This window comes from Streptomyces silvae (genome assembly GCF_016745505.1).
Classification (GTDB): Bacteria; Actinomycetota; Actinomycetes; order Streptomycetales; family Streptomycetaceae; genus Streptomyces; species Streptomyces silvae.
The window spans coordinates 55,851-98,416 of the sequence record NZ_JAERUC010000149.1 but is presented as its reverse complement, the minus strand read 5'-3'; the positions used below and the strand labels follow the sequence as shown (position 1 = coordinate 98,416).

General features: G+C 72.7%; 40 protein-coding genes (1 of these 40 only partly in view). 26 read left to right on the top strand and 14 right to left on the bottom strand.

Going from position 1 to position 42,566, the window contains the following annotated elements:
- Positions 1-34: 34 nt before the first annotated feature.
- Positions 35-1,801 carry an FUSC family protein gene (locus JKV81_RS23790; RefSeq protein ID WP_202077692.1) on the bottom strand — a complete coding sequence of 589 codons (1,767 nt, stop codon included), beginning with the start codon at positions 1,799-1,801 and terminating at the stop codon, positions 35-37.
- Between the two features lie 146 nt (positions 1,802-1,947).
- Between JKV81_RS23790 and JKV81_RS23785 the strand changes: the two genes are divergently transcribed.
- The 10 genes from JKV81_RS23785 (at position 1,948) to JKV81_RS23740 (ending at position 15,180) form a co-directional block, all read left to right on the top strand.
- The gene (locus JKV81_RS23785; RefSeq protein WP_129260788.1) at positions 1,948-2,580 is read left to right on the top strand and encodes a DUF1345 domain-containing protein; all 633 of its coding nucleotides are present in this window, start codon (positions 1,948-1,950) and stop codon (positions 2,578-2,580) included.
- A gap of 126 nt (positions 2,581-2,706) precedes the next feature.
- Positions 2,707-5,259 (top strand): ATP-dependent Clp protease ATP-binding subunit, encoded by a 2,553-nt coding sequence (locus JKV81_RS23780; protein ID WP_202077690.1) that lies wholly within the window; start codon positions 2,707-2,709, stop codon positions 5,257-5,259.
- A 52-nt stretch (positions 5,260-5,311) separates the two neighbouring features.
- Positions 5,312-5,581, top strand: coding sequence for a hypothetical protein (locus JKV81_RS23775; protein WP_129260790.1), 270 nt, complete (start codon positions 5,312-5,314; stop codon positions 5,579-5,581).
- Positions 5,582-5,671: 90 nt separating this feature from the next.
- Positions 5,672-6,190, top strand: a complete 519-nt coding sequence (locus JKV81_RS23770; RefSeq protein ID WP_129260791.1) for an SRPBCC family protein — start codon at positions 5,672-5,674, stop codon at positions 6,188-6,190.
- Positions 6,191-6,226: 36 nt separating this feature from the next.
- Positions 6,227-8,512: an FdhF/YdeP family oxidoreductase gene (locus JKV81_RS23765; RefSeq protein WP_202077688.1), complete on the top strand. Its 2,286-nt coding sequence runs from the start codon at positions 6,227-6,229 to the stop codon at positions 8,510-8,512.
- 171 nt (positions 8,513-8,683) lie between these two features.
- Positions 8,684-10,189, top strand: coding sequence for a glycine betaine/L-proline transporter ProP (gene proP, locus JKV81_RS23760; RefSeq protein WP_129266836.1), 1,506 nt, complete (start codon positions 8,684-8,686; stop codon positions 10,187-10,189).
- A 163-nt stretch (positions 10,190-10,352) separates the two neighbouring features.
- The gene (locus JKV81_RS23755) at positions 10,353-10,844 is read left to right on the top strand and encodes a DUF6643 family protein (RefSeq protein ID WP_129260793.1); all 492 of its coding nucleotides are present in this window, start codon (positions 10,353-10,355) and stop codon (positions 10,842-10,844) included.
- Positions 10,845-10,889: 45 nt separating this feature from the next.
- Complete coding sequence (locus tag JKV81_RS23750) at positions 10,890-11,735, top strand: MOSC domain-containing protein (RefSeq protein ID WP_202077685.1); 846 nt, start codon at positions 10,890-10,892, stop codon at positions 11,733-11,735.
- A gap of 188 nt (positions 11,736-11,923) precedes the next feature.
- Entirely contained in the window at positions 11,924-12,538 is a 615-nt protein-coding gene (locus JKV81_RS23745) for an Rv1733c family protein (protein WP_129260795.1), read from the top strand.
- Between the two features lie 206 nt (positions 12,539-12,744).
- The gene (locus JKV81_RS23740) at positions 12,745-15,180 is read left to right on the top strand and encodes a right-handed parallel beta-helix repeat-containing protein (RefSeq protein WP_124278514.1); all 2,436 of its coding nucleotides are present in this window, start codon (positions 12,745-12,747) and stop codon (positions 15,178-15,180) included.
- Here the strand turns inward: JKV81_RS23740 and JKV81_RS23735 are convergent.
- Positions 15,150-17,612: a hypothetical protein gene (locus JKV81_RS23735; protein WP_129260797.1), complete on the bottom strand. Its 2,463-nt coding sequence runs from the start codon at positions 17,610-17,612 to the stop codon at positions 15,150-15,152. The two genes, JKV81_RS23740 and JKV81_RS23735, sit on opposite strands and share 31 nt — an antisense overlap.
- A gap of 226 nt (positions 17,613-17,838) precedes the next feature.
- Between JKV81_RS23735 and JKV81_RS23730 the strand changes: the two genes are divergently transcribed.
- From JKV81_RS23730 to JKV81_RS23720, 3 genes are all read left to right on the top strand, one after another.
- Entirely contained in the window at positions 17,839-18,669 is an 831-nt protein-coding gene (locus tag JKV81_RS23730) for a DeoR/GlpR family DNA-binding transcription regulator (protein ID WP_129260798.1), read from the top strand.
- Positions 18,670-18,763: 94 nt separating this feature from the next.
- Entirely contained in the window at positions 18,764-19,198 is a 435-nt protein-coding gene (locus JKV81_RS23725; RefSeq protein WP_129260799.1) for an SRPBCC family protein, read from the top strand.
- A gap of 72 nt (positions 19,199-19,270) precedes the next feature.
- The gene (locus JKV81_RS23720; RefSeq protein WP_129260800.1) at positions 19,271-20,440 is read left to right on the top strand and encodes a PP2C family protein-serine/threonine phosphatase; all 1,170 of its coding nucleotides are present in this window, start codon (positions 19,271-19,273) and stop codon (positions 20,438-20,440) included.
- Positions 20,441-20,497: 57 nt separating this feature from the next.
- On the opposite strand, the gene cds1 is transcribed toward JKV81_RS23720, so the two are convergent.
- Positions 20,498-21,631, bottom strand: a complete 1,134-nt coding sequence (gene cds1, locus JKV81_RS23715) for an L-cysteine desulfhydrase Cds1 (protein WP_129260801.1) — start codon at positions 21,629-21,631, stop codon at positions 20,498-20,500.
- 257 nt (positions 21,632-21,888) lie between these two features.
- Between cds1 and JKV81_RS23710 the strand changes: the two genes are divergently transcribed.
- Together JKV81_RS23710 and JKV81_RS23705 are read left to right on the top strand one after the other, a co-directional pair.
- Positions 21,889-22,251 (top strand): hypothetical protein, encoded by a 363-nt coding sequence (locus tag JKV81_RS23710; protein WP_124278508.1) that lies wholly within the window; start codon positions 21,889-21,891, stop codon positions 22,249-22,251.
- A 214-nt stretch (positions 22,252-22,465) separates the two neighbouring features.
- Positions 22,466-22,990, top strand: a complete 525-nt coding sequence (locus tag JKV81_RS23705) for an ATP-binding protein (protein ID WP_202077683.1) — start codon at positions 22,466-22,468, stop codon at positions 22,988-22,990.
- Between the two features lie 107 nt (positions 22,991-23,097).
- Here JKV81_RS23705 and JKV81_RS23700 read toward each other — a convergent pair whose 3' ends face one another.
- Positions 23,098-23,394 (bottom strand): SHOCT domain-containing protein, encoded by a 297-nt coding sequence (locus JKV81_RS23700; RefSeq protein WP_202077681.1) that lies wholly within the window; start codon positions 23,392-23,394, stop codon positions 23,098-23,100.
- A 196-nt stretch (positions 23,395-23,590) separates the two neighbouring features.
- Between JKV81_RS23700 and JKV81_RS23695 the strand changes: the two genes are divergently transcribed.
- The 3 genes from JKV81_RS23695 to JKV81_RS23685 are packed head-to-tail and all read left to right on the top strand — an operon-like array spanning position 23,591 to position 25,649.
- Positions 23,591-24,169, top strand: a complete 579-nt coding sequence (locus JKV81_RS23695; protein ID WP_236057509.1) for a TetR/AcrR family transcriptional regulator — start codon at positions 23,591-23,593, stop codon at positions 24,167-24,169.
- 11 nt (positions 24,170-24,180) lie between these two features.
- Positions 24,181-24,762 carry a DUF4865 family protein gene (locus JKV81_RS23690; RefSeq protein ID WP_202077679.1) on the top strand — a complete coding sequence of 194 codons (582 nt, stop codon included), beginning with the start codon at positions 24,181-24,183 and terminating at the stop codon, positions 24,760-24,762.
- A complete protein-coding gene (locus JKV81_RS23685; RefSeq protein WP_202077677.1) occupies positions 24,759-25,649 on the top strand; it encodes a phosphotriesterase family protein in 891 nt (296 codons plus the stop codon). Before JKV81_RS23690 ends, JKV81_RS23685 begins: the two co-directional genes overlap by 4 nt.
- A 12-nt stretch (positions 25,650-25,661) precedes the next feature.
- On the opposite strand, the gene JKV81_RS23680 is transcribed toward JKV81_RS23685, so the two are convergent.
- Positions 25,662-26,876 carry an ROK family protein gene (locus tag JKV81_RS23680; protein ID WP_202077674.1) on the bottom strand — a complete coding sequence of 405 codons (1,215 nt, stop codon included), beginning with the start codon at positions 26,874-26,876 and terminating at the stop codon, positions 25,662-25,664.
- Between the two features lie 121 nt (positions 26,877-26,997).
- Here JKV81_RS23680 and JKV81_RS23675 point away from each other — a divergent pair, with 121 nt between their 5' ends.
- The 3 genes from JKV81_RS23675 (at position 26,998) to JKV81_RS23665 (ending at position 29,446) form a co-directional block, all read left to right on the top strand.
- Complete coding sequence (locus tag JKV81_RS23675; RefSeq protein ID WP_202077673.1) at positions 26,998-28,230, top strand: MFS transporter; 1,233 nt, start codon at positions 26,998-27,000, stop codon at positions 28,228-28,230.
- 70 nt (positions 28,231-28,300) lie between these two features.
- Positions 28,301-28,669 (top strand): SCO4225 family membrane protein, encoded by a 369-nt coding sequence (locus JKV81_RS23670; RefSeq protein WP_202077671.1) that lies wholly within the window; start codon positions 28,301-28,303, stop codon positions 28,667-28,669.
- Between the two features lie 24 nt (positions 28,670-28,693).
- Positions 28,694-29,446, top strand: coding sequence for a maleylpyruvate isomerase family mycothiol-dependent enzyme (locus tag JKV81_RS23665; RefSeq protein ID WP_202077669.1), 753 nt, complete (start codon positions 28,694-28,696; stop codon positions 29,444-29,446).
- 10 nt (positions 29,447-29,456) lie between these two features.
- Here JKV81_RS23665 and JKV81_RS23660 read toward each other — a convergent pair whose 3' ends face one another.
- On the bottom strand, positions 29,457-29,858 hold the full coding sequence (locus tag JKV81_RS23660; protein WP_129260810.1) for a MarR family transcriptional regulator: 402 nt from the start codon (positions 29,856-29,858) through the stop codon (positions 29,457-29,459).
- 170 nt (positions 29,859-30,028) lie between these two features.
- On the opposite strand from JKV81_RS23660, the gene JKV81_RS23655 reads away from it, so the two are divergent.
- Positions 30,029-30,331 (top strand): DUF6332 family protein, encoded by a 303-nt coding sequence (locus tag JKV81_RS23655; protein ID WP_202077667.1) that lies wholly within the window; start codon positions 30,029-30,031, stop codon positions 30,329-30,331.
- On the opposite strand, the gene JKV81_RS23650 is transcribed toward JKV81_RS23655, so the two are convergent.
- The 3 genes from JKV81_RS23650 to JKV81_RS23640 all read right to left on the bottom strand — a co-directional run bounded on the left by JKV81_RS23650 (position 30,292) and on the right by JKV81_RS23640 (position 33,288).
- Positions 30,292-30,957, bottom strand: a complete 666-nt coding sequence (locus JKV81_RS23650) for a response regulator (RefSeq protein ID WP_129260812.1) — start codon at positions 30,955-30,957, stop codon at positions 30,292-30,294. The genes JKV81_RS23655 and JKV81_RS23650 overlap by 40 nt on opposite strands.
- A complete protein-coding gene (locus tag JKV81_RS23645; protein ID WP_129260813.1) occupies positions 30,954-32,282 on the bottom strand; it encodes a sensor histidine kinase in 1,329 nt (442 codons plus the stop codon). The genes JKV81_RS23650 and JKV81_RS23645 overlap by 4 nt, the downstream gene beginning before the upstream one ends.
- Positions 32,283-32,547: 265 nt before the next feature.
- Positions 32,548-33,288 carry a TetR/AcrR family transcriptional regulator gene (locus JKV81_RS23640; protein ID WP_129260814.1) on the bottom strand — a complete coding sequence of 247 codons (741 nt, stop codon included), beginning with the start codon at positions 33,286-33,288 and terminating at the stop codon, positions 32,548-32,550.
- 126 nt (positions 33,289-33,414) lie between these two features.
- Here JKV81_RS23640 and JKV81_RS23635 point away from each other — a divergent pair, with 126 nt between their 5' ends.
- Positions 33,415-33,870, top strand: a complete 456-nt coding sequence (locus JKV81_RS23635; RefSeq protein ID WP_129260815.1) for a nitroreductase family deazaflavin-dependent oxidoreductase — start codon at positions 33,415-33,417, stop codon at positions 33,868-33,870.
- A gap of 95 nt (positions 33,871-33,965) precedes the next feature.
- Here the strand turns inward: JKV81_RS23635 and JKV81_RS23630 are convergent, their stop codons facing one another.
- Entirely contained in the window at positions 33,966-35,204 is a 1,239-nt protein-coding gene (locus tag JKV81_RS23630) for a geranylgeranyl reductase family protein (RefSeq protein ID WP_202077665.1), read from the bottom strand.
- 194 nt (positions 35,205-35,398) lie between these two features.
- On the opposite strand from JKV81_RS23630, the gene JKV81_RS23625 reads away from it, so the two are divergent.
- Entirely contained in the window at positions 35,399-36,763 is a 1,365-nt protein-coding gene (locus tag JKV81_RS23625) for a dipeptidase (protein ID WP_202077663.1), read from the top strand.
- A gap of 66 nt (positions 36,764-36,829) precedes the next feature.
- Here JKV81_RS23625 and JKV81_RS23620 read toward each other — a convergent pair whose 3' ends face one another.
- Positions 36,830-37,873 carry an NUDIX domain-containing protein gene (locus JKV81_RS23620; protein ID WP_124278494.1) on the bottom strand — a complete coding sequence of 348 codons (1,044 nt, stop codon included), beginning with the start codon at positions 37,871-37,873 and terminating at the stop codon, positions 36,830-36,832.
- A gap of 185 nt (positions 37,874-38,058) precedes the next feature.
- On the opposite strand from JKV81_RS23620, the gene JKV81_RS23615 reads away from it, so the two are divergent.
- The gene (locus JKV81_RS23615; RefSeq protein ID WP_164493772.1) at positions 38,059-38,235 is read left to right on the top strand and encodes a DUF8839 family protein; all 177 of its coding nucleotides are present in this window, start codon (positions 38,059-38,061) and stop codon (positions 38,233-38,235) included.
- Between the two features lie 21 nt (positions 38,236-38,256).
- Here the strand turns inward: JKV81_RS23615 and JKV81_RS23610 are convergent, their stop codons facing one another.
- The gene (locus JKV81_RS23610) at positions 38,257-39,231 is read right to left on the bottom strand and encodes an ROK family protein (protein ID WP_202077661.1); all 975 of its coding nucleotides are present in this window, start codon (positions 39,229-39,231) and stop codon (positions 38,257-38,259) included.
- 183 nt (positions 39,232-39,414) lie between these two features.
- On the opposite strand from JKV81_RS23610, the gene JKV81_RS23605 reads away from it, so the two are divergent.
- Positions 39,415-40,443 carry a LacI family DNA-binding transcriptional regulator gene (locus JKV81_RS23605; RefSeq protein WP_124278492.1) on the top strand — a complete coding sequence of 343 codons (1,029 nt, stop codon included), beginning with the start codon at positions 39,415-39,417 and terminating at the stop codon, positions 40,441-40,443.
- A gap of 12 nt (positions 40,444-40,455) precedes the next feature.
- On the opposite strand, the gene JKV81_RS23600 is transcribed toward JKV81_RS23605, so the two are convergent.
- Complete coding sequence (locus JKV81_RS23600; protein ID WP_202077659.1) at positions 40,456-41,754, bottom strand: DUF6986 family protein; 1,299 nt, start codon at positions 41,752-41,754, stop codon at positions 40,456-40,458.
- A gap of 170 nt (positions 41,755-41,924) precedes the next feature.
- On the bottom strand, positions 41,925-42,566 hold the 3' portion of the coding sequence (locus JKV81_RS23595) for an electron transfer flavoprotein subunit alpha/FixB family protein (RefSeq protein ID WP_202077657.1). Its footprint extends 321 nt past the window's final position; 642 of the gene's 963 nt are visible here — the last part of the coding sequence; its start codon lies off the right edge, out of view; its stop codon occupies positions 41,925-41,927.

Genomic DNA, 42,566 nt, shown 5'->3' with positions numbered 1-42,566 from the left:
ATGATGCCCCATCAACAGCCTTTGAAGACACGCCCTAGGGATGGAGGTCCAGCCGGCCGAGCAGGGTGTACGCCCGTTGTTCGGCCGCGGCGAGTTCGGAGGGGTCGATCTCGGCCGGCCACACCTCGCCGGCCGCGGCGTCGTCCGCCTCGCGCAGTTCCACGACCGCCTCCGCCAGCCGCAGGCGGACCACCGCGCGCGGTGCCCCCACCGGGCCGGTCAGGGACCGTTCGGCGTCCTCGGCGGCCGACAGGCATGCCGTGAGGGCTCGCTCCACCCGCACCGCTGCCTGGTCGTGGACCACCAGGAGTGCGCAGAGCAGCCCGACCGCGATCCCCATGACGCTGCCCAGTGCGCGGTCGAGGACCAGTTCCCCGGCGGGCGCGGGGGCCGCCAGGTCGCTCAGCAGCAGGGCCATCGGCGTCAGGAACACCACGCCCAGGGCGTAGTTGCGGACCACGATGTACTCCAGCAGGAATTCCAGGGCCACGATCACCACGGCGAGCGCCACCGGGCCCGGCTCCGCGGCCAGCACGCCGAGTGCCAGCAGCAGGCCGACGACCGTGCCCAGGGTGCGCTGGACCGCGCGCTGGGCCGTGGTGCGGACGTTGACCGAGTGCAGGACGGCGGCGGCCGAGATCGCGGCCCAGTAGCTGTGCTCCAGCCCCAGGAGCACGGCCAGGCCGCCCGCGACCCCGGTGCCCAGGGCCATGCGCACGGCGGGGACCGCGAGGACCGCCCGGTGGTGCGGGCCCTGCGGGCGGCCCATCAGCAGTTCGGTGGCGCGCAGCACCGCGGACGGGGCACGCGTGCGGCCCGGGCCTGCCGGGAGGCGGGAAGCGTCGGGGCCCGCCTCGCCCGAGGGCGGCGGCGTACCGGGTACCGGGGGGATTCCGTGCCGCCGGCCGGTGAGCAGGCGGGCCTGCCCGCGCAGGTGCTGTGCCGCGCTCCGCTGCTCCCCCGGAGCCCACCGCGCCGCGCCCACCAGCAGGGCCCAGGACCGGTCGGCCGACCGCAGCAGCAGCGTGTCGTGGCGGGGCACGGTCCGCCGCGCGGGCGGTGGCTGCCCGAGGCTCCGGTAGGCGTCCAGCACGGCGACCGTGGCCCGGTGCCGCGTCCGCCCCGGCACCTCGGCGCCGGCGGCGCGGGCCTCCAGCAGCGCGGCGACCCGGCGCAGGGCGGTGGCGACGGCGAGGCGCTGCGGCCGGTCCGGATGGATCAGCAGGCCGAGCATCCCGAGGATCCAGGCGGGCGCCGCCCCGGCTGCCGCCATCGCGGTGTACGGGAGGATGTCGGCGGGCGTGGGAGAGGCGTGGGCCGCCACCGCGAACGAGAACAGCACCATGACCGCGCCCAGGCCGCTCAGCCGGGTGGCGTCGCAGACGTACTTGGCGACTCCCGCGACCAGGGCCGTCGCCGCGACGACGACGGCGGCACCGGCCGCGCTCTCCTCCGGGCGCGCCCAGGCCGCGAGCGCCGAACCGCAGGTCACGCACGCCGTCATGGCCAGGGCCACCAGCGCGAGGACCCGGGCGCGGCGGGCGTAGGGCAGGTTGCGGCCGAACGTGGTCGTGAAGGAGCCCAGCATGGCGTACACCGCGAGGTCCGGACGCCCCGCCAGCACGACGGGCACGGCGACCAGTCCCATCGCCAGCGCCGCCCGCAGCGCGAAGACGAACGCTCCGTCGACGTCGTGCAGCACCAGCGCACCGCCGGGATGGAGCACCCGCTGCACGTCCGCGGCCGAACGCCGCCGGCCGCGCCGGACGGCGGCGGGGGCGAAGCGACGCAGGAAGGGCATACAAGGTATATACCTTGCTATTCCGCCAGCGCTTCGGCCGACCGCCTCACCCCGTTCCCGACAGCAGGGCGGGGGCCCGTACGAACGGTCCGTACGCGTCGGAGCCACCAGGACGCGGCCCGTCCCCCGGGCTAGGGTCGTGACGCATGAGCACCTGGTTGCCTCTGGACGCCGTTCCGCGGCTGTGCGGTGCCGTGGCCCTCGGAGCCGTGATCGGCCTGGCCGTGGGGCTGGGCACCGTCCCGGCGCTGGGCGGTCTGACCGGGATCACCGCGACCGAGCTGCTCTTCGTCCTGGGCGGGTGGGTCGTGCTGTGGCCGATGGACGCCGCCGCCACCCGCCGTAACGCGGGGCGTGAGGACTTCCGCCCCGTCACCGAGGAACTCGTCGTCGTGGCGGTGGCGTCGTGCGGCCTGCTGGCCATCGTGCTGCTGCTCCTGCTCGGCCCGGCCGACACCGGGCACGCCGGCGCGGCCACCGCGCTCTGCGGGGTGTTCACGGCGTGGGCCGCGCTGCACCTGATGTACGCGACCCGCTACGCCTACGTCTACTACGCGGCCTCGGGCGGGATCGACTTCAACTCGGACCGGCCCCCGGCGTACCGCGACTTCTTCTACTTCAGCTACAACCTCGGCATGACCTACCAGGTCTCCGACACGGACGTCTCCAGCTCGACGATCCGCGCGATCGTGCTGAGGCACTCACTGCTGAGTTACGTCTTCGGCACCGGCATCCTGGCCACGGCCATCAACCTCGTCATGGGGATCGTCACCGGCTGACGGCGGAGCACGGGCCGGCACGTCCCCGGGTCCGCGGTTGCGCGCTGCTCCACACCGCGTTTCGGTGGAGAGGAACCCCTCGTCGGCACCCCGTCCGAAGAGACCGTCGCCGCCCCAGGAGCTGCCATGTCGATGTCGTCCTTCGATTTCGGCTCGTCCGACCCGTTCAGCGAGCTGTTGAACCGGTTCTTCGGAATGTCCCCGGCATCGTCGCCCCCCGCGGTGCAGCGCGTGCCGATCGGGCGGCTGCTGACCGAGTCCTCGCAGGAGCTGCTCAATCTGGCGGGACGGCGGGCGGTGGAGGACGGGACGTCCGACCTCGACACGGACCATCTCCTGTGGGCGGCGACGAAGGTCGAGCCGGCACGGGGGCTGCTCGAACGAGCGCGGATGGATCCCGACGCCCTGGCCTCACGGATCGCCGAGGTCCTCCCCCGGGAGTCGGGCGAGCCGTCCTCGGAACCGGGACTGACACCGGCCGCCAAGCGCACCCTCGCCACCGCCTACGAGCGCTCCCGGGCGGCCGGCGCGTCGTACATCGGACCGGAGCACGTCCTCGGCGCGCTCCTCGAAGGCGTCGACACGGGTGCCGCGCGGTTGCTGCGGGCCGACGGTGAGGACGGACAGAAACTGGCCGGTCTCACGGAGCAGGCGGGCCGCGCGGAGGGGTCGGTCCCCAGGGAGAAGAAGCCCGAGACGACGCTGGACGAGTACGGCCGGGACCTCACAGAGGAGGCGAAGGCCGGGAAGCTGGACCCGGTGGTCGGGCGGGCCGAGGAGATCGAGGAGACGGTCGAGATCCTCTCCCGGCGGTCAAAGAACAACCCGGTGCTCATCGGCGAGCCGGGGGTCGGCAAGACCGCGATCGTCGAGGGGCTGGCGCAGCGGATCGTGGCCGGTGAGGTCCCGGGCACCCTGAAGGACAAGCGGGTGGTGGCCCTCGACCTGTCCGGGATGGTGGCGGGGGCGCAGTACCGGGGTCAGTTCGAGGAGCGGCTGAAGAAGGTCATCGAGGACGTCCAGGAGGCACGCGGGGACATCATCCTGTTCATCGACGAGCTGCACACGGTCGTCGGCGCGGGTGCCACGGGTGAGGGCTCGATGGACGCGGGCAACATGCTCAAACCGGCTCTGGCCCGTGGGGAACTGCACGTCGTGGGCGCGACCACGATCGACGAGTACCGCAAATACGTCGAGAAGGACGCCGCGCTCGAACGCCGCTTCCAGCCGGTGATGGTCCCGGAGCCCTCGGTGGAGGAGACGGTGCTAATCCTGGAGGGGCTGCGCGACGCGTACGAGGCCCACCACCAGGTCCGCTTCGCCGACGGCGCGCTGGCGGCCGCCGCGGAACTGTCCGACCGCTATGTCAGTGACCGCTTCCTGCCCGACAAGGCCATCGACGTGATGGACCAGGCCGGGGCGCGGGTACGGCTGCGCAGCACGGCGCGTTCGACGCTGGCGGTCGCGGCGGAGGACCGTATCGCCAAGCTGAGGCGCGAACGGGACCAGGCGGTGGACGCGGAGGACTTCGAGAAGGCCGCGGAGCTGAAGCGGGAGATCGCGGCGGCGGAGGGCGAACTCGCGGGCATCGAGGAACGGCGCGAGGGCGTCGTCTCGGTCACCGCCACCGACATCGCGGACGTGATCTCCCGCCGTACGGGCATCCCGGTCTCCCAGCTGACGGCCAGCGAGAAGGAGAAGCTCCTCAGGCTCGAGGAGGAGATGCACTCCCGGATCGTGGGCCAGGACGAGGCGGTCACCGCCGTCTCGCAGGCGGTGCGGCGCAACCGGGCCGGGATGGGGGACCCGAACCGGCCCGTAGGCTCCTTCCTCTTCCTCGGCCCCACCGGAGTGGGCAAGACGGAGCTGGCCAAGACCCTCGCCGAGCTGCTGTTCGGCGAGGAGGACCGCATGATCCGCTTCGACATGAGCGAGTTCCAGGAGAAGCACACGGTCGCCCGCCTGGTCGGGGCGCCTCCGGGATACGTCGGATACGACGAGGCCGGCCAGCTCACCGAGAAGGTCCGGCGGCAGCCCTACAGCGTGGTCCTGTTCGACGAGGTGGAGAAGGCGCATCCGGACGTCTTCAACACGCTGCTCCAGATCCTCGACGACGGGCGCCTCACCGACGGCCAGGGCCGCACGGTCGACTTCAGGCACTGCGTCGTGATCATGACGTCGAACATCGGAGCCCGCCGCATCCTCGGTCACCAGGGCGACGCGTCCGACCTCAAGGACGAGTTGATGGAGGAGCTGCGGGGCCGGTTCCTGCCGGAGTTCCTCAACCGCATCGACGAGATCATCATCTTCCACAGCCTCACCGAGGCGGACCTGTCACAGATCGTGGGTCATCTGCTGGCCCGCAGCGAGCGGCGAGTCCACGCCCAGGGCATGCGGCTGGAGGTCACCGAGGCCGCCAAGAAACTGCTGATCGCCCACGGGCACCAGCCGGAGTTCGGCGCCCGCCCCCTGCGGCGGACCATCCAGACGGAGCTCGACAACCGCATCGCCGACCTCCTGCTCGGCGGTGAGGCCGAGTCCGGCGACACCATCGTCGCCGATGTGCAGGGTGATTCCCTCCACTGCACCGTCCGTAAGGGTGACGCGGACCAGGGGGCGCCCGCCGGGGAGCAGGACCCGGACAAGGCCCCGGGAGCGGAGTCCGTCGAAGGGGCCTGACCCGGGGCGGGAGGCGCGAGCGCAGCTGATCCGATCCGAGGAGGAGACGGACATGACGCACCACAAGTCCAACGAAGCCGTCGGAGGCGAGACCGAGACCGGACGGGGCCGGGGGATGCCCCGGCGGCCCGACCAGGAGGCACTGGAGCGCCGGACGGTGCTCGACCGCGAGGAAGCCGGGCTGCCCACCCGGGCGCCCGATGATCCGGACGCCGTGTACCGGGCGGTGCGCGAGCAGGTCGCCCACGAGGCGGACACCGGTTCCATGCCCACGGGCACCGCCCCGCGCAGGGACCGCGGATTCCCGCCTACCCGCTATTGAGCCGGAGGTGCCGCCGGAAGGCCGTCGTGTGGCGGCCTGCCGGCGGCGCGGTGAGACTGAGGACACCTGCCCCCTGAAGGCGAGTGGTGCATGAACACCGTTGAGGAAACGATCGAGGTCGCGGTGCCGGTGCGTACCGCGTACAACCAGTGGACCCAGTTCGAGGGTTTCCCCCGGTTCAGCCGTGTGGTGAAACGCATCGGGCAGCTCACCCCGTCGGTGACGGCGTGGGTCGTGGGTGTCGGCCCCCTGCGCAAGGAGTTCGAGGCCGAGATCGTGGAGCAGATCCCCGAGTCGCATGTGGCCTGGCGCAGCCTGGACCACAGCCCGTGGCACGAGGGCGAGGTCGAGTTCCGGGCCCTCGCTCAGGACCGTACGGCGATCACCGTACGGATGCGGATCCGGCGCCGTGGTGCGGCCGGTGTGCTCACGGCGGTCCCCGGGGCGGCCGGCCGGGTCGTGCGGCAGGAACTGGCGTGCTTCAAGGAGTTCATCGAGGGGCTGGGGGAAGCCGGCGGGGGCTGGCGGGGAACCATCCGCAAGGGACACGTACGGCCCGGGGAGCCGGAACGGTCGAAGAGCCAGGTGCCCACATGGCCCGTGGGCTGAGCTTCGGGCGGGACACAGGAGACGAGAGGCCAACCCATGAAGTCGCCCAGTGACGAACCGAAGGACGGCCTGACCGTCACCCCGCCCAAGAAGTGGGCCGCCGGCGTTCCCGCGGTCGTGCACGCGCTGGAGTACTCCCTGCAGCAGACGTCCCCGCGGAAGACCGCGGTGGACCTGCTGACGATGAACCAGGTGGACGGGACCGACTGCCCGGGCTGCGCCTGGGCCGACCCCGCGCCCGGTCACCGTAATCGCAACGAGTACTGCGAGAACGGCGCCAAGCACATCAACGACGAGGCCACCGGGAAGCGGGTCACCGAGGACTTCTTCCGCGCGCACCCGGTCTCCGACCTGGCAGGGCGCTCCGACATGTGGCTGAACCAGCAGGGGCGGCTCACCCGTCCGATGGTCAAGCGGCCGGACTCCGACCACTACGAGCCGATCAGCTGGCACGACGCCCTGAACCTGCTCGCCGAGGAGCTGAGGGCGCTCGACACACCCGACGAGGCGGTCTTCTACACCTCCGGCAGGGTCAGCAACGAGGCCGCGTTCGTGCTCCAGCTCTTCGCGCGGGCCTTCGGGACCAACAATCTGCCCGACTGCAGCAACATGTGCCACGAGTCGAGCGGTTACGCCCTGCACGAGACACTCGGCACGGGTAAGGGGACGGTCAGCCTCAACGACCTCCACCACGCCGACCTGATCTTCGTCGTGGGGCAGAACCCCGGGACCAACCATCCGCGTCAGCTGTCCGCCCTGGAGGAGGCGAAGCTGAACGGCGCCCGCATCATCGCGGTGAACACACTGCCGGAAGCGGGGCTGCTGAGGTTCAAGAACCCGCAGAAGGCACGCGGACTGGTCGGGCAGGGCGTGGAGATCGCCGACCGGTTCCTGCACATCCGTGCCGGCGGTGATCTGGCCCTCTTCCAGGGGCTGAACCGGCTGCTGCTGGAGGCCGAGGACGAGCGGCCGGGGCAGGTGCTGGACCACGACTTCATCGGCGCCAACACGAGCGGCTTCGAGGAGTTCGCCGAGCACGCACGGCAGATCTCCTGGGACGACGTGATCACCGCGACCGGTCTGACCCGTGAGGAGATCGAGGAGGTCGGTGCCGACGTACTGCGCAGTGAACGCGTCATCGTCTGCTGGGCCATGGGAGTCACCCAGCACAAGCACGGTGTCCCCACCATCCGGGAGATCGTCAACTTCCTGATGCTGCGCGGGAACCTGGGACGGGCGGGCGCGGGTGCCTGTCCGGTGCGCGGCCACAGCAATGTGCAGGGCGACCGCACGATGGGTGTCTGGGAACAGATGCCGGACGCCTTCCTGGACGCCCTGCAGCGGGAATTCGGCTTCGACCCGCCTCGCGCCCACGGGCTGGACTCGGTGAACGCGATCCGGGCGATGGGAGAGGGCCGGATCAAGGTCTTCCTGGGGGTCGCGGGCAACTTCGTCCGGGCCGCCCCCGACAGCGCGGTCACCGAGGAGGCCATGCGCACCTGCCGGCTGACCGCCCACATCTCCACCAAGCTCAACCGGTCCCACACCGTCTGCGGGAGGACCGCTCTCATCCTGCCGACCCTGGGCAGGACCGAACGGGACGTCCAGTCGGGCGGGGAGCAGTTCGTCACGGTCGAGAACTCGATGAGCGAGGTGCACACCTCCCGGGGGCGGCTGAAGCCCGCGTCCAAGCTCCTGCTCAGCGAGGTGGCCATCCTGTGCCGGCTCGCCCGCCGCACCCTCGACGGCCGGGTGGACCTCCCGTGGCAGGAGTTCGAGACCGACTACGGCGCGATCCGCGACCGGATCGCCCGGATCGTGCCCGGGCTGCACGACCTGAACCGGAGGGTGACACGCCCCGGAGGCATCAGGCTGCCGAACCCGGTCAACGAGGGCGTCTTCCCCACCGCCGTGGGCAAGGCCCTGTTCACCCGTAACGCCTGGGAGATGCCTGAGGTGCCGGAAGGGCACCTGCTGCTGCAGACCCTGCGCTCCCACGACCAGTGGAACACCGTCCCGTACACGGCCAACGACCGCTACCGGGGGATCCACGGAAGCCGGCGTGTGGTCCTCGTCAACCCCGAGGACCTCGCCGAACTCGGCCTGCGCGCAGGTCAGCAGGTGGATCTCGTCGGGGTCTGGCGGGACGCGGCGGAGCGCCGCGCCGAGGGCTTCGAGGTGGTGGCGTATCCGACCTCGCGCGGGTCCGCGGCGGCGTACTACCCGGAGACCCAGGTCCTGGTGCCGCTGGACAGTGTGGCCGACATCAGCAACCAGCCCACCTCGAAGGCGGTCCTCGTCCGGCTCCAGCGGACGGTGTGAGTTCCGCGGACCCCGGTCCGGCCCTCCGCGGGCCGGGCCGGGCTCCGTTCATGTCGGGGCAGGCACGGCGGACAGGGCAGCTACACAGCGGAGGGCAGGGCATTCATGCCGGGACCGAGACGACAGCCGCACCTCCCCCGGCGCCGGGGCGACCGGGCGGCGACGGACCAGATGGTGCGGACGCTGCTCCGGCGGCGCAAGAAGGCCCTGGCCGCCGAGGACGTGACGGTCACCGATCCGCCGAAGGTGCGCCGCGCCGTGACGGCAGCGGCGCTGGGCAACACCATGGAGTGGTTCGACTTCGGTGTCTACGCCTATCTGGCCGGCACCCTGGGCAAGGTCTTCTTCCCGTCGAGTTCACCCGGCGCACAGGTGGTGTCGACCTTCGCGACGTTCGCCGCCGCCTTCCTCGTACGGCCTCTCGGCGGGCTGGTGTTCGGTCCGCTGGGTGACCGTGTGGGGCGTCAGAAGGTGCTGGCGGTCACCATGATCATGATGGCGGCGAGCACCTTCGCGGTCGGATTCCTCCCCTCGTACGCCACGATCGGTTTCGCCGCCCCGTTGCTGCTGCTGGTGTGCCGTCTGGTCCAGGGCTTCTCCACCGGCGGCGAGTACGCCGGCGCCACGACGTACATCGCGGAGTACGCACCGGACAAGCGCCGCGGCTTCCTCGGCAGTTGGCTGGACTTCGGCACCTTCGTGGGATATTCGCTCGGCTCCGGCCTGGTGACCGTGCTGACCGCGGTGCTCGGTACGGACGGGCTGACGGACTGGGGATGGCGCATCCCGTTCTTCGTCGCGGGACCGCTCGGCCTGATCGGTCTGTACATGCGCCTGAAGCTGGAGGAGACCCCCGCCTTCCAGCGCGAGGAGGAGGCGCAGGCCGAAGCGGCGTCCGAGGGCGACCCGGTCGAGCAGGCACGCCAGTCCGGCAAGGGCCGCCTCAAGGAGATCTTCACCGGACACTGGGAGGCGGTACTCATCTGCATGGGGCTGGTCCTGCTCTACAACGTCACGAACTACATGGTGACTTCCTACCTGCCGACCTACATGTCCAGCACGCTCGGCGAGCCGGAGGCGACGTCCCAGCTCCTGGTCCTCGGCACGATGCTGCTCGTGGTGCTCACCATCACGACCGTCGGGAGGTCCTCCGACCGCTGGGGCCGTCGCCCGGTGTTCATGGCCGGAAGTGTGGCACTCGTCGTGTTCGCGATCCCCGCGTTCCTGCTCATCCGGCAGGGCGGCATCCTGCTGCCGGCGATCGGCTGCGGGGTGCTCGGGCTGCTGCTGGTCTGTTTCGCGGGGACCTCCGCCTCGACCCTGCCGGCCCTGTTCCCGACCCGACTCCGTTACGGCGCCCTGTCGATCGCCTTCAACATCTCCGTGTCGCTGTTCGGCGGCACCACACCCCTGTTCACCTCGGCGCTCGTGGAGGCGACCGGCAACGACATGGTCCCGGCGTACTACCTGATGGTGGCGGGTGTCGTCGGCCTCGTCGCGACGTTCTTCCTGCACGAGACGGCAGGAAAGCCGCTGCGTGGCTCCGGGCCCATGGTGGAGACCTCGGAACAAGCACGTGTCCTCGTCGCGCACAGCAGGACACGGGCGGGCCGGCAGGCACGTGACGTGTGGATCCGGATGCGGCACCCCTGGGGCGGGAACGGCGGCAAACACTGAGCACTCCCGGGTCCCGCGCCGCCCCCGGCGGCCCGCGGGAGGGGTGCCACCCCGTGCGGCGCGGCGGTGTCCTGGCAGGTCAGGCCGACAAAAGCAGCGTAAAACGGATAACCCCAAGATTGGGGCTCCCCAACCAGCACATCGTGGGCTTAACTTATGTGTCATGACCTCCCCCCGCTCCACCTACGGCAGCGGCTACTACGCCGCGCCGTCGTTCCCCGACACCCCGATCTACGACTCCCTGGTCGCCGAGCGGGGGACTCCTCAGATCGCGCCGATCCGGGTCCCCGCCGCCTACGACACCGGGAACAGTTATCTGCCGGCGCTGCCGTCGGCGCTTCCGGCGCTGCCCGCCGCCCCGTCGCAGCACACCGGTTCCTACGGCTATCCGCAGCAGGCCCCGCAGCCGCAGTACCAGAACGCCGGGATGCAGCAGGCGCCGATGATGCAGCCCGCACAGCTGCAGCACGCGCCGGCTCCGTACATCCCGCAGCAGCCGTCGGCGCCGCGTGGCTACCAGCAGCAGCCGCAGCAGCAGCGGCCCGGCACGGGGTACGAGGCGATGCGTCCCGCGTCGCCCCGGCCGGCGCCGGCTCCCGCGCAGTCGCCGTACGAGGATCCGTACAACCGCCCGTACCAGAGCCGGGGGTACTGACCGGCCCTGCCGCACACTGTCAGTGACGGCTGGCAGGATGTCGGCATGGTCTCTCCTGTACTCGGTGCCGCATATATCCACCCGGTCAAGTCGCTGGCCGCCCGTGCGGCCGACGCGGTGGCCGTCGAGCCATGGGGACTCGACGGCGACCGCCGCTGGATGCTGATCGACAGCGAGAACAGGGTCGTCACCCAACGTCAGCAGCCCGGCATGGCCCTGCTGTCCGCCGAGCCGCTGCCCGGCGGCGGGCTGGCCCTGTCTGCACCCGGGAGCCCGGCACTGGTGGTGGAGGTGCCCGATCCGGCCGGCACGGTCGTCGCCGGGCTCCACAGGAACGAGGTGACGGTGGTGGTGGCCGCGGAGGCGGCACACGCCTGGTTCGGCGCGCGTCTCGGTGCGGAGGTCCGGCTCGTCCATCTCGACGCGCCGTCGCACCGCAGACCCGTCGATCCGGCGTTCGGCAGGCCGGGCGAGACCGTGTCGCTCGCCGACGCCTACCCGCTGCTGCTGACCACGCGGGCCTCGCTGGACGCGCTCAACTCGCTGGTGGCCCGGGGGGACCACCCGGACGAGGGGCCGCTGCCGATGGACCGGTTCCGGCCGAATGTGGTCGTGGAGGGCACGGCGCCCTGGGCGGAGGACGGCTGGCGGCGGATCGCGATCGGGGAGGTCGTGTTCCGCGTCGTCAAGCCGTGCGGGCGGTGCGTCATCACGACCACCGACCAGCGGACCGGGGAGCGGGGCAAGGAGCCGCTGCGTACGCTCGCGCGGCACCGCAGGGACGGGAAGTACCTGCTCTTCGGGCAGCACATGATCCCGGAGGGCACCGGGGTGATCCGGGCCGGGGACCCGGTGCGCGTCCTCGACCGGCGGACCGGGGTCCCCGGCTGACGCACCGGGGTCCTCGGACAAGGGCCGGAGTCCTCGGACGACGGGCCGCGCCCGGGGGCGGTTCCGTCGCGGAGAGCGGGAACTCATGGAGGACCGGGGGGCGTTGGCGGCGTGAAATTGCTCTCTCTTCGCCGCAGGAGGACGTATTCACCGCCCTCCCGGGTTATCACGGACAGGGAAGGGGGTGCATGACTGTGCGAGCGGTTCTGGGTATCCGGCGGTGGCGGCGCAATCCCGTGTGCCGGGCCACCGACCGTCATGAGGCGTGGCTGGCGCTGGTCGCCCTGGTGCTGATGGTGGTGGCCGCTCCGGCGGTCGGCTGGAGAGCCGGTTCACTCACCGACGACGCGCTCCGGCGGACGGTGCGGGCCCAGCACGAGCAACGCCATCCCACCGAGGCCGTCGTGGTCCGCGCGTCGGGCACGTCCCGCTTCGCCCAGGACCCCGAGGCGGCCGTCACCGAGGGCACCATGCGGACGTCCGTGGTGGCCGACTGGCTCGCCCCGGACGGTACGGCACGCACGGGCACCGTGTCGACAGCCTCCACGCAGACCGCTCCCGGCGCCCGGATCCAGATCTGGACGGACGACCGGGGCCGCCCCGCGATGCGTCCCATGGACCTGTCCACGGCCCGGACGCACGCGGCGCTCGCCGGTATCGGTGCGGCGCTGGTCGCGGGCGGTCTCACGGAAATCGCCCGCAGGATCGTCGTATGGCGCATGATGCAACGGCGGTACGCCCGGCTCGACCGTGCCTGGGCCGAAGTCGGTCCCGACTGGGGCAGAACGGGTACGGGCAGCTGACCCCGCAGGCGCAGGTTCGCCCGGTATCCGGCTGACCAGTGGCCTTCGGCGGCCGACCCGTCAACTCGCGCCCCTCACGCGCGCTACGGTGGACCGGCCCGCCCGACTCCTCGGCAGGCGGGGCGTGAGGCTGCCGGCGGACCGGCGGCACACGCGGACAGGCACGAGGCAGCGCACACGGCACGAGGTGGGGGCACAGCAGCACCATGGCACAGGGCACGGTCCAGGTGACGCACACCGGCACATCGCGATGGCGGCGCCGTACGGGCGAATACGCATCCCTCACCGCCGCCCTGGAGGCCGCAGCGGACGGTGACGTCCTCACCGTCGCCCCCGGCACCTACCGGGAGAATCTCGTCATCGACCGCGCGGTGACGCTGCGCGGCCCCGAGGGCTCCGCGGGCTCCGTGCGGATCGCACCGGCCGACGGGGTCCCCCTGACCGTCCGCGCCTCCGCCGTCGTCCAGGACCTCCATGTGGAGGGCCAGGACTCGGCCGCCCCGGCGCTGCTCGTCGAGGAGGGCTCCCCCGAGCTGTCGGACCTGCGCATCGTGACCAGGTCGGCCGCCGGCATGGAGGTGCGGGGCGCGGCCAGGCCCACGGTGCGCCGCTGCACGGTCGACAACCCGGCCGGGGTGGGCATCGCCGTACTCGACGGCGCCGGCGGCGTGTTCGAGGAGTGCGAGGTAGTCTCGGCGGGCCAGTCCGGTGTCTCGGTGCGGGACGGCGCGCACCCGCGTCTGGACCGCTGCCGTGTGCACCACTCCTCGGGAGCGGGCCTGAGCGTGACCGGCGAGGGCAGCGGCCTGGAGGCCGTGGGCTGCGAGGTGTACGAGATCAAGGGCAGCGGGGTGCAGGTCACCTCCCGCGGCAGCGCGCACCTCACGGAGTGCACCGTGCACCGCACGTCCGCCGACGGGGTCACGCTGGACACCGACGCGGTCCTCACCCTCGCGGACTGCGACATCCACGACATCCCGGAGAACGCGATCGACCTGCGCTCCCGTTCGGTGCTCACACTGACCCGCTCCACGGTGCGCAGGTTCGGCCGCAACGGCCTCTCGGTGTGGGACCCGGGCACCCGTGTCGACGCCAACCAGTGCGAGATCCACGACAGTACGGGCGACTACCCGGCGGTCTGGGTCAGCGACGGGGCCACGGTGATACTGGACTCGTGCCGCGTCCACGACGTGCCCGACGCCCTGTTCGTCCTCGACCGGGGCTCACGCGCCGATGTCGTGGACAGCGATCTGACCCAGATCCGCAACACGGCGGTCTCGGTGAGCGACGGGGCCACCGCGCAGCTCGACGACTGCCGGATCCGTGAGGCGTCCACGGGCGCGTGGTTCCGGGACCACGGCAGCGGCGGCACGCTGAACAACTGCACCATCGACGCGGCGCAGACCGGGGTCATCGTGACCAAGGGCGCCGATCCGACCATCGAGCGGTGCACGGTCACCTCGCCGGCGGAGGCCGGTTTCTACGTCTCCGCGGAGGGCCGGGGCACCTTCGACAGCTGCCGGGTCACCGGGAGCGACGGGTACGGCTTCCATGTGATGGACGGCTGCCGCTCCACCCTGACCCGGTGCCGGACCGAGCGGTGCGCGCGCGGTGGCTACGAGTTCGCCGACGGCTCCGGCGGCGACGGGCAGGCCGGCGGCCCGGTGGCCCAGGACTGCACCAGCGACGAGAGCGGCCTGCGCGGCGGGGCCGCTCCCCCGGCCCCCGCGGTGCTGACGGCGACACAGGCCACGCCCGGACTGCTCGGCGCGATGCCCGGGCAGCGGACCGCGGAGCCCGTGCCCGCCCCCGCGGCTCCCGCCGAACCGGCCCGGGACTCCGGCGCCGTGCTGGGCGAGCTCGACGCGCTGGTGGGCCTGGACAGCGTCAAGCGCGAGGTGCGGGCGCTGACCGACATGATCGAGGTGGGCCGGCGCCGCCGACTGGCCGGTCTGAAGGCCGCGTCGGTCCGCCGGCACCTGGTCTTCACCGGCTCCCCCGGCACGGGCAAGACGACGGTGGCCCGGCTGTACGGGGAGATCCTGGCCTCGCTCGGGGTCCTGGAGCACGGCCATCTCGTGGAGGTGTCCCGTGTCGACCTGGTCGGCGAGCACATCGGGTCCACGGCGATCCGTACGCAGGAGGCGTTCGACCGGGCGCGCGGCGGGGTCCTGTTCGTGGACGAGGCGTACGCCCTCTCGCCCGAGGACTCCGGCCGCGACTTCGGCCGGGAGGCCATCGACACGCTGGTGAAGCTGATGGAGGACCACCGCGACGCCGTGGTGGTGATCGTGGCCGGGTACACCCACGAGATGGAGCGCTTCCTCACCGTCAACCCGGGTGTGGCGTCCCGCTTCTCCCGGACCATCACCTTCAGCGACTACGAGCCCGAGGAGCTGCTGCGGATCGTCGGGCAGCAGACCGAGGAGCACGAGTACAGCCTGGCCGAGGGGACCGGGGAAGCGCTGCTGAAGTACTTCACGGCGCTTCCCAAGGGCCCCGCCTTCGGCAACGGCCGCACGGCCCGCCAGACCTTCGAGTCGATGGTGGAGCGGCATGCGGGCCGGGTCGCCCAGCTCACCGAGCCGAGCACGGACGACCTGACCATGCTCTACCCGGAGGACCTTCCGGCGCTGCCCTGAGCGGCGCCGCCCCGGTCCTGCGCGCCCGCGCCTGCCTGCTGGGGGACGACGGGCCCGAGCCGCTCCAGGAGTGCGGCGCGCTCGACGGCGAAGACCGGGTCGGCCTGGTAGTCGGAGTGCCCCAGGATCGGTTCCGGCAGCGGGTGTTCGGTCGTACGGCCGTAGACCAGCGGGTCCTTCAGCGGACCCCGGTCCACCTCGTGGCCCTGTCCCTCGTCGATCCTGACCGGGCCGCCGATCGGGTCCGTCGCGCGCCAGAGGTTGCGCCAGCAGTGGACGGAGCGCTGGAGCCCTTCGAGGGGGACGCGGCCGAAGTAGGCCGGGAACCAGCGCCCGTACAGCCGCTCGATCGGTGAGCCGTACGTGAGCAGCGCGACCCGGCGGCGGGCCGAGTCGGGGAGCTGCCACACCGCAGCAGCGGCGAGCACGCTGCCCTGGGAGTGGCCGGAGATGACGAGCCTGCCGCGGGTGCTTCCCGTCCAGGCGCACATCCGCGACGAGAGGTCCGGGACGGCCCGCTCCGCGTAGCAGGGCGGGGCGAAGGGGTGGGCGGCGCGCGGCCAGAACGTGCCCACGTCCCAGAGGATGCCGATGGTGCGCCGGGCGGAGACGTCGCGGTAGGCGCGGCGGCCCAGGGTGACGAGCAGTATCACGCCGAACCCGGTCATCCAGGAGCCGGTCGACTGGGCGGTCTCGGCCGCCGATTCGAGGAACGGGCCGGTGCCGTCCATCGCGAGGCCGGGGACCTCGCCGGTGAGCCAGGATCCGGTCACCGCTCCGGCGCCGAGCAGCAGGGTGGCGGCGGACAGCAGTCCGAGGATGCCGGGCGCGGAGTCGGTGAGCGCGGCGGTGGCCCGGGTGCGTGCGATGTGCCGGGTGCGTCCGGGCTCGGGGTGCTTCTCCTCGTACTCCGCCTCGATCGCGGGTCCGAGCCGGCGGGCGTGCCGGGCGGTGCGGACCGCCAGCCAGACGAGGGGCGGCAGCAGGAGGAGCAGCAGGACCGGGATGACGGAGGCCTGCCAGCTGAGGAGCACGGGCGGGCCCTCTATGTCGGCGCCCGCGCCCATGCCGGGGGTGCCGGGGCCGTCGAGCCAGTCGGCCACCCGCTGGGCGACCCCGCCGGTCATCACCCCGCCGAGGGCGCAGGCGAGCATGGCCACCGCCGGGCCGCCGAGGCCGTGGAGGGTGGTGCGCGGCTCGGGGGCGCGCCGGTAGAGGCTCAGAGCCACCACGGCGAGTACGACGACGAGCAGGCCCTGGCCGAGCGCGAGGGTGCGGAAGACGGCCTCTCCGGGGAGGGCGCCCGAGGACACCCAGGCGGGGCGCGACCAGGCGGCGTAGACGACGGCCCAGGCCAGCAGGGCGAGGGCGGTGCCGGGGAGGAAGGTGGTGAGGGCCCGGTCGAGCCGGTTGTCGAGGCGCCGCTCGCTGCGTCCCCGGTGGCAGATCACCGCGACGACGACGAGGGCGCACAGGGTGAGGACGGTCTCGAACAGGACGCCGGCCACCGCGGGTACGGGGCTGTCGGCGGCCCGGTCGTGCCGGGCCGCCGCCCCGCCGACGGCCGCCGCGACCGTGAGGAAGCCTGCCGCGGTGTGCGCCGCGCGCAGCCGGGCCACCAGCCTGCGGCCGTACCAGAAGCCGGGCCTGCCGAGAGCGGGGCGGACGAGGGGTGCACCGGGCGGGGCGCCGAGGGCGGGGTCCGTGCCCGCGGTCCGGTCGTCGTCCGTGCCGTCCGTGTCAGTGTCGTCCGTGTCGGTGTCGTCGTCCGTGTCCGTGCTGTCCGGCTGGTCCCAGGTCAGGGGGCGCTGTGACTCGTAGGCGCTCCAGGTGCGGTTGGAGAGGTACCAGAGCAGGCCCACCACCGCGGTGGGTACGAGCGCCGCGACGGCGAGGCGGCGGCCGGGCTGGGCGAACCACCCGTCCTGCTGGGTGGAGAGGAAGCCGAGCCAGGAGCGCTGCCCGGAGCAGTCGGGCGTTCCCGCGCACTGCCAGGCCACCAGGTCGAGGGCGACCTCGCAGGCCGCGGCGGTCAGCAGCACGGTCAGACTGAGCGCGACGAGCCGCACCAGCACCCCGTGGAGCCGGACCGTCCGGGCACTCCCCCGTGTGGCGGGGCGCATCCAGTGGGCGAGGTTGACCACCATGAAGGGGAGCAGGAGCAGCCACAGGGCGCGGGAACCGTTGCCCGAGGTGAGGTTGGACCAGCAGTAGGCCTCGGCGATGGGCCCGTCCCGGTGGCGCTCGGGGTGCTGTTCGGCTCCGACGTCCTCGGTGCGCCGGTGGACGGCCGCCGTGTCGTCCCCGGTGATCCGGGTCGTACGGGGGTCACCGAGCATCTCCTGCGGGGTGGTCCCGCCGACACCGTGGACGAGCAGTTCCAGTGCGACGCCGCTGCTGTGCGGGGCCTCGGCCTGGGGTGCAGGGGGCAATGTCGGTGACTCGCTCTCTGGTCCGTCGGCGCGCGGCCGGTGGGGGGTGACGGATGAATCCGAGCTGATGCGCAGTCACCACCATCGCCGACAGGAGGTGTCCGCCGCACCGGCTCTCACCGAATCTCCCCAGTGGGACGGCCTGCGGGGGTGCGTGGGAGGATGGGCGCGTCCCGCAGGACCGCTGCCGGACCGTGCGGACAGAGGGAAGGACCGGGGCCCGGCGTTGAGCGAGAACCAGAATCTGCTCGCGGAGCAGCGGCGCGCGCTCATTCTCGACGATGTGCGCAAGCGCGGCGGGGTCAGAGTCAACGAGCTGACCCGCAAGCTGAGCGTCTCCGACATGACCATCCGCAGGGACCTGGACGCGCTGGCGCGTCAGGGTGTGATCGAGAAGGTCCACGGCGGCGCCGTCCCGGTCGTGGAGGCGAGCACCCACGAGCCCGGTTTCGAGGCCAAGTCGACGCTGGAGCTCAGCGCCAAGGAGGACATCGCGCGCACGGCGGCGGCGATGGCGGTGCCCGGCAGCGCGATCGCGCTGTCCGGCGGTACGACCACGTTCGCGCTGGCGCAGCACCTCCTGGACGTACCGGGGCTGACGGTGGTCACGAACTCGGTGCGGGTCGCCGATGTGTTCCACGGAGCGCAGCGCCCGGGCGCGTCGGGCGGTACGCGGGCCGGTGCGGCCACGGTGGTGCTGACCGGTGGGGTCCGTACGCCTTCGGACTCGCTGGTCGGGCCGGTCGCGGACCGGGCGATCGGTTCGCTCCACTTCGACGTGCTGTTCCTCGGGGTGCACGGGATCTCGGTGGAGGCCGGTCTGTCCACGCCCAATCTCGCGGAGGCCGAGACGAACCGGCGCTTCGTGCGGGCGGCCCGGCGCGTCGTCGTGGTGGCCGACCACACCAAGTGGGGCACGGTGGGTCTGAGTTCGTTCGCGGCGCTCGACGAGGTCGACGCCTTCGTCACGGACGCGGGCCTGCCGGACGCGGCCAGGCAGGAGATCGAGGAGCATCTCCCGGGCCTGGTGGTGGCGGACGGCTCCTCGGACGAGTAGTCCGACCCTCCCGGTGCCCCTCGATCCGCCGGTGACCGCCCCGTCGCCTTCCGCCTGCGGGGCTCACGGGCGGCGGACGTCCTAGGATCGGACCGTGGCCGTATTCCGCATCGAGCGTTTCACGCCCCTCCCCGCCGCCGAGGCGTGGCGACGGGTGACCGACTGGGAGCGGCACGGAGGGCGCGTTCCGTTCACGTCGGTCACGGTCCCCGGGGGCCTGCCCACCCGGACCGGCACGGTCTTCGTGGCCCGCACCGGCGTGGGGCCGCTGGGCTTCGACGATCCGATGGAGGTCGTGCGGTGGACCCCGCCGGCCGCCGGGCGGGCGGGGCTGTGCCGGCTGGAGAAACGGGGGGCAGTGGTGCTCGGCCGCGCGTCGATCGACGTCTGCCCGACCGGTTCGGGCTCGCACGTGATCTGGGTCGAGGAGCTGCGTGTACGGCTGCTGCCCCGCTGGGCCGATCCGCTGCTGGCGACCGCCGGGCGGCGGGTCTTCGCCCGTGAGCTCGGCACCCTGCTCGACGACTGAGCGAGCGCGGGAACGCGCTCCGGCGACCGTCCAGGAGGGGCGGCGAGAGGTCTGCTGAGGTATCCCGGACTCATGGACGTACGGCAGTGGGCGGACGGACTCCAGGACGGGTCCCGGTGGAGCCGGGCCCTTCTCGTGGTGCCGTTCGCCCTGATCGCCGTCGTGACGGTCGTCGACATCAACGTCCCGCCCGAGGTGCACCTCGGGCCGTTCCTGGTGGCGGCGCCGGCGCTCACCGCGTCGTTCGCGGGCCCGCGTCCCACCGCGGTGGTCGGTGCGGTCGCGGTGCTGGCCCAGGCGGTCGTGGCCGTGACCCGCTCCAGCATCACCGACCTCAATCACATGTACCAGATCGCCGCCCTGTTCCTGATCTCCGCCACCGTCACGTTCTTCGCCCACCTGCGGGAGCGCAGGGCGGCGGAGATGGTGCGGCTGCGCACCGTGGCCGAAGCGGCGCAGCGCAGCATCCTGCGGCCGCTGCCCGGGCGCAGCGGTCCGCTGCGACTGGCCTCGGTCTACCTGGCGGCCGAGGCCGGGGCCCAGCTCGGCGGTGATCTGTACGCGACCGCCCGCACGGTCCGGGGTACCCGCCTGATCATCGGTGACGTCCGCGGCAAGGGCCTCGACGCCATCAGCAGTGCCGCGGGGGTGCTGGGTGCCTTCCGTGCGCTGGCCCGCCAGGAGGAGCACCTGCCCGATCTGGTCACCCGCCTGGAGAGCAGTGTCGCCGCCCACCGGATCGACTCCCTGAACGAGACGGACGACCGGCCCGAGGACGCCCCGGGCGCCCTGGACACCGCGGACACCGCCGGCCCGTACATCGCGGAGGCCTTCGTCACCGCCGCCGTCCTGGACATCCCGGATGCGGAGGAGGAGCTCCGGCTGGTCAGCTGCGGGCATCCCCCGCCCCTGCTGCTGCGGGCCGGACGTGTGCACGCCCTCGACGCGACGCAGCCGGCTCCGCCCCTCGGCGTCGGGGCGCTGACGGACGACGGGCCCGCGGAGGACCTGTTCACCTTCCGTGCCGGGGACATGCTGCTGCTGTACACGGACGGCGTCACCGAGGCGCGGGACGGCTCGGGGCGCTTCTACCCGCTGGCCGAGCGGCTGGTCTCGTGGCCCGGGGCGGGGCCCGGGCCGCTCGTCGAGTGGCTCTGCACCGATCTGCTGCGGCATGCGGGCGGCCACCTGGGCGACGACGCGGCCATGGTCGCGGTGGAGTGCCTTCCCAGCTCCGGATGAGAGCCCCGGACGAGGGCCCCTGACGGGGGCCCCGGACGTGCCGCAGGGCAGCCCGGCTCAGGAGGACCAGGTGCCGGTGGCCAGGAAGTGGTCGATGGTCTCCGTGTACGGCCCGATGTCCAGGCCCTGCGCCCTCAGCCAGTCGTCGGAGTAGTACTTGTCGAGGTAGCGGTCGCCGGGGTCGCAGAACAGGGTGACGACGCTTCCCGTGGTTCCCCGTTCCACCATCTCGGCCACGAGCCTGAGGGCGCTCCACAGGCCCGTCCCGGTCGACCCGCCGGCCTTCCGGCCGATGGCCCGCTCCAGCACCCGGACCGCCGCGACGCTGGCCGCGTCGGGCACCTTCATCATCCGGTCGATGGCTCCGGGCACGAAGCTCGGCTCCATCCGGGGTCTGCCGATGCCTTCGATGCGTGATCCGCAGTCGCTGGTGGCCAGTTGGTCGTGTCGGGTCCAGCCGTCGAAGAAACAGGAGTTCTCCGGGTCGGGTACGCAGATCCGTGTGTCGTGCTGCATGTACCGGACGTAGCGCCCGATGGTCGCCGAGGTGCCGCCGGTGCCGGCAGTGGCGACGATCCAGGCGGGTTCGGGATACCGCTCCATCCTCAGTTGCTGGTAGATGGACTCGGCGATGTTGTTGTTGCCCCGCCAGTCGGTGGCACGTTCGGCGTAGGTGAACTGGTCCATGTAGTGGCCGCCCGTCTCGGCCGCGAGGGCCGCCGACTCCTCGTACAGCCTGCGGGAGTCGTCGACGAAGTGGCACTGGCCGCCGTGGAATTCGATCAGGCGGCACTTCTCCGGGCTGGTGGTCCGGGGCATCACCGCGACGAACGGCACACCGATCAGCTTCGCGAAGTACGCCTCGGAGACGGCCGTCGAGCCGCTGGAGGCCTCGATGACCGGTTTGCCGCGGCGGATCCAGCCGTTGCAGAGTCCGTAGAGGAAGAGCGAACGGGCCAGCCGGTGCTTGAGGCTGCCCGTGGGATGCGTCGACTCGTCCTTGAGGTAGAGGTCGATGCCCCAGTGCTCCGGCAGCGGGAAGCGCAGGAGGTGGGTGTCCGCGGAACGGTTGGCGTCCGCCTGGACCTTGCGCACGGCTTCCTTCAGCCAGGCGCGGTAGTCAGGGTCGCTCCGGTCGACGTCGACGGTCTCCACGACGCCACCGCCGGGTGTGTGCTCACTGGTGTCCATCAGCGGTCTCCTTCGGGGTGACGGGCGTTCTCCGTAGGACCCACGATATTCCCCCCACCTGCACAAACGTTTACTTTGGCGACCCATAGGCCTCCCTTGGCCCAAGGGCCCCCACCGTCCCGTACGGTCCCGCCGGAGGACCGGGAGCCGGCCGGACCCGGCGGGATGCGACCGGAATCGGTGGCGATGAGGCCTGGTGTCAGGGCCCCCTCCACGGGCAGACTTGCAGAAGCCGGTACAAGGGGGGCGAAGTCGCCATGGCCGAGACAGAGTTCAGCGCTGCGGATTTCGGCGCGCCGGAGTTCGGCACCGCCGACTTCAGGGCGAGCGACGTCAGCATCCGACGGTGGGCCCGGTCACTGACCAGGGCCGGCCAAGTGATCGTGGAGGACGGCCGGATCGCCCTGCTGACGAGCAACGGGCGGGAGATCGCCAGCGCCCCGGTGACGGCGGTGAGCGCGGGCAAGCCGTGGTTCCTGGCCGCCGACTCGGCGATCGCCCGCATCAACGGGGTGCGGTACCGGCTGACCATGGGCCAGCGCAACCGCAGGCCCGGCGGGGCCGCTCCGGTGCGCAGATTCCTGGAGGTCCTGCGCAGCGCCGCGGGACGGCGCGTCTGACGCTACGGTCCGGTACGGACACCGCGAGTTGCGGAGCCCAACCCCCTGAGTCACGCTGGTCACACGTCACTGATGGTGTACCGGCGGTGACAGCGAAAGCCGCCCCCGCCGGGAGCCACGCAGGGCGGACCACGCATGACCAGAAACAGCAGTCAGCCATCTGCTGGATCCGTTCCTTCGTCTTCTTCCGGACCTATTTCGGGGAGTCGCAGCCGTGATCAGCGAGCCAAGCAGGCACTGCGCGGTGGAGCTCCAGGCCCTGCCGTCGCGGATCGGTCAGGTCCGCAGAATCATTTCGGCGCAACTGCGCTACTGGCATCTCGATCCTCTGATCGACCAGGCAGCGCTCGGTGTCACCGAACTGCTGACCAACGTCCACCGGCATGCACAGCCGGACAAATCATGCACCGTCGAGATCGAGCTGCTGCTCGACCGGCTGACGGTGTCCGTCCACGACCACGACCCCCGGCTGCCGACCGTGTGCGACGCCGATCAGTCCGCCACCTCCGGGCGCGGACTGGCGATGATCGCCGCGGTCAGCGAGAGCTGGGGTGTACGACCGAGCGATGACGCGGGGAAAGTCATCTGGTTCACCTTGCCCGCACCATCGTCCACCACCGCTCTGCCCCCTCTCCCGGTGTACGGGTCGACGACCGACGGCCCGTTCGGCTCGGACGTCGTGGGATTCATGGAGCCGGTGGCGGCACGGACACGCACCCGCTCGGCCGTGGTCGGCTGACGGGAGAGCGGCCGCGCACCGCACTGCACAGCGCACCCAGGAGCGCGTCGATCCACTCGTGATCGACGCGCTCCGCTGCGTTCAGGCCCGGAGGCCGCCTTCCGCGCTCACGCCGGGCCGTCCTTGTCGTAGCGGCCGTAGGGCTCGTCCAGGACGGAGAGCCTGCGCCAGTACTCGTCCTCGTCGATCTCCCCCGCGGCGAACCGCCGGCCGAGGAGGCCGATCGGTGACTGCTCGCCCGCGGGGCCGCCCCGCCGGACGCCGTGCGGCTGCCACGGGCCCCGGCGGCTGCGCCACACGGTGCGGCGCAGCAGTGTGACGACGCCGACGGCGACCACCGCCCAGATGATCGGGAAGAAGAGGATCCACGGGCCGGGTCCTCCGTAGCTCGCCAGGGTGTTCATCTCGGTCAGCTCCTCGGTGAGGGTCTCGTCCGTGCGTTCCTGTCATCTACGAGCCTGTCTCCGGCCACGGCCGGAAGCGTCGTACGGCCGAGGGCAGTTGGCGTACGACGGCGGGAGTACGCCGGGGCCGGGGGCCTGCTTCCCCGGTGTACGGCGCCCCGTGGATTCTGTACCTACTGGTATGTACAGTGAGCGCATGAGCACTCCGGAACGGTTGATCGAGGCCACCCAGGAGCTTCTGTGGGAGCGCGGCTACGTGGGGACCAGCCCCAAGGCGATCCAGCAGGCGGCGGGGGCCGGCCAGGGCAGCATGTACCACCACTTCGCGGGCAAGCCCGATCTGGCGCTCGCCGCCGTGCTCCGCACCTCCGCCGAGATGCGGGAGACGGCCGGGCGCCTGCTGGACGGCCCGGGATCGGCGTACGAGCGGATCTCGGCCTATCTGCTGCGCGAGCGTGAGGTGCTGCGGGGCTGCCCGGTGGGGCGGCTGACGATGGATCCCGAGGTGGTGGCCAGCGACGCGCTGCGCGCCCCGGTGGACGAGACGATCGGCTGGCTGCGGGAGCGGCTCGCCGGGATCCTCCAGGAGGGCCTGGAGGCGGGCGAGTTCGCCCCCGGCATCGTCCCCCGGGAGGTCGCGGCGACCATCGTGGCCACGGTCCAGGGCGGCTATGTCCTGGCCCGCGCGTCGGGGTCGGCGGACGCCTTCGACTCGGCCGTGCGCGGACTGCTCTCCCTGCTCGCCCCGCACATCACGACCGACCGTCCGGCCTGAGGAGCACACGCGTGCACGCCATGCAGTACGAGATCACTCTGCCCGCCGACTACGACATGGGGATCATCCGCGAGCGGGTCGCGACCCGGGGGCATCTCCTCGACGCCTTCCCGGGCCTGGGCCTCAAGGCGTACCTGATCCGCGAGCGCGGGGAGGCCTCGCCGGTCAACCAGTACGCCCCGCTGTACCTGTGGTCAGCCCCGGAGGGCATGAACAGCTTCCTGTGGGGCTCCGGATTCCAGGGCATCGTCGACGACTTCGGCCGCCCGGAGGTGCAGCACTGGACCGGACTCCACTACGCGGAGGGTGCGGCCTCGGAGGCACTCCCCCGCACCGCCGTCCGCCGCCGCGAGCGGATCGCGGACACCGTCCGGCCGGCCGCCGCGGTGGAGGCCGCGGTGGAGGAGAGCCGCCGGCTGGCCGGCACCCCGGGCAATGCCGCCGCCGCGCTGGCCGTCGATCCGCGCCACTGGGAGCTGCTCCACTTCACCCTCTGGGAGGACGAGCCGTCCGGCGCGCCGGGCGACCGCTACGAGGTGCTGCACCTGTCGTCGCCGGAGCGCAACCGGCTGAGGCGGGGGAAGCAGTGGTGACCCGGGTCCGTACGGTCCTCGGGGACGTCCCCGCCGGGGAGCTCGGGGTCTGCGACGCGCACGACCACCTCTTCATCCGTACGCCGGTGCTGCCCGGGCTGGAGCTGGACGACCCGGAGGACGCCGGCGGGCGGCTGCGGGACTTCCACGCGCTGGGCGGGCGGACGGTCGTCCAGTGGACCCCGTACGGCATGGGCAGGCGGCCCGCGGATCTGGCGGCCCTGTCGCGGGCGGTCGGGGCCCGGATCGTCGCGGCGACCGGGCTGCATCAAGCGGCCCATTACACGCCCGAGTCGCTCGGCCGGATCATGCCGGAGCTGGAGGAGCTGTTCGTCTCGGAGATCACGGACGGGATCGGGGCCACGGGCGTACGGGCGGGGCTGATCAAGGTGGCCGGGGCGTTCCACGGCCTCGACGCGCACGCGCGGCACACGATGAGGGCGGCCGCCGGGGCCCATCACCGTACGGGGGCGCCGGTCGCCGTCCATCTGGAGCTGGGTACGGGTGCGGGGGACGTGCTGGATCTGCTGTGCGGGGAACTGGGTATGGAGCCGCGGCGGGTGATCCTCGGCCACCTGGGCCGGTTCCCGGACGGCGTCGCGCAGCTCGACGCCGCCCGGGCAGGTGCGTTCCTGGCGTTCGACGGTCCTTCGCGGGCGCATCACGCCACGGACTGGCGGCTCCCCGAGCAGCTCGCCGCGCTCGCCGAGGCCGGGTTCGGCGGGCAGTTGCTGCTCGGCGGCGACACGACGGTGCCCGGGACGCCGGGGATGCCGTACCTGTTGCGGGGGCTGCGTCCACGGCTGGTGCGGTCGCTCGGCGAGGAGCTCCTGGAGGCGGTGCTCGTGGACCATCCGGCGCGGGCGTTCGCCCTGGCCGAGGCCTGAGGGACCGGGCGGTCAGGCCAGTGCGGCCAGCGGGTCGTCGAGTACGGGCTGCCAGGCCAGCTCGGCCGCGCCCACCAGGCTGTTGTGGTCGAGCGTGCAGGACAGGATCGGCACACTTCCGCTGCGGCCCCAGAGACTGCGGTCGGCGACCACGGCCCGCAGACGTTCGGGGTCGGCCTCCAGGAGATCGCGGTGCAGGCCGCCCAGGATGATCCGGTCCGGGTTGAGGATGTTGACCAGCCCGGCGAGGCCGAGGCCGAGCCGGTCGATCAGCTCCTCGGCGGCGGCCCGTACATCGGGGTCGCCGTACTCCGTGCGCAGCAGGTCACCGGACTGCTTGAGCAGGGACTCCTCGGGGCCGGGCTCCCGGCGGGCCGCGACAAGGAAGGCCAGGGGGTCCGTCTCGACGTCGAGGCAGCCCCGCCCGCCGCAGTGGCAGGGGCGGCCCTCGGGGTTCACGGTGAGGTGTCCCACTTCGAGGGCGAGACCCGAACTCCCGCTGTGCAGACGGCCGTCCAGGACGAGGGCGCCGCCCACGCCGCGGTGGCCGGTGGCGACGCAGAGCAGGTGCTGGGCACCGCGCCCGGCGCCGTGCCGGTGCTCGGCGAGGGCGGCGAGGTTGACGTCGTTGGCGGTGAAGGCGGGACCGGCGATGCCCGCGGCGCGTACGCAGGCGGAGAAGACCTCCCGGACCGGCGCCCCCGCGGGCCAGGCGATGTGCAGGGGGTTGAGCGCCGTCCCCTCGGGTTCGGCGACGGCGGAGGGCACGGCAAGGCCGGAGCCGACGCAGCGCAGCCCGCTCTCACGCAGGAGCTGTGCCCCCGCCTCGACGACCTCGCCGAGGACCTGGGCGGGGTCGGCCATGACGGCGACGCAGCCGGGCGCGGTGGCCACGATCCTGCCCCCGAGCCCCACGAGCGCGGCGCGGAAGCCGTCGGAGTGCACCTGGGCGGCGAGGGCCACCGGCCCGCTGTCCAGGACGGACAGCCGGTGCGAGGGGCGGCCCTGCGAACCTGCGGCGGAGCCCGGGCTGGAGTCGACCTTGATGAGCCCGAGCGCCTCGAGCTCCGCGGCCACCGCACCGGCGGTGGCCCGGGTGACGCCGAGCTCGGAGGTGAGGACGGCGCGGGTGGGGGCACGGCCCGTGTGCACGAGCTCCAGGGCGGGCCCGAGCGCGCTGCGGCCCCTCTCCAGCTTCGTCCGCGTGGTGGTCGACTTGCCGTTCATGGGGGCGAGTCTCCCATGATCCGGAGCCGATGCCGACGCCCCGGCATCCGGCACCGTTCACCGGCCGGTCACCGGTGCGGGGACCTTGCGCCCGGTCGCGGGACCACCCTATGCTCACTTTGTGCCGCAAGTAAACAAACTGCGGACGGCCCTGTCGGGGGAACGTGGCGGAGACACCGCACCACCCTCGTCGGCCCGCCTCCGTGCCGCCTTGACCGTGTTCTTCGCCCTCGACGGGTTCCTCTTCGCCGGCTGGGTGGTCCGCATTCCGGCCATCAAGCACCAGACGGGGGCCAGCGCTTCCACCCTCGGGCTCGCCCTGCTCGGGGTCTCCGCCGGTGCGGTGATCACCATGATGCTCACCGGAAGGCTCTGCCGGCGCTACGGAAGCCATGCGGTCACCGTGGCCTGCGGTGTGCTGCTGTCCCTGAGCATCGCCCTTCCGGCGCAGACCGGTTCGGCCCTCGCCCTGGGCCTCGTGCTCCTGGTCTTCGGCGCCGCGTACGGCGGGCTGAACGTGGCGATGAACAGCGCGGCGGTGGACCTGGTCTCCGCGCTGCGCCGCCCCGTGATGCCGAGCTTCCACGCCGCGTTCAGCTTCGGCGGCATGGCCGGCGCGGGGATCGGCGGGCTGGTCGCGGGCAGCCTGTCGCCCGCGACGCACCTCTTCGCCCTGACGGGCCTGGGCCTCCTCGTCACCGCGGTGACCGCCCCGGTGCTCCTGCGCGGCCGGCCCGCCGCACCCGCCACGGAGCTGTCGGCGGCGGACGCCCCGGACCGGCCGAAGGGGATGGGCACCCATGCGCGCCGGATCGTCGTCCTGTTCGGCGTCATCGCTCTGTGCACGGCGTACGGCGAGGGCGCGCTGGCCGAGTGGGGGGCGCTGCACCTCAGCCAGGACCTGGGGGCCACGCCGGGCCTCGCCGCCGCGGGGTACTCCCTGTTCGCGCTGACGATGGCCATCGGCAGGCTCACCGGCACCGCCCTCCTCGAACGCTTCGGGCAGACCCGCACGCTGGTGGCCGGCGGGGCCACGGCCGCGGCGGGGATGCTGCTCGGCGCGCTGGCTCCGGCCGTCTGGCTCGTCCTGCTCGGCTTCGCCGTGGCCGGTCTGGGCCTGGCCAACATCTTCCCCGTGGCGGTCGGCCGCGCGGGCGCGCTGGCGGGCCCCAGCGGGGTGGCCGCCGCCTCGACCCTCGGGTACGGCGGGATGCTCCTGGGGCCTCCGGTGATCGGCTTCCTCGCCGACTGGATCTCGCTCCCGGTGGCCCTCACCACGGTGACCCTGCTCGCCGCGACGGCGGCGGTCCTGGGCTGGACGGCCCGCAACGCGGGCGAACACCCGAACGATTGAGTAGCCGTACTCAGGCACCTCCGGCTCCCCCGGCGCACGATGGAGGTATCAGCCATCCAGGGGAGCGGACATGAGTCATCAGGTGACGGGCAACCAGAGGTTGCGTACGGCGGCACGGCTGACCTTCGGCAACACGGCTTCACGGATCTACCTCGGCCTCGTGCTGGCGGTCGCGGTGTTCGTCGCGGTGGACACGCTGTTCGTGTCCCACGAGGACGCCTCGTTCGCGGGTGTCTGGCTGTTCTTCCTGGCCGCGCCGACCGTCTTCGTCTTCCTTCTCGGCAGTTCGATGACCGGCGCGGACTCGGGAGGGCCCGCCTGGTTCACGTATCTCGCGCTGGTGGTCTCGGTGCTCGTGCAGGCCTGGGCGCTGGGCTGGTTCTCCCGGCTGCTGCGCCGCCCGGGACGGAGCCGTTCCGCACACCCCCAGGGCGCCTGACATGTCTCTGGCAAAATCACCGGCGTGGAGACCTCCGAACACCTGACAGCCCTCGCCGCGGAAGGCCGTGCGCTCGCCCGGGCCGCCCGCGAGGCGGGGACGGACACCCCGGTCCCGACCTGCCCGGAATGGCGGGTGCGCGACCTCCTCGAACACACCAGCATGGTGCACCGCTGGGCGACCGCGTTCGTCGTCGAAGGGCACCGGGCCCACCGGCCGGCCGACGAGGAACCCGGTCTGGACGGCGAGGCGTTGCTCGACCGGTTCACCGAGGGCCACCGCCTCCTGGTGGACGCGCTCCGGGCCGCGCCGGCCGGTCTGGAGTGCTGGACCGTCTTTCCCGCTCCGTCCCCGGTCGCCTTCTGGGCACGCCGGCAGGCGCACGAGACCAGGATCCACCGGGTCGACGCGGAGTCGGCGCTGGGCGGCCCGCCGGCCCCCGTGGCACCTGCGCACGCGGCGGACGGGATCGACGAACTGCTGGCCGGCTTCCACGCCCGCGCCAAGAGCCGGGTGCGCACGGACCCGCCGCGCACGCTCCGGGTGCGGGCCGTGGACACGGACACGGTGTGGACCGTACGGCTGTCGGACGGGCCACCGCGCACGGTGCGCGGGCCGGCCGGCCTGGAGACGCCCGCCGACTGCACACTGAGCGGTACGGCGGAGGAGCTCTACCTCGCGCTGTGGAATCGCCGCCCGTTCTCGTCGGTCGACGTGTCGGGGGACGCGGAGGTGGCCGGGCTGTGGGCGAGGAACTCGGCGGTCGTCTGGTCGTGAGCGGGCCGGCTCACTCCCCGGCGCGGTCCAGCATCCGCGAGAGCACCGCCCGCTGAAGGGGCCTGGCCTCCGTGTGGCGGGCCCGGCCGGTGTCCGTCAGCTCGACACGCACACCGCGGCGGTCCTCGTCGCACATCACCCGGCGTACGAGGCCGTCCCTCTCCAGGCGTGCCACGAGCCTCGACAGTGCGCTCTGGCTGAGATGGACGCGCGACGCGATCTCCTGGACGCGCAGGCAGCCCTCGCCACGCTCGCCGGCGGCCTCCGTGAGGACGTCCAGGACCTCGAAGTCACTGGCTCCCAGGCCCTGCGGGCCCAGTGCCCGGTCGAGCTCACCCAGGGTCCTGGCGTGCAGTGCGAGCATCGCGCGCCACTCGCCGACGAGCGCCTGCTCGGACTTCTTCGCTGCCATGGACGCACGCTAGCAGAGGAGCGCGCCATTCATGCACGCACAATAATTGCAGACGCATCGTCCTTTCGGGGGCGGTTCCGCCGGTGCGGCGGAGCGGCTGTGGGGCGGTGCCGACTGCGCGACGGAGAGGCGTCCTTGCCGTCGGCCACGGCCCCTGTGACACTTCGGACATGTCACGACGCACTCAGGCGGAGCGGGACGCGATGACCCTCGAGATCGGCTACGCCCTGTTCAGCGGCGTCATGGTGGCCGCGGCCACGTTCGCCGGGGTGTCACTCCCCGCCCTGCTCCTCCCTCTGCCGGACGGCGCCGAGCATGTGCTGTTCCGGGCCGGGGCTGCGCTCGGCGCAGTGGCGTTCGCCCTCCGGGTCGTCCATGTCCTGTGGCGTTTCCCGCGTGCGGCGGAGGAGCGGCGCCTGCCCCTGCCTCCCGTTCAGCCGAGCCAGCCGGGGCGTACGAGCCCCGACTCGTAGGCGAGCACGACGAGTTGGGCCCGGTCCCGGGCACCCAGCTTGACCATGGCGCGGCTGACGTGGGTCTTGGCGGTGAGCGGGCTGACGACGAGTCTGCGGGCGATCTCCTCGTTGGAGAGCCCGATGCCGACCAGGGCCATGACCTCACGCTCGCGTTCGGTCAGTCCGTCCAGGAGCGTCGCCGCCGCGGGCTCCTTGGAGCGGGCCGCGAACTCGGCGATCAGCCGCCGGGTCACTCCGGGCGACAGCAGGGCGTCCCCGTCCACCACCGCGCGCACCGCCCGCAGCAGCTCGTCCGGTTCGGTGTCCTTGACGAGGAAGCCGGAGGCTCCCGACCGGATCGCCTCGAAGACGTACTCGTCGAGTTCGAAGGTGGTGAGCATGACCACCTTCACCTCGCTCAGGGCCGGGTCGCCGGTGATCGCCCGGGTCGCGGCCAGACCGTCCTGCTTCGGCATCCGGATGTCCATGAGCACGGTGTCGGGGCGCAGTTCACGCACCAGGCGTACGGCCTCCGCCCCGTCGGCCGCCTCGCCGGCCACCTCGATGTCCGGCTGGGCGTCCAGGAGCGCCCGGAAACCGGCCCGGACCAGCAACTGGTCGTCGGCGAGCAGTACGCGGATCACGACGCCTCCTCCGTTCCGGTCTTGTCCCGTGCGGCGGGGCCGCCTTCGCCTCCGGGGCGCAGCGGGAGTTCCGCGGTGACCCTGAATCCGCCGTCGGGCCCGGGGCCCGCGTCGATCGTGCCACCCAGCGCGGCGGCCCGCTCCCGCATCCCGATGAGCCCGTTGCCGCTGCCCCCGGCGTCGTCGCCGGTCGCCGGCCCCTCGTCGTCGACGAGGAGCCCGAGGTGCGCGCCCCCGTACGTGACGCGGACGTGCGCCGTACGCGATCCGGAGTGCCGGACCACGTTGGTCAGGGCCTCCTGGACGATGCGGAAGGCGGCGAGGTCGGCGCCGGGCGGGACCGGCACGCGCGTGCCGTCCGTCTCCACGGTCACGGTGAGCCCGGCCGCCGCGGCCTGGTCGACCAGTTCGGGCAGGCGGTCGAGGCCGGGGGCCGGGGCGCGGGGTGCGTCACCCGGTGTCCTGAGGTTCTCCAGCACCTGACGCACCTCGCCGAGCGCTTCCTTGCTGGCGGACTTGATGGTGGTGAGGGCCGTACGGGCCTGTTCGGGGTCGGAGTCGAGCAGGGCCAGCCCCACCCCCGCCTGGACGTTGATGACGGAGATGCTGTGGGCGAGGACGTCGTGGAGTTCGCGGGCCATGCGCAGCCGCTCCTGGTCGGCCCGCCGCTTCTCCGCGGCCTCCCGCTGCGCCCTGGCGGCCGCCCACTGCTCGCGGCGCACCCGGAGGAGCTCGGCCGCGGCGACGATCGCCACGACCCAGGCGGTGACGAACGCCTCCTGGCCCCAGGGGGCCGGGCCGTCGCCCTCCGGCGGCAGCCACCGGTACAGCCAGTGTGCGGCCAGCAGATGCCCTGCCCACAGGGTTCCGAGCGACCACCAGGCGGCCTTGCGGTGCCCGGAGACGATGGCCCGGAAGCAGCCGACGGCGACGGCGATGAAGACCGGGCCGTACGGATATCCCAGGCCGAGGTAGACCAGCGTCGCGGCGGACGTCGCGGCCACCGCGAGGGCGGGGTGCCGGTGCCGTACGAGCAGCACGGCGACCGCGGCGAACAGGAGCAGCCGGGCGACGAGGCCCAGCGGCTCACGGTCCTGGCCGTGCGCGGCGACGGTGGTGCCCACCATCACGATCACGCCGACCACGAGGGTCGACGGCCACGGCAGGCGGTCACCGCACCTCTCCCGGCCGCCGAACCTCTCCGCGACACCGCCCCTCCCCCGGCCACCCCCGCCAGGGCCGTGCCTTCCGCGCCACGGGGGCCCGTGACCGCCGTGGCGCCGGCCTCCCGGCCCCGTACGCGGGTGCGCTCGCTGATCCTGCATACCGGCCACGCTAGACGCGCCGACCCCTGGCGCACGTCAGCCGGACGTGGCGATCCCGCATACTCCCCGCGGAGTACACGGGGCGCACGCGGCCGACGGCGGCGCGGCGTTGCCGGCACTTCATCTCGGCGCGCCGGGTGCCGGGGCGACTCCGCACGCCGGGTGCCGGGGCGGGGGCCGACTCCGCGCGCCGTGTACCGGGGCCGGGGCGACGCGCTTCAGGCCCCGGAGACCTCGCACCTCCGGCTAGGAGAACCGGTACGCGTCAGGCGCCCGCGCCCGCGGCCCCGCCGCCACCCCCGGGGCGTCGGCCGTCCAGCAGGCCCACCGAGCGCCCGAGTTCACGGACGGCGTGCCGGAAGAGCTCTTCGCGTGCCTCGACGACACGGGTGAACTGGCCGAAGAGCTCGAAGGAGATCAGCCCGAAGAGCTGCGCCCACGCGGAGACCAGGGCCACCGCGACGGCCGGCGGGAGGTCGTCGGCCAGATCGGCCGCCATACGTGCGCCCTCGGCGCGCAGCAGGGGGTCCTGCGGGGGGACGGCGAGGCCCTCGGTGCGGTGGGCGTCGCGTACGACGCCGATCAGGACCTGGCCCACGCGGGAGGCAGGACCGACGGTGTCCTGCGGAGCGGTGTAGCCGGGGACGGGCGAGCCGTAGATCAGCGCGTACTCATGAGGGTGGGCCAGAGCCCACTCCCGTACGGCGCCGGCGACCGCCAGCCAGCGGTCGGGATGGGGGCCGGCCGGGCCGCCCGTCCTGTCGCGGGCCGCCTCCGCCGCTTCACCCACCGCGTCGTAGGCGTCCACGATGAGCGCCGTCAGCAGGTCGTCGCGGCTGGGGAAGTAGCGGTAGAGCGCGGAGGACACCATGCCGAGCTCGCGGGCGACGGCACGGAGGGAGAGCTTCGCGGCGCCCTCGGCCGCGAGCTGTCTCCTGGCCTCGTCCTTGATCGCCGCGGTGACTTCGATACGGGCGCGTTCGCGGGCTCCTCGAATGGTGCTCATGGGATCAGTCTGCCACGCGATCGGAGCACCGAACACAAAAGAGAGCACTGCTCTTGCCTTGGATCACCGCACACGTGCACACTGATCTCAAGCGAGAGCAGTGCTCTCTGAATGGCAGGAGCCACCATGTCGCAGCAGCCGTACTACCTCCAGGCCAACGCCTTCGCACAGCGCATGAACAGTGTCATCGGCTGGCTGGCCCGACACGGCGTCAGCCTCCTCGGCAGCGCCGAGATGTCGGTACGGGGCCGTAGGAGCGGCCGGATGCAGCGCATCCCCGTCAACCCCCACCACCACGACGGCGCCCAGTACCTGGTCTCCGCCCGCGGCCACTCCCAGTGGGTGCGGAACATGCGCGCGGCCGGAGGCGGGGAGTTGAAGGTGGGCCGCCGGGTGCGGACGTTCACCGCCGTGGAGATCGCGGACGACGAGCAGAAGGTACGGATCGTGCGCGCCTATCTGAAGCGCTGGGGCTGGGAGGTCAACCAGTACTTCCAGGGCATCACGGCCAGCTCCACCGACGCCGAACTCCTGGCGGCCTGCCCCGATCACCCCGTCTTCAGGATCACGGTCACGAGCTGAGCCGGCGGGCACGGGTGCGCCGGGGCGCCGCCCCGGACGGTCGCCCGGTCACGGTGCCCTCCGGCCGGCCGGCCACCGCCGGCCGACCCGACTGCCTACCGGCGGTCCATCACATGCAGCGCCCGCTGGGCCATCGGGTGCGTGCGGACCAGCTCGGCCAGTGACGTCGTCCCCCGGGTGATCCCCGCGAACGCGTTCCACGCGGGACGGAAACCCGTCAGCACCGCGTGCAGGAGCCCGGGGCGCCGCTCGAACAGATGGAGCATGCGGCGCCCGACGCTCATCTCCACGCCCAGCCCCGCCTTGATCGCGAAGGCGTAGTTGAGCGCCTGCCGCCGCGCGTCGACCGCGTCGTGCGACTCCGCGATCCGTACCGCCCATTCACCCGCGAGGCGCCCGGACCGAAGAGCGAAGGAGATGCCTTCCCGCGTCCAGGGTTCCAGCAGCCCGGCCGCGTCCCCGCAGACGACCACGCGTCCGCGGGAGAGCGGCGAGTCGTCGCTGCGGCACCGGGTCAGATGTCCGGAGGAGATCGTCGGCTCGAACCCGGCGAGGCCCAGCCGGCCGACGAAGTCCTCCAGATACCGCTTGGTCGCCGCGCCGTCGCCGCGCGCCGCGATGACACCGACGGTCAGGGTGTCCCCCTTGGGGAAGACCCAGCCGTAACTCCCGGGCAGCGGACCCCAGTCGATGAGCACCCGGCCCGCCCAGTCCTCGGCGACCGTCTCCGGTACGGGGATCTCCGCCTCGAGCCCGAGGTCCACCTGGTCGAGCTTCACGCCGACATGAGCCCCTATGCGGCCGGCGCTGCCGTCCGCGCCGACGACGGCCCGGGCGAGCACCGTCTCCCCGCCGGCCAGCACCACGGCGACCGTGCGCCGGTCGGGCACGGCGGTGCCGTGCTGCTCCACCCGTGTCACCGTCACGCCCGTGCGCAGTTCGGCGCCCGCCTTCTGGGCCTCCTCGACCAGCCCGGCGTCGAATTCCGGCCGGTTGATCAGCCCGAAGAGCATGCGCTTGGACTTCCGGGTGCGCGACAGCTTCCCGTTGAGCGAGAAGGTGACCGCGTGGATCCGGTCCTTCAGGGGCAGTTCGAATCCGGGGGGCAGGGAATCCCGCGAGAACCCGATGATTCCGCCACCGCACGTCTTGTAACGGGGGATCTCCGCCTTCTCCAGCAACAGCACCCGACGGCCGGTCACGGCCGCGGCGTACGCCGCGGAAGCTCCGGCCGGGCCCGCGCCGACCACGACGACATCCCATACCGAGGACTCCGGCGGTACCGACGACGTCTCATCCGGCTCACGTCCGGCGTCTGCGTTCTCGCTGCTCACGATGTGCTTCTGCTCCCGATCCGACCAGTGGCCCCAGCTGCTCACGGCATCCTACGGCGCGCCGTGGCCGAACTCCGCTGTGGGAGGATCAGCCATGAATTCGTTGTCCATGCGACGCCGCTTCCACGGCGTCGCTCCCGGCCGCGTACACATCGCGCCACAGTCCTGACGTCGTACCCGCAAGGAGCGTGCCCATGACCGCCCATCCGATTTCCGAGACCGTTGCCTCGCTGATGCCCCGCGCCAAGGCGGAGCTCACCGAGCTGGTGGCCTTCCGGTCGGTGGCGGACCCGGCTCAGTTCCCCCGGAGCGAGTGCGAGGCGGCGGCCGGCTGGGTCGCGGACGCCCTGCGCGCCGAGGAGTTCCAGGACGTCGCCCTGCTCGACACCCCCGACGGCACGCAGTCGGTGTACGGCTACCTGCCCGGCCCGGCCGGCGCCCCCACGGTGCTGCTCTACGCGCACTACGACGTGCAGCCGCCGCTGGACGAGTCCGCCTGGCTGTCCCCGCCGTTCGAGCTGACCGAGCGCGACGGCCGGTGGTTCGGCCGGGGTGCCGCGGACTGCAAGGGCGGCTTCATCATGCACCTGCTCGCGCTGCGCGCCCTCAAGGCGAACGGCGGCGTCCCGGTGTCCGTCAAGGTGATCGCGGAGGGCTCGGAGGAGCAGGGCACGGGCGGTCTGGAACGCTACGCCGAGGCGCACCCGGAGCTGCTGGCCGCCGACACGATCGTCATCGGTGACACCGGCAACTTCCGCGTCGGGCTGCCCACGGTGACCGCGACGCTGCGCGGGATGACCATGCTGCGCGTACAGCTGGACACCCTCGAAGGGAACCTGCACTCCGGGCAGTTCGGCGGCGCGGCTCCGGACGCGCTGGCGGCGATGATCCAGCTGCTGGCGTCGTTGCGGGCCGAGGACGGCACGACGACGGTCGACGGGCTCACGTCCGACGCGGAGTGGGACGGACTGCAGTACCCGGAGGGCGAGTTCCGCTCGGACGCCAAGGTGCTCGACGGTGTGGGGCTCATCGGTACGGGTACGGTCGCCGACCGCATCTGGGCGCGGCCCGCGGTCACCGTCATCGGCATCGACTGCCCGCCGGTGGTCGGCGCCACTCCCTCGCTGCAGGCGAGCGCCCGGGCGCAGATCAGTCTGCGGGTGCCGCCGGGCCAGGACGCCACCGAGGCGACGAAGCTGCTGACCGCCCACCTGGAGTCGCACGCCCCCTGGGGAGCGCGGGTCTCCGTCGAACAGGTCGGCCAGGGGCAGCCGTTCCGCGCCGACATCACCAGCCCCGCCTACGCGTCGATGGCCGAGGCCATGCGGCTCGCCTACCCGGGCGAGGAGATGCAGTCCTCCGGCCTGGGCGGGTCCATCCCGCTCTGCAACACCCTGTCCGCGCTGTACCCGGAGGCGGAGATCCTGCTCATCGGGCTGAGCGAGCCCGAGGCGCAGATCCACGCGGTGAACGAGAGCGTGTCCCCCGAGGAGCTGGAGCGGCTCTCGGTGGCCGAGGCGCTGTTCCTCCGGAACTACGCGGAGTCCAAGAAGGCCTGACGGCCCCGGAGGCGGCACCCGCGCCGCCCCGGGCCGCCAGCCGCCGCGCGGGCGGCCCGTACGGCGCTACGGGCCGCCCACCGGCACCCCGGCCTCCAGATTGAGCACGCTGGACCGCTCACGGGCGCGCAGGGCCCAGCGGAGCCGCTCGAAGCGGGTCGGCGGCAGCAGGCCCGCGGCCTCCTCCTCGGTGACGAACCGCCAGCCGCGCAGTTCCGAACCGGGCAGCAGCAGCCGGGCGGCGTCCTCGCCGTGCAGACGGCCGCCGTCGAACAGGAAGCGCAGTCCCCCGTACGCGGGCGGCTTCGGCGCCTCCCAGTCGACCACCAGGAGTTCCGGCACCGTGTCCAGACGGAGGCCGAGCTCCTCGGCGACCTCCCGTATCCCGGCCTGCGCCGGGGCCTCTCCGGGCTCCACCACACCGCCGGGGAACTCCCAGCCCGGCTTGTAGGTCGGGTCGACCAGCAGCACCCGGTCCTGCTCGTCGAAGAGCAGCACCCCCGACGCGACGGTCTCCGCACGCGGTTCGGGCGTCTGGACTATGCCGCACTCCCTGGCCTCCCCGGTGCGCAGCGCCTCGGCTATCCGCTCGGCCGTCTCGTACGGGGTGAGCGCGCTGGTGTCGATCGTGTGGGCGTCCGCGGTGATCCAGCCGAGCGCCGCGCGGTAGGGCTCGATGTGCTCGTAGGCCCACTGCCTGACCCGCTCGCTGTGCTCGGGGTCGTCGGCGAACTCCTCCCGCTCGGCGATCCGTTTCCGCAGGATCGTTTCCTCAGGTGAGAGCAGCACATGGCGCACCGGTATGCGCCGGGAGGCGAGCCCTCCGAAGATCTCGTCGCGGTACTCCTGTCTCAGCAGTGTCATCGGCACCACCAGCACCCCGGAGAGTTCGGCGAGGAGCGCGGCCGCCGTGTCGACCACCAGACGCCGCCAGATCGGCAGGTCCTGGAAGTCGGTCACCTCGGCGAGCTTCTTCTGGGGCAGCAGCCGGCGCAGCCCTCCTCCGGTCACTCCGGGGTCGTAGAAGGTGCTGTTCGGGATCAGATCGATCAGTTCGCACGCGGCGCTGGTCTTGCCCGCACTGAACGCACCGTTGATCCAGACGATCACGGGTCCCCCTCTTCCGTAGCCCCCTGTGGCTTGCCCGCAACACCCCGCTCCGGAAACCCCACGGGGGTGACACGGTTGCGCCGGAGGCCTCCCGCCGTACGGGCCCGGGCCCGCTCGGCGCCGTAACCCGTGACGGGCGGGCGTCGTTGGAGCGGGCAGCCACTGGAACGACGAGGGGGTACGCGGTGCGCCGCACGGTACTCGAGCAGTTTCCCGCGGGAGGGCCGCGGGGCAGCCGGCCCGCGGAGGAGTTCGCCGCCGCACGCCGCTGCGAGGGCGTGGCCGCCGAGGTCGTGATGGATCTGGAGCGGGACGCCTTCCTGGTGGTGGTGCCCCGGCAGCCGACGGACGCGAGCCGCTGACTTCGGGGCCCGACCGGCTGCCTACGGGGTGGCCACGGCCCGTACGCCGTTCGACGCGCCGGGCCGGGCCGTCGCCACCGAGGCCGCGGCCGCCGCGCCGACCAGCCCCGCGTCGTTGCCCATGACCGCGGAGGTCACGGTGAGGTCCTGGACGAAGGAGAGCGTGGCGTAGTCGCGCAGGGACCTGCGCAGCGGGGCGAAGAGCACCTCGCCCGCGCCGGCCACTCCCCCGCCGATCACGGCGATGTCGATGTCCGCCAGGGTGGCGGTGGCGGCGATCCCCGCGGCGAGTGCCTGGGCGGCCCGCTCGAAGGAGGCGACCGCGACCGGGTCTCCGGCGCGGGCGGCGTCGGCGACCGCGGCGGCCGTGGTGTCGCCGTCCGGGCCGGGGCGCCAGCCGTTCTCCAGGGCCCGCCGGGCGATGTTCGGTCCGCTGGCGATGCGCTCCACACAGCCGCGCGCGCCGCAGGGGCAGGGGTCGCCGTCCAGGTCGACGCTGATGTGGCCGATGTGGCCCGCGTTGCCCGAGGGGCCCGGGTGCAGCTTCCCGCCGAGCACGAGACCGCCGCCGACACCGGTGGAGACGACCAGGCACAGCGCGTTGTCGTAGCCGCGGGCGGCGCCCAGCCAGTGCTCGGCCGCCGTCATCGCGACCCCGTCGCCGACGAGCGTGACCGGCAGGCCGCCCGTCTCTGCCGCCACCCGGTCCACCAGCGGAAAGCCGCGCCAGCCCGGGACGTTGACCGGGCTGACGGTGCCGGCCGAGGCGTCGACCGGGCCCGCGCTCCCGATGCCGACCGCCCGCGCCCGGTGCCACAGTGCGGAGGCCTGGAGCTCCTTCAGGACCTCGCTCACCGCACCCATCACGGCCTCGGCTCCCTCGCGGGCCGGCGTGGGACGCTGCGCCCGTACGAGTAGGGAACCGGCGCCGTCCACCAACGCCCCGGCGATCTTGGTACCGCCGATGTCGAGCGCGGCGACGAGGTCGGTATGCATCGGTGTGGACTCTCCGGAGGGGTGGGGCGCAGGACCTGCGACTTCAGTCGGATGGTCCACCCAGTCTCCATTCTCTTGACAACGTTGTCCAGGGCCTATGCTCGACGCCACAGCATCCGGCCCCCTCCCGGCACCGCCGGTGGAGGCCGGAATCACCCGTTCCCGACGTCAGGACAGCGCACCGTGGCCGAGACCGCCCGCCATTCCGAGTCCCGCTACGGCAACAGGCCGACCATGAAGGATGTGGCCGCCCGTGCCGGAGTGGGCCTCAAGACGGTCTCCCGCGTGGTGAACAGCGAGCCCGGTGTCACCCCCGACACCGAGCGACGCGTCCAGGAGGCCATCGAGGCGCTCGGGTTCCGCCGCAACGACAGCGCGCGCGTCCTGCGCAAGGGCCGCACCGCGTCCATCGGCCTCGTCCTGGAGGACCTCGCGGACCCGTTCTACGGGCCGCTGAGCCGCGCCGTGGAAGAAGTGGCCCGCGCCCACGGCGCGCTCCTGATCAACGGCTCCAGTGCCGAGGACCCCGAGCGTGAGCAGGAGCTCGTCCTCGCGCTCTGCGCCCGCCGGGTGGACGGCCTCATCGTGATCCCGGCCGGCGACGACCACCGCTATCTGGAGCCGGAGATGAAGGCGGGCATCGCCACGGTGTTCGTCGACCGTCCGGCGGGCCGGGTGGACGCGGACATGGTCCTGTCGGACAGCTTCGGCGGGGCGCGCGCGGGCGTCGCCCATCTCGTCGCGCACGGCCACCGCAGGATCGGCTTCATCGGCGACCAGCCGCGCATCCACACCGCCACGGAGCGGCTGCGCGGGTATCACGCGGCGCTGGCGGACGCCGGGATCGAGGTCGAGGACTCCTGGGTCTCCCTCGGTCCTACCGACCCGGCGAGGGTCAGGGCGGCCGCCGAGGCCATGCTGGCCGGGCCGGAGCCGGTGACCGCGCTCTTCGCGGGCAACAACCGGGTGACGGTCACCGCCGTCCGCGTCCTCGCCGAGTGCGAGCGCCGGATCGCCCTGGTCGGCTTCGACGACATCGAACTGGCCGACCTGCTCGGCATCACGGTGATCTCGCAGGACGCGGCGGCGGTCGGCCGCACCGCGGCGGAACACCTGTTCCGCCGCCTCGACGGCGCCGCGCACGCCCCGGCCAGGGTGGAGCTGCCGACCCGGCTCATCCCGCGCGGCTCGGGGGAGCTCCCGCCCGCGTGAGGCGCCGAGCCCTTACGGCGCCGTCACGGTCAGCCCGCCGCGGCGGGGTGAGGCGAAGCCGTCGAGGTCCGCGCGGCTCAGACCGGTGAGCTCCGTGACCTCGGTGGCGTCCAGGGCCCCGCAGTCGATGCCGCGAAGCAGATAGCCGCTGAGCGCCTTGGCGGTGGCGGGCTCGTCCATGACGTCCCCGCCGGCCTTGGCCACATAGGCGGCGAGCCGGGACGCTGCCTGGCCGAGGCCCTCGCGGTAGAAGGCGTAGACGGCGGCGTAGCGGGTGGGCAGATGCCCCGGGTGCATGTCCCAGCCCTGGTAGTAGGCGCGGGCCAGCGCGCGGCGGGTCAGGCCGTGGTGCAGGCCCCAGGCGTCGTGGACCTGCTGGGCGGGTCCGACCGGCAGCACGTTCGTGGAGCCGTCGCAGACCCGTACGCCGGTACCGGCGGCGGCGACCTGCATGACGGCCTTGGCGTGGTCGGCGGCGGGGTGGTCGCTCGCCTGGTAGGCCGGGCTGACGCCGACGCAGGCGCTGTAGTCGAAGGTCCCGTAGTGCAGTCCGGTTGCCCGGCCCCGGGCGGCGACGATCATGCGGGCCACGGCAGCCGTGCCGTCGGCCGCCAGGATCGACTGGCTGGTCTCGATCTGGATCTCGAACCCGAGGCGTCCTGCGGGCAGCCCGTGGGTCTCCTCGAAGGCCTCCAGCAGCCGTACGAAGGCGGTGACCTGTTCGGGGTAGGTCACCTTGGGCAGCGTCAGGACGAGCCCGTCGGGGAGCCCTCCCGCGCGCATCAGGCCGGTGAGGAAGATGTCCGTGGTGCGGATGCCCCGGTCGCGTACGGCGGCCTCCATGCACTTCATCCGGATGCCCATGTACGGGGCCGCGGTGCCGCCGGCGTACGCCTCGGCGACCAGGCGCGCCGCGCGGGCGGCGGCCTCGTCCTCCTCGGCGTCGGGACGGGGCCCGTAGCCGTCCTCGAAGTCGATGCGCAGGTCCTCGACCGGCTCGCGCTCCAGCTTGGCGCGTACGCGGTCGTGGACGGGCTCCGCGAGGTCCTGCGGGAGGCCGAGGACCGAGGCGAGCGAGGCGGCGTCGGGGGCGTGCTCGTCGAGCGCGGCCAGCGCCCGGTCGCCCCAGGTGCGGATGGTCGTCGCGGTGAAGTCGTCGGCGGGCACGTAGACGGTGTGGACGGGCTGGCGGGTGCCGGGGTCTCCCGGGTAGCGGCGGGCGAGTTCGGCGTCCACCGACGTGAGGGAGGCGCTGATCTCCTCACCGACCGTGCCGGCGAGGCTCGTCGCCACCTTCTCCTGCTGACCCATGACCGTACCCTCCATGCTTCACTGTTTCCGCTTCCCGGAATCTCTCATCCGCATAGTGAAGTTATAAGTCTCCCGGTCCTTGCGTCAATGGTGATCGGAAACAGCCCGGGGCCGCGCGGTGAGAACACCACGCGGCCCCGGGCCTTCGTACGGGCAGAGCTCCTGCCGGGTCAGCCCTTGCGGGACTTGACCTCGTCGGTGAGCTGCGGGACGACGGCGAACAGGTCGCCGACGACGCCGTAGTCGACGAGGTCGAAGATCGGCGCCTCGGCGTCCTTGTTGACCGCGACGATGGTCTTCGAGGTCTGCATGCCGGCCCGGTGCTGGATCGCGCCGGAGATGCCGGAGGCGATGTACAGCTGCGGGGAGACCGACTTGCCGGTCTGGCCCACCTGGTTGGTGTGCGGGTACCAGCCGGCGTCGACCGCGGCACGCGAGGCACCGACGGCCGCACCGAGCGAGTCGGCGAGCGCCTCGATGATCGCGAAGTTCTCCGCGCCGTTGACGCCACGGCCGCCGGAGACGACGATCGCGGCCTCGGTCAGCTCCGGGCGGCCGGTCGACTCACGCGGGGTGCGCGAGAGGACCTTGGTGCCGGTGGCCGTCGCCGAGAAGGAGACCGTGAGGGCCTCGACGGCGCCGGCGGCCGGGGCGGCCTCGACGGCGACCGAGTTCGGCTTGACCGTGATGACCGGGGTGCCCTTGGAGACACGGGACTTGGTGGTGTACGAGGCGGCGAACGCGGACTGCGTGGCGACCGGGCCCTGGTCACCGGCTTCCAGGTCGACGGCGTCGGTGATGATGCCGGAACC

Excerpts from the sequence above, each read along its gene's own strand:
- JKV81_RS23745 (WP_129260795.1), top strand. The coding sequence starts at position 11,924 with ATGACTGTGCGAGCGGTTCTGGGTATCCGGCGGTGGCGGCGCAATCCC.
- JKV81_RS23700 (WP_202077681.1), bottom strand. The coding sequence starts at position 23,394 with ATGAACACCCTGGCGAGCTACGGAGGACCCGGCCCGTGGATCCTCTTC.
- JKV81_RS23770 (WP_129260791.1), top strand. The coding sequence starts at position 5,672 with ATGAACACCGTTGAGGAAACGATCGAGGTCGCGGTGCCGGTGCGTACC.
- JKV81_RS23720 (WP_129260800.1), top strand. The coding sequence starts at position 19,271 with ATGGACGTACGGCAGTGGGCGGACGGACTCCAGGACGGGTCCCGGTGG.
- JKV81_RS23625 (WP_202077663.1), top strand. The coding sequence starts at position 35,399 with ATGACCGCCCATCCGATTTCCGAGACCGTTGCCTCGCTGATGCCCCGC.
- JKV81_RS23775 (WP_129260790.1), top strand. The coding sequence starts at position 5,312 with ATGACGCACCACAAGTCCAACGAAGCCGTCGGAGGCGAGACCGAGACC.
- JKV81_RS23755 (WP_129260793.1), top strand. The coding sequence starts at position 10,353 with ATGACCTCCCCCCGCTCCACCTACGGCAGCGGCTACTACGCCGCGCCG.
- JKV81_RS23600 (WP_202077659.1), bottom strand. The coding sequence starts at position 41,754 with ATGGGTCAGCAGGAGAAGGTGGCGACGAGCCTCGCCGGCACGGTCGGT.
- JKV81_RS23660 (WP_129260810.1), bottom strand. The coding sequence starts at position 29,858 with ATGGCAGCGAAGAAGTCCGAGCAGGCGCTCGTCGGCGAGTGGCGCGCG.
- JKV81_RS23640 (WP_129260814.1), bottom strand. The coding sequence starts at position 33,288 with ATGAGCACCATTCGAGGAGCCCGCGAACGCGCCCGTATCGAAGTCACC.
- JKV81_RS23740 (WP_124278514.1), top strand. The coding sequence starts at position 12,745 with ATGGCACAGGGCACGGTCCAGGTGACGCACACCGGCACATCGCGATGG.
- JKV81_RS23610 (WP_202077661.1), bottom strand. The coding sequence starts at position 39,231 with ATGCATACCGACCTCGTCGCCGCGCTCGACATCGGCGGTACCAAGATC.
- JKV81_RS23765 (WP_202077688.1), top strand. The coding sequence starts at position 6,227 with ATGAAGTCGCCCAGTGACGAACCGAAGGACGGCCTGACCGTCACCCCG.
- JKV81_RS23635 (WP_129260815.1), top strand. The coding sequence starts at position 33,415 with ATGTCGCAGCAGCCGTACTACCTCCAGGCCAACGCCTTCGCACAGCGC.
- JKV81_RS23680 (WP_202077674.1), bottom strand. The coding sequence starts at position 26,876 with ATGAACGGCAAGTCGACCACCACGCGGACGAAGCTGGAGAGGGGCCGC.
- JKV81_RS23750 (WP_202077685.1), top strand. The coding sequence starts at position 10,890 with ATGGTCTCTCCTGTACTCGGTGCCGCATATATCCACCCGGTCAAGTCG.
- JKV81_RS23790 (WP_202077692.1), bottom strand. The coding sequence starts at position 1,801 with ATGCCCTTCCTGCGTCGCTTCGCCCCCGCCGCCGTCCGGCGCGGCCGG.
- JKV81_RS23645 (WP_129260813.1), bottom strand. The coding sequence starts at position 32,282 with ATGCAGGATCAGCGAGCGCACCCGCGTACGGGGCCGGGAGGCCGGCGC.
- JKV81_RS23655 (WP_202077667.1), top strand. The coding sequence starts at position 30,029 with ATGTCACGACGCACTCAGGCGGAGCGGGACGCGATGACCCTCGAGATC.
- proP (WP_129266836.1), top strand. The coding sequence starts at position 8,684 with ATGGTGCGGACGCTGCTCCGGCGGCGCAAGAAGGCCCTGGCCGCCGAG.
- JKV81_RS23695 (WP_236057509.1), top strand. The coding sequence starts at position 23,591 with ATGAGCACTCCGGAACGGTTGATCGAGGCCACCCAGGAGCTTCTGTGG.
- JKV81_RS23780 (WP_202077690.1), top strand. The coding sequence starts at position 2,707 with ATGTCGATGTCGTCCTTCGATTTCGGCTCGTCCGACCCGTTCAGCGAG.
- JKV81_RS23785 (WP_129260788.1), top strand. The coding sequence starts at position 1,948 with ATGAGCACCTGGTTGCCTCTGGACGCCGTTCCGCGGCTGTGCGGTGCC.
- JKV81_RS23670 (WP_202077671.1), top strand. The coding sequence starts at position 28,301 with ATGAGTCATCAGGTGACGGGCAACCAGAGGTTGCGTACGGCGGCACGG.
- JKV81_RS23710 (WP_124278508.1), top strand. The coding sequence starts at position 21,889 with ATGGCCGAGACAGAGTTCAGCGCTGCGGATTTCGGCGCGCCGGAGTTC.
- cds1 (WP_129260801.1), bottom strand. The coding sequence starts at position 21,631 with ATGGACACCAGTGAGCACACACCCGGCGGTGGCGTCGTGGAGACCGTC.